General features: G+C 69.5%; 46 protein-coding genes and 1 pseudogene (1 of these 47 running past the window's edge). 15 read left to right on the top strand and 32 right to left on the bottom strand.

Annotated elements, in window-relative coordinates; genetic code table 11:
* Positions 1 to 391 (bottom strand): annotated as a pseudogene (locus AB8M85_RS14465) (hypothetical protein); the annotation flags it as partial.
* A 143-nt stretch (positions 392 to 534) separates the two neighbouring features.
* Between AB8M85_RS14465 and AB8M85_RS14460 the strand changes: the two are divergent.
* Positions 535 to 1,284: an IclR family transcriptional regulator gene (locus AB8M85_RS14460; RefSeq protein ID WP_372699536.1), complete on the top strand. Its 750-nt coding sequence runs from the start codon at positions 535 to 537 to the stop codon at positions 1,282 to 1,284.
* A gap of 57 nt (positions 1,285 to 1,341) precedes the next feature.
* Here the strand turns inward: AB8M85_RS14460 and AB8M85_RS14455 are convergent, their stop codons facing one another.
* From AB8M85_RS14455 to AB8M85_RS14425, 7 genes are all read right to left on the bottom strand, one after another.
* Positions 1,342 to 2,628 (bottom strand): MFS transporter, encoded by a 1,287-nt coding sequence (locus AB8M85_RS14455; protein ID WP_372699535.1) that lies wholly within the window; start codon positions 2,626 to 2,628, stop codon positions 1,342 to 1,344.
* 70 nt (positions 2,629 to 2,698) lie between these two features.
* On the bottom strand, positions 2,699 to 5,791 hold the full coding sequence (locus tag AB8M85_RS14450; RefSeq protein WP_372699534.1) for an AAA family ATPase: 3,093 nt from the start codon (positions 5,789 to 5,791) through the stop codon (positions 2,699 to 2,701).
* Positions 5,788 to 6,954, bottom strand: a complete 1,167-nt coding sequence (locus AB8M85_RS14445; protein WP_372699533.1) for an exonuclease SbcCD subunit D — start codon at positions 6,952 to 6,954, stop codon at positions 5,788 to 5,790. Before AB8M85_RS14445 ends, AB8M85_RS14450 begins: the two co-directional genes overlap by 4 nt.
* Before the next feature lie 90 nt (positions 6,955 to 7,044).
* The gene (locus AB8M85_RS14440; protein WP_372699532.1) at positions 7,045 to 8,148 is read right to left on the bottom strand and encodes an enolase C-terminal domain-like protein; all 1,104 of its coding nucleotides are present in this window, start codon (positions 8,146 to 8,148) and stop codon (positions 7,045 to 7,047) included.
* Between the two features lie 135 nt (positions 8,149 to 8,283).
* Positions 8,284 to 9,909 (bottom strand): GMC family oxidoreductase, encoded by a 1,626-nt coding sequence (locus AB8M85_RS14435; RefSeq protein ID WP_372699531.1) that lies wholly within the window; start codon positions 9,907 to 9,909, stop codon positions 8,284 to 8,286.
* A complete protein-coding gene (locus AB8M85_RS14430; protein WP_372699530.1) occupies positions 9,906 to 10,526 on the bottom strand; it encodes a gluconate 2-dehydrogenase subunit 3 family protein in 621 nt (206 codons plus the stop codon). The genes AB8M85_RS14435 and AB8M85_RS14430 overlap by 4 nt, the downstream gene beginning before the upstream one ends.
* Positions 10,523 to 10,999 carry a hypothetical protein gene (locus AB8M85_RS14425; protein ID WP_372699529.1) on the bottom strand — a complete coding sequence of 159 codons (477 nt, stop codon included), beginning with the start codon at positions 10,997 to 10,999 and terminating at the stop codon, positions 10,523 to 10,525. Before AB8M85_RS14425 ends, AB8M85_RS14430 begins: the two co-directional genes overlap by 4 nt.
* Positions 11,000 to 11,199: 200 nt before the next feature.
* Here AB8M85_RS14425 and AB8M85_RS14420 point away from each other — a divergent pair, with 200 nt between their 5' ends.
* The gene (locus AB8M85_RS14420) at positions 11,200 to 13,023 is read left to right on the top strand and encodes a glycoside hydrolase family 15 protein (RefSeq protein ID WP_372699528.1); all 1,824 of its coding nucleotides are present in this window, start codon (positions 11,200 to 11,202) and stop codon (positions 13,021 to 13,023) included.
* 30 nt (positions 13,024 to 13,053) lie between these two features.
* On the opposite strand, the gene AB8M85_RS14415 is transcribed toward AB8M85_RS14420, so the two are convergent.
* Positions 13,054 to 14,508: an MFS transporter gene (locus AB8M85_RS14415; RefSeq protein ID WP_372699527.1), complete on the bottom strand. Its 1,455-nt coding sequence runs from the start codon at positions 14,506 to 14,508 to the stop codon at positions 13,054 to 13,056.
* Positions 14,509 to 14,667: 159 nt separating this feature from the next.
* Between AB8M85_RS14415 and AB8M85_RS14410 the strand changes: the two genes are divergently transcribed.
* Together AB8M85_RS14410 and AB8M85_RS14405 are read left to right on the top strand one after the other, a co-directional pair.
* Entirely contained in the window at positions 14,668 to 15,633 is a 966-nt protein-coding gene (locus AB8M85_RS14410) for an ADP-ribosylglycohydrolase family protein (protein WP_372699526.1), read from the top strand.
* Positions 15,634 to 16,415: 782 nt separating this feature from the next.
* On the top strand, positions 16,416 to 16,838 hold the full coding sequence (locus tag AB8M85_RS14405) for a DUF6176 family protein (RefSeq protein WP_372699525.1): 423 nt from the start codon (positions 16,416 to 16,418) through the stop codon (positions 16,836 to 16,838).
* A 164-nt stretch (positions 16,839 to 17,002) separates the two neighbouring features.
* On the opposite strand, the gene AB8M85_RS14400 is transcribed toward AB8M85_RS14405, so the two are convergent.
* A complete protein-coding gene (locus AB8M85_RS14400) occupies positions 17,003 to 18,010 on the bottom strand; it encodes an exonuclease domain-containing protein (RefSeq protein WP_372699524.1) in 1,008 nt (335 codons plus the stop codon).
* Positions 18,011 to 18,183: 173 nt separating this feature from the next.
* On the opposite strand from AB8M85_RS14400, the gene AB8M85_RS14395 reads away from it, so the two are divergent.
* A complete protein-coding gene (locus AB8M85_RS14395; protein ID WP_372699543.1) occupies positions 18,184 to 18,822 on the top strand; it encodes a DedA family protein in 639 nt (212 codons plus the stop codon).
* Between the two features lie 27 nt (positions 18,823 to 18,849).
* Here AB8M85_RS14395 and AB8M85_RS14390 read toward each other — a convergent pair whose 3' ends face one another.
* Positions 18,850 to 19,908, bottom strand: coding sequence for an FUSC family protein (locus tag AB8M85_RS14390; protein WP_372699523.1), 1,059 nt, complete (start codon positions 19,906 to 19,908; stop codon positions 18,850 to 18,852).
* A 125-nt stretch (positions 19,909 to 20,033) separates the two neighbouring features.
* Between AB8M85_RS14390 and AB8M85_RS14385 the strand changes: the two genes are divergently transcribed.
* Entirely contained in the window at positions 20,034 to 21,596 is a 1,563-nt protein-coding gene (locus AB8M85_RS14385; RefSeq protein WP_372699522.1) for a sugar porter family MFS transporter, read from the top strand.
* 35 nt (positions 21,597 to 21,631) lie between these two features.
* On the opposite strand, the gene rdgB is transcribed toward AB8M85_RS14385, so the two are convergent.
* On the bottom strand, positions 21,632 to 22,261 hold the full coding sequence (rdgB, locus tag AB8M85_RS14380) for an RdgB/HAM1 family non-canonical purine NTP pyrophosphatase (RefSeq protein ID WP_372699521.1): 630 nt from the start codon (positions 22,259 to 22,261) through the stop codon (positions 21,632 to 21,634).
* Entirely contained in the window at positions 22,258 to 23,010 is a 753-nt protein-coding gene (rph, locus tag AB8M85_RS14375; protein ID WP_372699520.1) for a ribonuclease PH, read from the bottom strand. Before rph ends, rdgB begins: the two co-directional genes overlap by 4 nt.
* A 139-nt stretch (positions 23,011 to 23,149) precedes the next feature.
* Between rph and AB8M85_RS14370 the strand changes: the two genes are divergently transcribed.
* From AB8M85_RS14370 to AB8M85_RS14360, 3 genes are all read left to right on the top strand, one after another.
* Entirely contained in the window at positions 23,150 to 23,590 is a 441-nt protein-coding gene (locus AB8M85_RS14370) for a VOC family protein (RefSeq protein ID WP_372699519.1), read from the top strand.
* A 69-nt stretch (positions 23,591 to 23,659) separates the two neighbouring features.
* Complete coding sequence (locus AB8M85_RS14365; RefSeq protein WP_372699518.1) at positions 23,660 to 24,244, top strand: helix-turn-helix domain-containing protein; 585 nt, start codon at positions 23,660 to 23,662, stop codon at positions 24,242 to 24,244.
* Positions 24,241 to 24,858: an RES family NAD+ phosphorylase gene (locus tag AB8M85_RS14360; RefSeq protein ID WP_372699517.1), complete on the top strand. Its 618-nt coding sequence runs from the start codon at positions 24,241 to 24,243 to the stop codon at positions 24,856 to 24,858. Before AB8M85_RS14365 ends, AB8M85_RS14360 begins: the two co-directional genes overlap by 4 nt.
* 77 nt (positions 24,859 to 24,935) lie before the next feature.
* Here AB8M85_RS14360 and AB8M85_RS14355 read toward each other — a convergent pair whose 3' ends face one another.
* The 4 genes from AB8M85_RS14355 to clpS all read right to left on the bottom strand — a co-directional run bounded on the left by AB8M85_RS14355 (position 24,936) and on the right by clpS (position 27,717).
* Complete coding sequence (locus AB8M85_RS14355) at positions 24,936 to 25,796, bottom strand: MBL fold metallo-hydrolase (protein ID WP_372699516.1); 861 nt, start codon at positions 25,794 to 25,796, stop codon at positions 24,936 to 24,938.
* Positions 25,793 to 26,755 (bottom strand): glutamate racemase, encoded by a 963-nt coding sequence (gene murI, locus AB8M85_RS14350; RefSeq protein ID WP_372699515.1) that lies wholly within the window; start codon positions 26,753 to 26,755, stop codon positions 25,793 to 25,795. Before murI ends, AB8M85_RS14355 begins: the two co-directional genes overlap by 4 nt.
* 64 nt (positions 26,756 to 26,819) lie before the next feature.
* Positions 26,820 to 27,416: a DUF2017 domain-containing protein gene (locus AB8M85_RS14345; RefSeq protein WP_372699514.1), complete on the bottom strand. Its 597-nt coding sequence runs from the start codon at positions 27,414 to 27,416 to the stop codon at positions 26,820 to 26,822.
* Between the two features lie 4 nt (positions 27,417 to 27,420).
* Positions 27,421 to 27,717: an ATP-dependent Clp protease adapter ClpS gene (gene clpS / locus AB8M85_RS14340; RefSeq protein WP_372699542.1), complete on the bottom strand. Its 297-nt coding sequence runs from the start codon at positions 27,715 to 27,717 to the stop codon at positions 27,421 to 27,423.
* A gap of 109 nt (positions 27,718 to 27,826) precedes the next feature.
* Here clpS and AB8M85_RS14335 point away from each other — a divergent pair, with 109 nt between their 5' ends.
* Entirely contained in the window at positions 27,827 to 29,140 is a 1,314-nt protein-coding gene (locus AB8M85_RS14335; RefSeq protein WP_372699513.1) for a nicotinate phosphoribosyltransferase, read from the top strand.
* A gap of 47 nt (positions 29,141 to 29,187) precedes the next feature.
* The gene (locus AB8M85_RS14330) at positions 29,188 to 29,850 is read left to right on the top strand and encodes an isochorismatase family protein (protein ID WP_372699512.1); all 663 of its coding nucleotides are present in this window, start codon (positions 29,188 to 29,190) and stop codon (positions 29,848 to 29,850) included.
* Between the two features lie 27 nt (positions 29,851 to 29,877).
* Here AB8M85_RS14330 and AB8M85_RS14325 read toward each other — a convergent pair whose 3' ends face one another.
* The 8 genes from AB8M85_RS14325 to AB8M85_RS14290 all read right to left on the bottom strand — a co-directional run bounded on the left by AB8M85_RS14325 (position 29,878) and on the right by AB8M85_RS14290 (position 39,999).
* A complete protein-coding gene (locus AB8M85_RS14325; RefSeq protein ID WP_372699511.1) occupies positions 29,878 to 30,606 on the bottom strand; it encodes an SDR family NAD(P)-dependent oxidoreductase in 729 nt (242 codons plus the stop codon).
* Between the two features lie 92 nt (positions 30,607 to 30,698).
* Positions 30,699 to 32,366, bottom strand: coding sequence for an APC family permease (locus tag AB8M85_RS14320; protein WP_372699510.1), 1,668 nt, complete (start codon positions 32,364 to 32,366; stop codon positions 30,699 to 30,701).
* 239 nt (positions 32,367 to 32,605) lie between these two features.
* Entirely contained in the window at positions 32,606 to 34,354 is a 1,749-nt protein-coding gene (locus AB8M85_RS14315; protein ID WP_372699541.1) for a DEAD/DEAH box helicase, read from the bottom strand.
* 212 nt (positions 34,355 to 34,566) lie between these two features.
* On the bottom strand, positions 34,567 to 34,875 hold the full coding sequence (locus AB8M85_RS14310) for a DUF3039 domain-containing protein (protein WP_372699509.1): 309 nt from the start codon (positions 34,873 to 34,875) through the stop codon (positions 34,567 to 34,569).
* Between the two features lie 28 nt (positions 34,876 to 34,903).
* Positions 34,904 to 36,475 (bottom strand): transporter, encoded by a 1,572-nt coding sequence (locus AB8M85_RS14305; protein WP_372699508.1) that lies wholly within the window; start codon positions 36,473 to 36,475, stop codon positions 34,904 to 34,906.
* Positions 36,457 to 37,236, bottom strand: a complete 780-nt coding sequence (locus tag AB8M85_RS14300; protein WP_372699507.1) for an ABC transporter ATP-binding protein — start codon at positions 37,234 to 37,236, stop codon at positions 36,457 to 36,459. The genes AB8M85_RS14305 and AB8M85_RS14300 overlap by 19 nt, the downstream gene beginning before the upstream one ends.
* An 83-nt stretch (positions 37,237 to 37,319) precedes the next feature.
* Positions 37,320 to 38,246 carry a tetratricopeptide repeat protein gene (locus AB8M85_RS14295; RefSeq protein WP_372699506.1) on the bottom strand — a complete coding sequence of 309 codons (927 nt, stop codon included), beginning with the start codon at positions 38,244 to 38,246 and terminating at the stop codon, positions 37,320 to 37,322.
* Positions 38,247 to 38,304: 58 nt separating this feature from the next.
* Entirely contained in the window at positions 38,305 to 39,999 is a 1,695-nt protein-coding gene (locus tag AB8M85_RS14290) for a hypothetical protein (RefSeq protein WP_372699505.1), read from the bottom strand.
* Positions 40,000 to 40,197: 198 nt separating this feature from the next.
* Between AB8M85_RS14290 and AB8M85_RS14285 the strand changes: the two genes are divergently transcribed.
* Positions 40,198 to 41,547 (top strand): AI-2E family transporter, encoded by a 1,350-nt coding sequence (locus AB8M85_RS14285; RefSeq protein ID WP_372699504.1) that lies wholly within the window; start codon positions 40,198 to 40,200, stop codon positions 41,545 to 41,547.
* Positions 41,548 to 41,605: 58 nt separating this feature from the next.
* Here AB8M85_RS14285 and AB8M85_RS14280 read toward each other — a convergent pair whose 3' ends face one another.
* A complete protein-coding gene (locus AB8M85_RS14280; RefSeq protein ID WP_372699503.1) occupies positions 41,606 to 41,950 on the bottom strand; it encodes a hypothetical protein in 345 nt (114 codons plus the stop codon).
* Between the two features lie 73 nt (positions 41,951 to 42,023).
* Between AB8M85_RS14280 and nucS the strand changes: the two genes are divergently transcribed.
* The 3 genes from nucS to AB8M85_RS14265 all read left to right on the top strand — a co-directional run bounded on the left by nucS (position 42,024) and on the right by AB8M85_RS14265 (position 44,421).
* A complete protein-coding gene (gene nucS / locus AB8M85_RS14275) occupies positions 42,024 to 42,719 on the top strand; it encodes an endonuclease NucS (RefSeq protein ID WP_372699502.1) in 696 nt (231 codons plus the stop codon).
* Between the two features lie 55 nt (positions 42,720 to 42,774).
* Positions 42,775 to 44,010, top strand: coding sequence for an N-acetylglucosamine-6-phosphate deacetylase (locus AB8M85_RS14270; protein ID WP_372699501.1), 1,236 nt, complete (start codon positions 42,775 to 42,777; stop codon positions 44,008 to 44,010).
* 207 nt (positions 44,011 to 44,217) lie between these two features.
* On the top strand, positions 44,218 to 44,421 hold the full coding sequence (locus tag AB8M85_RS14265) for a cold-shock protein (protein WP_372699500.1): 204 nt from the start codon (positions 44,218 to 44,220) through the stop codon (positions 44,419 to 44,421).
* Positions 44,422 to 44,518: 97 nt separating this feature from the next.
* Here the strand turns inward: AB8M85_RS14265 and AB8M85_RS14260 are convergent, their stop codons facing one another.
* From AB8M85_RS14260 to AB8M85_RS14235, 6 genes are all read right to left on the bottom strand, one after another.
* The gene (locus AB8M85_RS14260; RefSeq protein ID WP_372699499.1) at positions 44,519 to 44,950 is read right to left on the bottom strand and encodes a DUF2550 domain-containing protein; all 432 of its coding nucleotides are present in this window, start codon (positions 44,948 to 44,950) and stop codon (positions 44,519 to 44,521) included.
* Positions 44,951 to 44,957: 7 nt separating this feature from the next.
* Positions 44,958 to 45,242, bottom strand: a complete 285-nt coding sequence (locus AB8M85_RS14255) for a F0F1 ATP synthase subunit epsilon (protein ID WP_372699498.1) — start codon at positions 45,240 to 45,242, stop codon at positions 44,958 to 44,960.
* 2 nt (positions 45,243 to 45,244) lie between these two features.
* Positions 45,245 to 46,699, bottom strand: coding sequence for a F0F1 ATP synthase subunit beta (gene atpD, locus AB8M85_RS14250; RefSeq protein WP_372699497.1), 1,455 nt, complete (start codon positions 46,697 to 46,699; stop codon positions 45,245 to 45,247).
* 55 nt (positions 46,700 to 46,754) lie between these two features.
* Complete coding sequence (locus AB8M85_RS14245; protein WP_372699496.1) at positions 46,755 to 47,645, bottom strand: F0F1 ATP synthase subunit gamma; 891 nt, start codon at positions 47,643 to 47,645, stop codon at positions 46,755 to 46,757.
* A 70-nt stretch (positions 47,646 to 47,715) separates the two neighbouring features.
* Positions 47,716 to 49,353, bottom strand: a complete 1,638-nt coding sequence (gene atpA / locus AB8M85_RS14240; RefSeq protein WP_372699495.1) for a F0F1 ATP synthase subunit alpha — start codon at positions 49,351 to 49,353, stop codon at positions 47,716 to 47,718.
* 110 nt (positions 49,354 to 49,463) lie between these two features.
* Positions 49,464 to 49,597, bottom strand: the 3' portion of a protein-coding gene (locus AB8M85_RS14235; RefSeq protein ID WP_372699494.1) for a F0F1 ATP synthase subunit delta. 682 nt of this gene lie beyond the right edge of the window; only the last 134 of its 816 coding nucleotides appear in the window; its start codon lies beyond the right edge, outside the window — the gene reads right to left on this strand; it ends in the stop codon at positions 49,464 to 49,466.

Here is a 49,597-nt window from a genome sequence, read left to right as displayed (position 1 = left end):
CGAATACGGTCCCCGGCGCATCGAACGTCCCGGTGAACACGAGTACCCCTTCGGCACCGAACCCGACGCCCCACCGGAACCACCAGCAGAACCACCCTTCTAACACCGGACCCAGCAGCACCACCGGATTCCGAACCCGCCGTGCACACGCCTTAAGAAACCACAGGACCCCACCCGAAAAGGTGGGGTCCTGCTTGATATGGCGCAGGAGTCGCATGCAGCGGGCGATGAGCAGAGTGCCCATCGCATTCGTTTCCGCGCAGCGGATGACGCGCTCGGACGCGAACTTCAGGGCGTCCACATCCAAGCCGAAATCGGCCTCCCCGAGGACAGGGAAGCCTTCGTTGACGTTGCGATCCGCGACGTCCCCGTCGGCCTCCAGAGCGTTCACGGCCACCTTGACGCCCTTGCTTCAGTGAGTTCGCGCGCAGCCTCTTGCCCCGAAATTCAAGATGGTTCTATATTTGAACATGACGTTCGATTAACGAACACGCAAGGACCGCCGTACGGTGATCTGCAGCACAAGGGGTTGTCATGCCCCCCATCTCGAGAAGCGGAGCCCCATTGAGCCCGGCCAGCCCGACGACCTCTGCGTCACAGACCCTCTCCCGTGGCCTGCGCGCGCTGGAGATCATCACCGACCGCCAGGATGCGCCGACAATTGCTGAGCTGGCGGACGAGCTGGGCGTGCACCGGTCCATCGCCTACCGGATTTTGCGCACCTTGGAGGACCACGCCCTGGTGCGGCGGGACGACAATGGGCGGCTGCAAGGCGCCCCGGGCCTGGCGGCACTGGCCCGCGGGGTCCAGCGCGACCTGCAGTCGGCGGCGTTGCCGGAGCTGACAGTGCTGGCCAACGAATTGCAGATGAGCGCCTTCATCGTCGTCTGGGACCACGACGACTGCGTCACCTTGGTGAGCGTGGAGCCGCGGCAAGGCCATGCCACCGTCCTCCAGCGCCCGGGCTCGCGCCACCCGCTCTCGCGTGGTGCCCCCGGCATCGCGATCCAGTCCGCCTTGACGCCGGCCGAGTGGGAGCACATCGCCCCGGGGCACCCGTTCCGCGATGAAGCCGTGGTGGCCAGGGAGCTGGGCTACGCCACCAGCATCAACGAAGTCATCCCCGGGGTGACGTCCCTAGCCGCGCCGCTGCGCATCCCAGGACAGGATCCGGCAGCGCTTGCGGTCGTGTACGCCACGGAGACCCGGACGATCGACGTCGACGAGGTGGGGCGGCAGGTGGCCGCTGCGGCCGTCGCCGTCGAACGTACCCTCGGTACCTGAGAGCGGGTGCACACCCGAAAAGACGCCAGTCAGGGAGCGCTCAACACCGCGGTTTTGTCAGCCGGACGTCGTGCGCCGGACACGTCCGAGCGCGAACATCCCGGCACCGGCGAGGAACAGCACGACGGCGGCAGCGGCCGCGACTTGGAACGCGCCCTGGGGCCCGACGACTTCGGCCATGACGCCTGCCAAGCCGTTGCCGATGGCGGTTCCCACCACGATGCCACTTGCCAGCATCGTCATGACCGTTCCCATCCGGCCCAGCGGCGCCACGTCTCCGCCGACGGTGAAGATGGTGACCATGATCGGGCCGATGGGCACACCGACCAGGAGCAGGAACACCACCATCGTCCCGATCGACTGCGGGACCTGCAGCAGCAAGGCCAGCGGGACCAGTACCAGGGCGCAGCCGGCCCAACGCAGGGGCTGCGCCCATCCCTTCGGCCAGACCGAGACCGATAGGGCCGCCACCGCCGACGTCAACCCGAGTGCGGCGTACAGCAATCCACCGGCACTGGCTTGCCCGAAGGCACCCGCGAAGGACACCGCGCCCGCCGATACCGAACCGAAGATGGTCCCCATGCCGATCATGCCCAGGACGCAGAGACCGACACGGATGATGCGTCCCCTCGCCCAGCCCGTCCCCGAGGCCGGTCCGCCCGTGGGCCGATCGAGGCGGATGGCTTGGCCTGTGCGGTGCACGGCAAATGCCGGGACCAGCGCCGCTGTCACCACGGCGGCCAGGGCCAGCGGCAGCCACGGTGCGACGAGCGAGGCCAGGACCCCGACGAGGGCGGGGCCCATCACGAAGGTCAGCTCGTCGACGGTGCTCTCATAGCTCAACGCCGTTTCCAGTTCGCGGCGCCCACGTGGCCGGTTCGTCGTCAGCGACATCCACCGCACGCGGGCCAGGGGCCCGACCTGCGGGCAGGTGGCTCCAGCGGTAAAGGCCATGATGGCGACCACGACTGCCGGGCTGGCCATGATGCCCGCTCCGGTGACGATCAAGGCCGCCACAACGACGGCGTGGACCAGTGCGATGGGAATGAGGACCGCGCGCTGGCCGAGGCGGTCGGCCGCGTAGCCGATCAGCGGTGCGCCGATGGCCGATCCGATGCCCACGGCACCGGCGGCAATCCCGCCGCTGGCGTAGGAACCGGTGGCGGTGCTGACCAGGGTCAAGGTGCCGATCGTGAGCATTGCCAACGGCAGGCGGGCGAAGAAGGCCAGCGGGAAGAAGGCTGGCCCGGCCAATTCAAGCAGGCTGCGGAAGCTGCCGCGCTGGGTGGTGGACGTGGTGGTCTCGGACGCTGCGCCGGGTGGCACCGGCGTCGGGGTATCCATGATGATTTTGTGGTTCCTCAAAGCCGCGCCCGTCCCAACCACCCGGAGCGCCCAACCCTGTGAACAGCTTCTATTCTACCGCGTCGGCCATCACGACCCGTGCCGTGGAACCGGTCCGTTCCTTGCGCACGCGCAGCTGGGCGGGGATGCGCTGCTTCATGTCAGCGACGTGGCTGACCAGTCCGACGACGCGGCCGCCGCGCCGCAGGCCGTCCAAGGCATCCATGACCATTTCCAGGGCACCTTCGTCGAGCGACCCGAACCCCTCGTCGACGAAGAGCGTCTCGATGTCGATGCCACCGGATTGCTGCTGGATGACGTCGGCCAGGCCCAGGGCGAGGGCCAGGGAGGCCATGAAGGATTCTCCACCGGAGAGGGTCTGCGTGTCCCGGCGGTGGCCCGTCCAGGCATCGAGCACGTGGAGGCCGAGCCCTGACTTGGCGTTGCCCTTCGGGCTGTCGTCGTGGACCAATGAGTAGCGTTCCCCGCTCATGACCAGCAGTCGTTCGGTGGCAGCCGCTGCAACGGCCTCGAGCCGGGCGGCCAACACGTACGTGGACAGGGTCATCTTGAACCGGTTCTCCCCCATCCCGCGGGCGGCATCGGCCATCGACTTGACCGTCTCGAACCGGTCCAGAACGGCGCCTTGTTCCTCCTCGAGACGCCGCAGGTCGGCTCTGCGCCGTTCGAAACGCGCCGCATAGGCCTGGAGCACGGCACCGCGCTGGAGCACAGCGTCCCGTGTTGCCGCGGTCTCCGTGGCGGCTGCGCCTGCGGCCTCCAGTGCCTCCTGTGCCGGCGCGCCGATGCCTTGTGCCGCCTCGGCTGCTGCCGCCGTGACGGCCTCGGTGCCAGCCAGGGTCTCGATGCGCACGCCTTCGGCGGTATGCGCCGCGACGTCCTGCCGGGCAGCGGCCCGGGCATCGACGTCGAGCAGGGCCCCGGTCCAGGCCTCGTCGTCCGGGAAGCCTGCCGCCGTGCGTTCCTCCTGCCAGGATCGCGCCGCGGTATCGGCGACGCCGCGGGCCTCATCGAAGGTGCGGGCAGCTGCGGCGAGGGTCTCGAGCGCCTGGCGGGCCTCGACGATCCGGTCGTGCCGGGCCTGCAACGAGCCATCGTCGCCGCGCAGCTGCTGGAGCCGGGATTCCAGGGCGGTGATCCCGGTGTGCAGCTGCTCGATCCGCGCCGCGACGGCGGACAGCGATGTCGCCTCGGCCGTGTTGGCGGCACGCAGGAGCTCGCTGTCCTCGACGGCCTGATCCAGCGTGGAGCGTGCCTTCTGGGCCCGTTCTGCACTGGTGGTGGCGTCCGCCAGCGCGGTCGCCGCTGCCTCGAGCGCGTCCTGCGCCTGCTCGGCGGTGTACTCCCCCGCCTGCCCGGCGGCCAGCGATGCCGCCTCGCGGGCACGGCGCAAGGATTCCGCTGCCCTATTCTCCGCCGCTTCGCTGGCCTGGGCGGTACTGCGGGCTGCTTCCTCGTCCTCTTCCTCGACGAGGTCGCCTTCGATGAGCGTGGCCGGTGCGGGATGTTCCGTGGCCCCGCAGACCAGGCAGGCCGCTCCGGGGACCAGTTCGCGGGCCAACCAGGCGGCGGCCTGGGCCACACGGGTGCGCCCGAGGTCCAGGAGGCGTTCGCGGTCGGCCAGCTGCCGGTCCTTGGCGGCGGCCCAGGCTTCGTGGGCCTGGCTGGCTGCGGTGTCTGCGGCCGCGCGTGCGGCCACGGCCTCGACCCGGCGGGCCGCCGCGTCGCGTTCGGCCGTGAGGGACGGCAGGGTGTTGGCGGTGCCGGCCAGTGCCTCCGCCTGGTCGCGCAATCCAGGCAGCGATGCCTCCAGCGTCTCCTGTTCCTTCTGCCGTTCGGCCAGGTCGGCGGAGCGGCGTTCGTGCTCCGCGCCGGCCCGGGCCAGTTCGGCGGTCCGGTCGGCCAGTTCGCGTTCGTCGGGCAGCGCCGCGGCGAGCACTGCCGCGTCCCCGGTGGCCCGGGACGCCGCGTCGCCGGCACGGTGGGCCGGGGCGGCGGAATCCCCGGAGACGGACGCCTGCTCCAGATACGCTGCGGCCAGCCCGTCGGCGGTGCCGCGCTCTGCGGCCTCCCACGCGGTTTCCGCGGCGTCGACGGCCTGAGCGGTGCGGCGGCGTCCCGCCTCCGCGGCGGAGATCGCCGTGGCGCGGGCGTCGAGGGCCAATCGTGCTTCGGCGTCGGCGATGTGGGTTGCCTTCGCGGTGTGGGAGGCGCGCAGGGCCTCCAATTCGGCCAGGGCACGGTGCCGGTCGGCGGCAGCGGCCAGCGAGGTGGCGGTGGTGCGTGCCGTGGTGGCTGCCGCTTCCGCGGCGGTCCGTTCGGCGTCGAGTGCCGCGGTGCGCTCTTCGAGCCGGATGGCCAGCAGCGGCAGCAGGCGCGCGGTATCAACCGCCTCCGCCGGAGCCTGATCCGCTGCGGCATCGCCGGCGGCGAGTTCGGCAGGAAGAGGGGTTTCACCGTCGTACAGCGAGGTGGCTGCGTCCTCGACGAGTTGGGTGATGGCCGTCTGGCGGGAGCGTTCGGCCTCTGCGGCGGCCGTGCGGGCGGCCGTGAATTCGTCCGCGAGCAGGGACTCGACGCTGCCGTAGAGGCGTGTGTCGAACAGGGTCTTGAGCAGGTCCTCGCGTTCCTTGTCCTTGGCGCGCAGGAATGCGGCGAAGGCGCCCTGCGGGAGCATGGCGACCTTGGTGAATTCGTCCTTGCCCAGCCCGATGACCTCGCGCAGTTCGGCCGCGACCTCGTCGTTGCGGGTGGAGACCTCCCGCCACTGGCCGTCGACGAGTTCGCGCAGCCGGCTCTGGGCCTGCGCCGTGGTGGTCTTGCCCGCACCGCGTTTGGAGGGGCGCTGCCATTGCGGGGACCGGGTGACCTCGAAGCGCCGGCCGCCGGTGCTGAAGTCCAGGCGGACCTCGGGTGCGTCCGCGGGTCCGGCGTGGTCGCTGCGCAGCGCCTTGGAGCCTTCCCGGGCACCGGGCAGGCCGGCGTAGAGCGCGTAGCAGATGGCGTCGAGGATGCTGGTCTTCCCGGCCCCGGTCTCGCCGTTGAGCAGGAAGAGCCCGGCGGCGGAGAGCTCGTCGAAGTCGATCGTCTGGCGGTGGGCGAAGGGCCCGAAGGCGGCGACCTCCAGATGGTGGATCCTCATCTCGCGACCTGCCCGCTGGTGGCCTCGTCGAGGATGCGGCCGAGCAGTTCGGCTTCGGGTTCCGAGGGCGGGCGTTGGCGGACGTGGTCGATGAAGCCGGTGCAGACCTCCAGCGGGTTCTCGGCGGCGGCGAGCCGGTCGCGGTAGGTGCGTTCGACGGCGGCGGGGCGTCCCTCCGGTTCGAAGTGGAGCACCAGGGTGCCGGGGAAACGTGCGCGCAGCCGCTCCATGGCCTGGGCCGGACGGTCCCGGTCCGTGAGGGTGACCTGGCACCAGGCGGCCTCGGCACCGGCCAAGGCGGGATCGGCCAGCAGGTCCCCAAGGGCGCCGCGCAGCACGCGCAGTTCCCGGGCGGCCGGCCAGTCGACCGGCTCGATGGAGCCCACGCCGTCGGCGGTGACCTCCAGCAGCCAGGCGCCCTTGCGGTGGTTCGCCTCGGAGAACGAGTAGGCCATGGGCGAGCCGGAGTAGCGGATGGTCTCGGCCAGGCGTTGGCGTCCGTGCAGGTGGCCCAGGGCCGCGTAGTCGACGTCGGCGAACTCCTCGATCGGCACGATGTCCAGCCCGCCGATGCTCAGTTCGCGTTCGGAGTCGCTGGCCTGCCCGCTGGCCGCGAAGACATGGGCCATGACCAGCGAGTGCACCGGCGTTCCGGCCTGGGCGCGGCGCACGGAGAGGTCCCGGCGGACGCGGTCCAGTGCGGCCCGCACGACGGGCGGGTGGCCGGGGGCGTCCACCCCGAGCGTTTCGGCCACCATCCGCGGTTCCAGGTAGGGCAGCCCGTAGACCGCCACCGAGAACCCGTCGCCATCCAGGACGACCGGGGTGTCGAGGTCGGCGAGCTGGGTGCGCAGGTGCAGGCCGGCCCGGCCGAGCAGCCGCGAGCCGAAGCCCAGCCGCAGGGCCGAGTCGTGGTTGCCGCTGGTGGCGATGACGGTGGCCCCGGCCTCGCGCAGGCGCACGACGGCATCGTCGAACAAGGTGACCGCGTCCACCGAGGGCAGCGCCCGGTCGTAAACGTCGCCGGCGATGAGCACGACGTCGACCTGCTTCGTGGTGACCGTGTCCAGCAGGGCGTCGATGAAGCCGCGCTGGGCGCCCAGGAGGCCGGCGCCGTGGAACGACCGGCCCAGGTGCCAGTCGGAAGTGTGCAAGATCCGCATGGACCCACACTATCGAGCGCGGCCGACCCTTTGGTGCGGGCCCGTGGTGCTGTGGATGGTGCCTGCCACAGGCCCTGGCCGACGCCCGTCCTAGTCGACGGCGTAGGGCCGGGCGTGGGCCTCGCGGAAGACCAGCCCCAGCCCGGGGACGTCGGGGTCCGGGCGGATGACCCCGCCGGTGGGTGGCAGCGTCCCGTCGAAGAAGAGGTTCTCGATGCGCACGTGGTCGTGGAACCACTCCAGGTGCCGCAGGTTCGGGATCGAGGCGGCAGCGTGGGCGTGCAGGTGCGGCGCGCAATGCCCGGAGAGCTCGAGCCCATGCGCATGGGCGACGACGGCGGCCCGCAACCAGCCGGTGATCCCCCCGCAGCGGGTGGCGTCGGCCTGCAGGCAGTCCACGGCCCCGGCGGCGCACATGCGCCGGAAATACACCGGGTCCGAGCCGTACTCCCCCGCCGCGACGTCCGGTGCCACGGCGTCGCGGACCTGGCCCAACCCGGCCAGGTCATCGGAGGAGACGGGCTCCTCGAACCAGGTGACGCCGTCGTGCCTCGCCGCCTCGGCGATGCGGATCGCCTGCTTGGCGGAGTAGCCGCCGTTGGCATCGACGAAGAGCTCGGCATCGTCGCCGATGGCCTCCCGGGCCTGACCGATCCGCTCCAGGTCCCGGGTGGTCTCGGTGCCCCATGACTGGCCGATCTTGATCTTCACGCGCGGGATCCCTTCGCCGTGCACCCAGCCGGAGAGCTGGCGGTGCAGCCGGTCGGTGTCGTACGTGGTGAACCCGCCGCTGCCGTAGACCGGGACGTCTTGGCGGACCGCCCCCAGCAGCCGGTGCAGCGGCAGGCCGAGCAGCCGGGCCTTGAGGTCCCACAGCGCGATGTCCACCGCGGAGATGGCGTACCCGCACACCCCGGCCGCCCCCTGGTTGCGCACGGCACCGAGCATGGAGGCGAAGCATCCGGCGATGTCCATGGCCTCCCGGCCCAGGACGCAGTCCACCAGGGTCTCCCGCACCACGGAGGCACAGGCGGCGGGGCCGTAGGTCCACCCCAGCCCCTCCTGGCCGCCGGCTTGCACCCGCACTAGGACCATGGTCGTGGAGGACCAGGCCGTGGTGCCGTCCGCCTCGGGCGCGTCCGTGGGGATGGTGTAGACGGCGGCGGAGAGGCCGGTGACGGGGGTGTCGGTCATGACCCGCCTCCGGCACGCGCCGGGACGGATCCCCGTGAGGGCGGGCGGTGGACCGGGCAGGTTTGGCCCGCGGGACGGGGCATGGTGTTCCTCCTTCTGAAGCGGACTGGAAGCGGGTGCCGGAGCCGCCGGACGTCAGCCGTGGCGGACCAACCGGTCGGCGGCCCGGGCCGCCAACGCCATGATGGTCAGGGCGGGGTTGGCGCTGCCCTGGGTGGGCAGGACGGATCCGTCGGTGATGTAGAGGTTCGGCACGGCGAAGCTGCGGCAATCCGCGTCCACCACGCCCTCGCGTTCGCTGGCGGCCATGCGGGCCCCACCCACCAGATGGGCGAAGCGTTGGATGGTCACGGTTTCGGATGCGCCGGCGGCATTGAGCACGTCCTCCATGGTCGACTGTGCCGCCTGCAGCAGCTGCCGGTCGTTGTCGCACATTGAGTAGGACATGTTCGCCACGGGCAGCCCGTGCCGGTCCTTCTGCTCGTCCAGGGTCACCCGGTTGCCCGGCAAGGGCAGCAGTTCGCACAGGGCCCCCAGGCTGGCCCAGTGGACGTAGTCGCTCATCCGGCGACGTAGCTCCTTGCCCCAGTACCCCTGGGCGGTGAGGTGCTCGGACCACGTGATCGGCAGGGGCGAGACCGTCTGGATCGAGTAGCCGCGTTTGTAGGGCTTGGTCGGGTCCGTCTCGTAGTACTCCTCGCAACTGACCTCCGGAGGCGGCGCCTTGTACATCCGCACTTCCTGGTCCATCCGCCCGGCGGTCTGCGGGGCGCCCTGGACCATCAGGTAGCGTCCGACCAGGTCGAAGTCGTTGCACAGCCCGTCGGGGAAGCGATTGTTCGCCGAGTTCAGCAGCAGGCGCGGGGTCTCGATGGAGTACCCGGCGACGATCACGACGTCGGCGGGCTGGAAATGCGCGACCCCGTCGCTGACATACTCCACGCCGGTGGCCTTCCCGGTCTGCTCGTCGACGGTGATCCGGGTGACCATGCTGTCGGCCCGGATCTCCGCGCCGTGGTCCAGGGCGTCGGGGATGTGGGTGATCAGCGGGGAGGCCTTGGCGTTGACCTTGCACCCCTGCAGGCAGAAGCCGCGGTAGATGCAGTGGTTGCGGTGCCCGAAGCGGCCGTTGGCGATGGCGACCGGTCCCACCCGGGTGGGCAGGCCGATGGCGTGGGCGCCACGCTGGAAGACCTCGCCGTTGCCGCCGACCGGATGCGGGCGGTGCGGGTAGGAATGCGGTCGCCCCCACGGCCAGTCCTCCCCCGCCACCGGCAGTTCGCCCTCGATCTGCCCGTAGTAGGGCTCGAGGTCGTCGTAGGCGATCGGCCAGTCGGCCCCGACCCCGTCCAGGGTCTGGGTCCGGAAGTCGCTGGGGTGGAAGCGCGGGACGTAGCCGGCGAAGTGGACCATGGAGCCGCCGACCCCGCGGCCGGAATTGTTCGAGCCCAACGGCACCGGGTCGGCCCCGGAGATGACCCGGGGGTCGTTCCAGAACAGCTGGTGGGATCCGGCCTCGTCGGAGACCCAATCCCGGTCCGGGTCCCAGAAGGGCCCGGCATCGAGCCCGACGACCTTCCACCCGGCGCGGGCCAGGCGCTGGAGCATGGTCCCGCCGCCGGCACCGCATCCGACGACGACGGCATCGACGGTTTCGGTGGTCGGGTAGCGGCGCATGTCCTCGCGGAGCCGGTGGTTGGTGGTTGTGCCATCGGCGGGCAGCAACCAGGCCGAGGCGTTCCGATCGCGGACCCCGCTCATGGCCGCGGCTCGCTTCCCTGTTCGGGATGGGCTTGCGGGACCTCGGCGCCTTCGCGGCGGTCCAGGCCGATGTTTTTGTAGCCCCGAGGGAAGGCCGGCCCGGGGAAGCCAATCTCCTGCCAGGCCAGCGGGTGCGAGTAGAACTCGGCGCACACGTAGCGCATCCACAAGCTCCAGATGCCGCGCATCCACAGTCCGTGCCACTCGTCGTCCCCGAGACCTTGGAGGTCCTCGAGCAGCTGGTTCTGCTCCTCCAACGAGCAGTCGGCGAAGTCGGCTCCGTGCCTGGCCTGCGCGTCGGCGTCGAGGTGGAGGAGGGATTGGCGCCAGGCGTCGGCGTCGTGCGGGAGCTTCTGGTAGTGCCAGCCGTCGGTTGTGCCGGCAGCCAGGCGTGCCTCGAGCATCGGCAGCACGGGGACCATCTGCTCATCATCCTGGCCGGTGAGCCGGTTGACCAAGGCACCCGCTGCGCGGCGCTCGGTCAGGCTGAAGAACGAGGCCGCCGTTCCCGGGTTCAGGCGGTTCTCGACCAGGTCCCGGGTCACCGGGTCCCAGTGGTCGGCCTGGGCCATGACGTCGAAGCCGGGAAAACGCGGGTAGGGCAGTGCCGGACTCATGCCTCCCTCCTCAGGATCGCGGCCAGCAGGCCCATGCCGCCGACGAGGGTCACGAGCAGCGGGGCCAGCAGGGGCGGACCCATCTCCATGTTGTAGCGGAAGTTCTTCCAACCGCCGGGTTTTTGCCGGATGCCGCGGGCATGCAGGTACACCCCCTGCAGCCCGTTGGCGACGATGAGCGTGGAGGCGATCGGCAGGGCGGTCTTGGCCATCCGCTGGCTGAAGAACCCGGCAATGCCGGCCGCGGCGCCGATCGGGCCGCCGATGACCGGCAGCCACATGTTCGGATTGCCGAAGCTGGCCTTGTCGTGCTCGAAGTAGATCTCCGCGGCGGTGATGACCGATCCGACGGCGGTCATGGCCGAGAGGCTGCGTTCGAACCGGCCCGTCTCGATGTTGCGGACCATCCGGTCGATGCCGTGCAGGGTCTGCGGCGGGGCCGGGAGCGGGCGGGCGGACGTGAGAAATTTCACCGGGGCACCTCTTCCAGGACACGGCGGGCGACATCCCCAACGCAGGTTCTCGGACCGTTGGTTTCAGGTGCCGTCGCCGTCCTTCCTACACTAGGCACGCGGGGGCCGAACCGGCTAGGGATGATGTGCCATCGTTATCGGCGCGCTGGCGACGTGTGGCCGAAATTGCCCGGGACACGTCGACGTCCATAGACTCAGGCATGGCCGATGAGAGCAACGCACCACAGCATCCCCCCGAAGTCCTGCGCAATTACGCGCTCGTCGCCGACGGCGAGCGCGGGGCGCTGATCGGACCCGACGGCGATGTGGCCTGGATGTGCGCACCGCGCTGGGACAGCGATGCCGTGTTCTCCGGTTTGCTTGGCGGCGCCGGGGCCTTCTCCGTCTGCCCGGTGGACCGGGGATTCGTCGCCAGCGGCTGGTACCTCGAGGGCAGCCTCGTCTGGCGGAGCCGCTGGCAGATGGATGTGGGCGTCATCGAATGCGACAGCACACTCGCGTTCCCCGGCTCCGGGGAACGCGTGGTTTTCCTGCGCCGGATCCGGGCGATTGGTGCCCCGGCGCGGGTGCGTATCACCCTCGATGTCCGGGCCGGGTTCGGCCGGCACGCCATGACCGGGCTATCCACCCGTGACGGCGTGCGGACCGGCCGCTCGGGGCAGGTGCACTTCCGCTACACCGGAGCCCCCACGGCACGACGGCGCCCGGAGGGTGGGCTGGTCCAGGTCCTCGAGCTCGAAGCGGGCCAGGAGCACGATCTGGTGCTGGAGCTCTCGGAAGGGGAACTCGACGGGCCGGTTCCCGACGCGGACACCGCTTGGGCGGGCTCCCTGCACGCCTGGCGCCAGGAGGTCCCCTCAATGGACCACACGGTGGCGCCGCGCGATGCCCGGCAATCCTATGCCGTCCTACGCGGGATGACCTCCGCCAGCGGGGCCATGGTCGCGGCGGCGACGACGTCGCTGCCCGAGCACGTGAACCAGCAACGCAACTACGACTACCGCTATGCCTGGGTGCGCGACCAATGCTTCGCCGGGCAGGCGGTCGCCGCCTGCGGACCCTACCCCCTGCTGGATAGTGCGCTGCGCTTCATCTCGGCGCGGATCCTGGCCGACGGAGAGGAATTGCGTCCCGCCTACACGGTCGCCGGCGACGACGTGCCCGATGAGCAGGATCTGGACCTGCCCGGCTACCCCGGTGCGCCGGCCCGAATCGGGAACCACGCGAACCGCCAGCACCAACTCGACGCCTTTGGGGAAGCCTTGTTGCTCTATGCCGCAGGAGCTCGGCACCAGCGCCTGCAACCGGAGCACTGGGAAGCCGTCGAGGTGTGCATCCGGGTGGTGGAGAAGCGCTGGCGGCTGCCCGAGGCCGGCATCTGGGAACTCGAGGACCGCGATTGGACGCACTCCAAGCTCATCTGCGTCGCGGGCCTGCGCACGCTGGCCTCCCATGTGCCCGGCCCCGAAGCCGCGCGCTGGATCGCATTGGCCGAGGAGATCATGGCGGAGGTCTCGGCCACCTCCCTCCACCCCTCCGGCCGGTGGCAACGCAACCCGGAGGACCCGCGGGTCGATGCCTCGCTGCTGCGCCCGGCCCTGCGGGGGGCGGTCTCCCCCGCGGACCCACGGACCGTGGCAACCCTGCAGGCGGTCCGCGAGGAGCTGACCGAGCAGGGCTACCTCTACCGGTTCCGGCACGACGAGCGCGAGCTCTCCCGCTCCGAGGGCGCCTTCCTGCTCTGCGGCTTCGACATGGCGCTGGCGCTGGCCCAGCAGGGCGACCGCACCGAGGCCATGCGCTGGTTCGAACGCAACCGCTGTGCCTGCGGATCCCCCGGCCTGTTCACCGAGGAATACGGGGTGCAGGAACGCCAACTCCGAGGGAACCTGCCCCAGGCCTTCGTCCATGCCGCGATGTTGGAGGCCGCGGCGACGCTGGCCGTGGACGGGGACTCGACGGACAACGCCCCGGGGAGCCGTACCTTGTCCGGCCCGCGGCAGCGTTTGGAGGAGACGGGGTAGCGGCCGCACGTCGGAGCGGATCACGCGCGGCTAATCGCCTTCGGACTCCTGGCTCAGCGGTTTGGCGATGTCCTCCAGGCCTTTCTGCTCCGCGCTGACACCCAAGAAGATGGCCACCACGCCTGCAGCCATCATCAGCACGGCTCCGATGGTGAAGGCGATGGCGGTGTCCAGCGGCTTGCCGGTCTCGACCATCTTGGCGAACAGCAGCGGGCCGGTGATGCCGCCGGCGGCGGTGCCGATGGCATAGAAGAACGCGATGGCCAGCGCACGGGTCTCCATCGGGAAGACCTCGGAGACCGTCAGGTAGGCCGAGCTGGCCCCGGCGGAGGCGAAGAAGAGCGCCACGCACCAGCAGGCGGTCAGGGTCACCGCCGAGAGGATGCCGGCGTTGAACATCCAGGCGGTGGCCAGCAGCATCGCCCCGGAGAGCAGGTAGGTCCCGGAGATCATCGGACGCCGGCCCCAGGTGTCGAACAGCCGGGAGAGCACCAGCGGGCCGATGAAGTTCCCGGCGGCGATCACTGCGTAGTAGTAGCCGGTGCTGCCCGAGGGGACGTCGTAGAACGTGGCGAGGATCGTCGCGTAGCCGAACGTCACGGCGTTGTAGAGGAACGCCTGGCCGATGAACAGCGAGAACCCCAGGGTCGCGCGCTTGGGGTACTTCTTGAACATGGTGCCGGCGATCTCGCCGAAGCCGATCGAATGCCGCTGCCGGATGGTGATCTTCCGGCCCGGTTCGGCCAGGTCTCCGCCCGATTCCCGGCGGATCGTCTCCTCGATCTCGCTGACCAGCTTCTCGGCCTCGTCCTCGCGCCCGTGGATGAACAGCCACCGCGGGCTCTCCGGCACCGAACGGCGCACCAGCAGGATCACCAGCCCCAGGACCAGCCCCAGCCCGAAGGTCAGCCGCCAGCCCAGGTCGACCGGGAAGATGTCGGTGTCCAGCGCGATGATCGACAGCAGCGAACCGCCGATGGCACCGAGCCAGAACGTCCCGTTGACAATGATGTCGATCCGTCCGCGGTGCTTGGAGGGGATCAGTTCGTCGATCGCCGAGTTTATCGCCGCATACTCGCCGCCGATGCCCGCGCCGGTGAGGAAGCGGAAGACGTAGAACATCCACGCCTCGGTCGCCAGGCCGGTGCATGCGGTGGCCGCCAGGTACAGCGCCAGGGTGATCATGAACAGCTTCTTCCGGCCCAGCCGGTCGGTGAGGTAGCCGAAGACCAGCGCGCCGAGGCAGGCGCCGAGCACATACATGGCCGCTCCAATGCCGGAGGCCTGCGCTGTGGTGATGTCGATGCCGCTGCCTTCCTCGGACAGCCGCGTGGTGATGTTTCCTACGATGGTGACCTCGAGGCCGTCCAGGATCCAGACGGTGCCCAGGCCGATGAGGATCTTCCAGTGCCACCGCGACCACGGCAACCGGTCCAGCCGTGCCGGAATGTCGGTCTTGATGGTCTTCAGCTCGCTGCGAGCCATGGTGCCTCCTGTCGACGTCCGCGGCGCGCCCCACCCCCAGAGGTGCCGGATGCGGCGAGCCTATGCCTGCCCACTGGCCCTCCTCAAGGAATCCTGCACGCTGCCTGGGCTGCCACAGCCGGTGGCTCCCGGGCCGGCCGCGCTCGGTAGACTGCGGGGGTGACTTCACCACCACTGGACCTCGAGCCCCGCCCCGACTTTTCCGACCGCGTCCTCGCCGTCCTGCAGGCCAGTGCCGACGGCGCGGCGCTGGTCCGCGGCACGGCGGAGCTGGGCCAGACCGAGACGCTGCAGTTCTTCCTGCTCGACGGCCTGCTCGAGGCCGTCGAATGGGCCAACGGCGGCGTCGCCGCGGACGAGGCGGCCTGCATGTGGCTGGCCGGTCTGCGCTGGTACCGCGCCGCCACCGGCGCCTTCCCCACCGGCTCCCCCGAACCGCTTCCGCGCTGGATCGACCAGGAGCTGGCCTCCTCCGGCCGGCCCTGGGCTCCCGGTGATCCGCAGGACCTCGCGGGCCTGTCCGCGCCGCAGATGGCCAGCACCGGCCGGCCGGCCTTCCCGGCGGCCGATGGCCCGGGCGTGCTGCCGCGGGCCGCGGCCATGGCACTGCTGCCCCGGGTCGACCACGCCACGACGGCCCGGCTTGCCGCCGACGCCGCGGCCCTGACCCACGGCGCCCCGGCAGCGCACCGTGCAGCGGGGATCGCCGCCCGCGCCATCCGCGCCGGACTGGAGCACGGTGCCGAGGCGACCGGCCGCTGGTCGGAGCTGCTGGAGGAGATCGACGACGGCCCCTACGCGGTGGACGGGAACGACGGCGGGGCTCTGGCGGCGCTGCGTTCGGCCCTGGCCGCTGCGGGAGCCGAGGTCGATTCCCGCCGGTCAGCCGGTTCCGGTGCCCGGCCGTGCGCAGCGGATGGTGGGACGGAAGCTCAAGACGCCACCGCCGTCGTGCATCGGCTGGGGGCTGCCCCGGATCCGGCGACCGCGGCCTATGCGGCGGCACTGGTCGCCTCGGCCTGCGGACACCGCCGCGCCGATACCGCGCCAGCCCCGGCCGCCGATGCCCTCATCGCCGAGCTCCACCGCCGGTGGATCGAGGCCGTCCTCGGCACCGCGCCGTAGCCCGACCACCGGCAGTCAATTCAGTGGAACCTGTCGGGGGCTGCGCCAGCTCATCCGGCCCAACCGGACACCCCGAACCGCCCCTGGCCATTGGTCGTGCCACCGGAACTGATGCAGAATTGGCACGTGGCGGGGACTGCGACTGAGGACGAATTCGTTATTCAAGCCGGGGGTCACCCCCGGGCTGAACTCCTGCGTTTGCTGCGCGGAGCGGGCGTCTGGCTCAATGTCCATGCCGAGACGCTGCTCGCTCACCCCGTGTTCGACGCGCCTGAGGCCCGACGCCTGCGAATCGTGGAACAAACCGTCGGCGAGCTTGGCTTCGAGCACGGAGCGGTACAGTCAACGGTTTTCACCGCTGCAAGGAACCAAGGCCTCGCGCTCTGCCCTCTGGTGACCGGCCCGTACCTCCGATTGGCTATGACGGAGCAAGCCAGCGCGCCGGACTCCGTATTGTCCGCAGGCCGAGCCCCGAGCGGGGCAATCCACGTCGCCTCCGACCCGCAGAGCCAGGACGTGGAGTACCCGAAGGGGTTCTACCTCCGCGTTGTCGACGGGCAGAAGTGGTTAAGGGGTTACCGATGTGATGACGCCTACGTTTTCCCACCCGAACAGCGACTCGCCTTCGCCTTGCCAGTGGACTAGCCAGGTACGGACTCAGATATCGGGCCGCGGGAAGGGAGCGGCGGCGCTTCTCCATCGCATCCCGCTGAATGTCCGCAAGGGGAACCTTAACCGAGACAGCGTTTGGATCTGGTGGCAGAAAGCTGCATTGTGGAGCAATGAGGATCGAATTAACCCGCTTCCGTGTCCGCGAAGGGGCACACGACCTCGTCGACGAATGGCTTCAATTCCTGAACGACAACGCTGCTGTAGTTCGGGAAACTCTGGAGCCCGAACAGATGTATGTGGAGACCATCTTTTCCGAGTTTGTTGGCGGAGTCGGATATCTGTATTGGTACAGCATCCAGGGAGCAGCCGGTTTGGGTCTTGAGCAGTCAGACCATTGGCTTGATGAGAAGCATCAGAATTACTGGCGCGCTTGCATCGATGACGACTTTCCGCCTGAGGACCTCAGCCCGCGAGTAACCATGATGCCGGAACGCGTGGAAGCGGCCATGAAGCCACTGGGTGCATGGGTCAGTAGTGCCTTGATGCCGACAAGTGTTTCAGGCGAAAGGGATACCGGCATCGGCGCTCGATGAGTGACCCGTCCGACCTCGAATGATGAGTTCGGGAGAGGCGGTAGATACGGAATACATGCGGGCCCCCGTGCAGTCGACGTCGAAAAATGACGCCTGGGTTGTCCGGACGATGCCAGGTACAGCACGGTTCCAGCTGCCCGCCGTCTTCAGACGCGGGTCGGCCCTCAGGCTTCGGCCGGCCAGACCCCTCCGACGAGCTGGAGGAATTCGCCCTCCGAGAGCAGCGAGACCTCCTGGCCCTTTTCGCGCAGGCGCATGGCATGGCGGACCTTGGTGGTGTGGCGCGTGGAGTGCAGGTCACCGGGCACGAAGCCGTCGCCGACCACCAGCACCGTGGTTGCGCGGGTGACGCGGCTGGCACAGCAGGCCCCGACCTCGGCAGCCCGGGTCTTCGCCTCCGGGCGGCTGATGCACAGGTTCCCGCTGAAGACGACGGTCTCCCCGCACAGCGGATGCGACGGGTCGGCATCGGGGTTCGGGGCCGGGTTCTCCCCCTCGGTGGGCCACCCGCCGGCCCAGGCCGGCTGCTCGGGGACCAGCCGGCCGGCGGCGAGTTGGGCCCGGGCGGTTGCGGTGGCCTTCGAGAGCGCACCACCGGGCGCATAGGCCTCGGCGCGGCCCATCGCCACGCGCAGTGCCGTCGCGGCGGAGGCGACCGAGTCGGCGGCATGGCGGTGTCCGACGTCGATCATGATGGAGGCGCACGCACGGGAGTCCGCGAGGGCGTCGTGGTGGTTGGTCATGGGTGCCCCTGCGGCCTCGGCGACGAAGGGCAGCGAGTACGACTCCAGCGAATAGGTCTTGCGGGCCAGCTTCACGGTGCAGGCGAAGTCGTAGGCCGGCCCGGCGAGTTCGGAGACCTCCAGCGCCGACCGGATCACCCCGAGGTCGAACGCGGCATTGTGGGCCACCAGCGTGTCGTCGCCGATGAAGGATCCCAGGGAGGCGAACAGCTCGCCGAATCGCGGGGCGGTGGCGACCATCTCGGCGGTGATGCCGTGGATCCGCACGTTGCGCGGGTCGAAGTGGTCGAAGCCCGCCGGCGGCCGCATCAGCCACTGGGCCTCCTCCACGATACTGCCGCCCCTGACCCGAGTGAGGCCGACCGAACAGGCCGACCCGCGAAATCCATTGGCCGTCTCGAAGTCGATCGCCGTAAAGTCCAAAGCCACGGACCCATTCTACCGGGGCGGCACCACCCGGCGGCCCAGCTGGGAGTCTGCCCACACTTTGCCCACCGGGCCCTGCAGCGCCCGGTGGGCGGCCATCGCGCCGGTAAGCTGGGCAGGTGATACTTGACGCCCTGAGCCCGACCCTGGACGCCGTCCCCCTCCTCCAGCCCCAGATGGCCGGCCTGCTGCCGGACTTCCTGAACCCCGACGTCTTCCTGCGCGACCCGCGGCTGGCACCGTGGATCATCCTGCTGGTGTGCGGCATCGTCTTCGCCGAAACCGGCCTCCTGGTCGGGTTCTTCCTGCCCGGTGACTCGATGCTCTTCACCGCCGGGCTGCTGGTGGCTACCGGGGCGATCGACGTGAACCTCTGGGTGTTCGCGCTCTGCGTCTTCGTCGCCGCATTCATCGGCGACCAGACCGGCTACCTGATCGGACGCAAGGCCGGACCCGCGGTGTTCAACAAGCCGGAGTCGCGCTTCTTCAAGAAGGAGTACGTCGACAAGGCGCACGAGTTCTTCGAGCGCTTCGGCGGCCGCGCCGTCATCCTGGCCCGCTTCGTGCCCATCGTGCGCACGTTCGTGCCCGTGATCGCCGGCGTGGCGAAGATGCACTACGCCACGTTCATCGCCTTCAACCTCATCGGCGCGTTGCTCTGGGGCGTGGGTGTGACCCTGCTGGGACACTGGCTCGGCCAGTACGAATGGGTCGGCAACAACATCGACATCATCTTCGTGGTCATCGTGCTGCTCTCGGTGATCCCCATCGGCATCGAATTGCTCAAGGCGCGCAAGAAGACCCCGAGGGCCTGAGCGCCGGGTCCGTCGTAGGATCCGTCGTCACTTCCCGTCCCGGGAGCCGACGGGGGCGACCGCGTCCAGCGACGCCACGATGGCCCGCGCGTACGAGCCCACGTCGCCCTCCAGCCCGGCCGGAACCCGGGCGCTGAACTGCCGGGCGACATAATGGCCGCGCGAGCGTTCGCCGAGGACCTCGGCGGCGGTGGAAACATCCCGGGCGGCCTCGCGCAGGAACCGCGCCACATCCTCCTGCGGGGTTCCCTCGGCGGCTTGCCGGGTGACCGTTCCCTGGGTGAGGAGCACCGTGGCGGCCACCAGCACGTCGACATGGTCCAGCATGTCGTCCAGCTGGCGCAGCCGGGCGGCACGCCGGCGTCCCCGCACCGTCCGCCTCCGGATCTGGTGGGCGATCTTGCGCTGGCTCGACAATTCCGCGAGGTCGCTGCGGGCCTCCCGGGCCAGTCGGACTGCGGCGTCCGCCGCGTCGGGGTGCTCTTCATCGATGGCTCGTGCCGCGGCCGCGAGCGCCTCCTCGACCCTGCCGAGCACGCGACGCAGGGAGCCGGCGACCAGGGCGACCGGGTCCGGGGTGAAGAGGACCTGGCTGCCCAGCAGCCCCAGTGCCCCTCCCACCACGGCATCGACGAACCTGCTGCCCGGATTCTGCAGCGGGGGCAGGACCAGGACGACCAGTGCGGAGGCGGCCCCCTGGATGTAGGCCAGTCTGCGGAAGTCGATGGCCACTGCGGCAAGCATGCCCAGCACGACCACCACCACGACCTGCATGACCCCGCTGCCGGATCCCGTATACCGGACTATCTCCCCCACCACGACGCCTGCGAGGACGCCGGCCACCAGATCGACCGCCTGGCGTGCCCGCTCGCCCTTTCCACCCGCCAGGCAGATGATGGCGGCGATGGCCGCAAAGACCGGCCGGGGGTGGCCCAGTAGTGTGGAGGCCAACCACCAGGCAACCCCCGCAGCCCCGGCACATTGCGCCACGATGGGCAAGGCCTGCCGCAGGCGCCCCCAGAGCGCGGTGGGGCCGGCTACCCGGACCGCGGTGCCGACCGCGTTGCGGATCCGTTGTTTCCCCACGCGTGGCCTTTCCTGGTTGTCGGCGCCCGAGCTGCTGGCGGACTGCACCACTTCATTGCCGCCCACTATAGGGCGTGCTTAGAGTGAGGAGAACGCACGTATCCGATGTGACCAGGAGGTCATCCGTGGACGAGCCCCAGTCAGGACAGGAAAACAACGACGGGGAAAGCCGCCCCAACGACAGCCGCCCCGAGGAAGACAGCGCCAAGGAAAACGGCGAGGGGGAAGCCGGCACCAAGGAACCCTACGACTCGCTGGACCGACAACACACCATCCGCGTCGTCCTGATCTCCATTGGTGCCGCGGTGGGCGGTTTCATCTTCGGCTTCGACAGCTCGGTGATCAACGGCGCGATCGAAGCGGTCACCGGCCAGTTCGACCTGAGCCCGGTCATCACCGGGTTCGTGGTGGCCATTTCCCTCATCGGCGCGGCCATTGGCGCCTGGTTTGGCGGTCCCGTCGCGAACAAGTGGGGCCGGACTCGGGTGATGCTGATCGTCGGCATCCTGTTCCTGCTCGGGTCCTTGGGATCGGGCTTCGCCTTTGCCGCTTGGGATCTGGCCGCATGGCGCGTCGTCGGCGGGCTGAGCATCGGCGCCGCCTCCGCGATCGTCCCGTCCTACATCTCGGAAATCTCCCCTCCCCGCCTGCGTGGCCGGCTCACCTCGCTGCAGCAGTTGGCCATCGTGCTGGGCATCTTCGTCGCCCTGCTCCTCGACGACCTGTTCGCCGGGGCCGCGGGCGGCGCCGACCAGCAACTCTGGTTCGGGCTCGACGCCTGGCGGTGGATGTTCCTGGCCGGCGTCATCCCCGCCGTCCTCTACGGCGTGCTGGCCCTGAGGCTTCCCGAATCACCCCGCTCGCTGGTGGCCAACGGCGACGTCGAACGCGCCACCAAGGTCCTCGGCCACGTCCACGGGCGTAGCGAAGAGGAAACCGAAACCCTGGTGCAGTCGATCCGCAAGTCCATCAGGAGCGACTCGAAGCCGTCCTTCAGCGACCTGCGCGGCGGGACGCTGGGCCTGGTTCCCATCGTCTGGGTCGGCGTCGTCATCGCCGCATTCCAGCAGCTGGTGGGCATCAACGTCATCTTCTACTACTCGAACTCCCTGTGGCGCTCCGTGGGGTTCAGCTCCGAATTCGCCTCCAACGCCTCGGTCATCACCGCGGTCACCAACATCGTCATCACGATCGTCGCCGTCTTCCTCATCGACAAGGTGGGACGCCGCCCCTTGCTGCTGGTCGGCTCGGCCGGCATGACGGTCAGCCTGGTGCTCATGGCCATCGCCTTCACCCAGTCGGCCATGGTCGACGGCGAACCGCAGCTGCCCCAGCCGTGGGGGCCCGTCGCCCTGGTCGCGGCCAACGCCTTCGTGGTGTTCTTCGCGGTGTCCTGGGGCCCGGTGATGTGGACCCTGCTCGGGGAGATGTTCCCGAACCAGATCCGCGGGCTCGCCGTCGGCATCGCGACCGCCGTGAACTGGCTGGCCAACTTCGCGGTCACCGTGACCTTCCCGGCGCTGAGCGAGATGTCCCTGCCGTTCACCTACGGCATGTACGCGTTCTTCGCGCTCGCCTCGCTGGTGTTCGTGTTCTTCGAGGTGCCGGAGACCAAGAACGTCCCGTTGGAGAAGATGTCCGACCGGTACAAGCGCCAGCGGCGCAAGGCAGACCAGCCCACCGGCTGACGGGTGGCCCGTGCCGCCCCGGCGGACGGCACGGGTCAGCCGGCGGCGAGGACCTCGACGATCGCCGGCATGAGCGCTCGGAACGCCTGCCCACGGTGGCTGATGGCGTTCTTCTGCTCCCCGCTCATCTCCGCGCAGCTGACGTCCAGGCCCTCCGGCTGCAGGATCGGGTCGTACCCGAAGCCGCCGTCACCGCGAGGGGCTTCCAGCAGCGTGCCGGCCAGTCGGCCAAGTTCGACGCGTTCGGTGCCGTTCGGCAACGCCAGCGCGGCGGCGCAGACGAACGATGCGCCCCGGTGTTCGGGCGCGATATCGCCGAGCTGGGCCAGCAGCAGCTCCAGGTTCGCCTGGTCGTCGCCGTGGCGACCGGCCCAGCGGGCGGAGAAGATCCCCGGCGCCCCGCCGAGGACGTCGACGGCCAGGCCCGAGTCGTCCGCGATCGAGGGCAGCCCCGTGGCCTTCGCGACGGCGTGGGCTTTCAGCAGGGCGTTGGCTGCGAACGTCACACCGGTCTCGCGCACGTCGGGGGCGTCAACGGCGGCGGCGTCCACGACCTGGGTGTCGACGTCGAGCCCGGGGACCTGCCCGCGCAGCAGCTCGCGCAGTTCGCGCAGCTTGCCCTGGTTGTGGGTGGCCAGGACCAGCCGGGGGCCCGCCGGCGTCACTGGCCCAGGGTCTCTCGCTGGATGGTGGCCAGTTCGGTGGTGCCGATCAGCGCCAGGTCCAGCAGGGCGTCGAGTTCGTCCCGCTTGAATGGGGCGCCCTCGGCGGTGCCCTGCACCTCGACGAAGTCTCCGCTGCCGGTGACCACGACGTTCATGTCGGTCTCTGCCCGCACGTCCTCCACATAGGGCAGGTCCAGCATCGGGGTGCCGTCGATGATGCCGACGGAGATGGCCGAGACGCTGTCGGTGAGCACGGTGGCGTTGGCCTTGATGAGCTTCTCGTTCTGGGCCCAGGTGATCGCGTCGGCCAGTGCGACGTAGGCGCCGGTGATCGCCGCGGTGCGGGTGCCGCCGTCGGCCTGGAGGACGTCGCAGTCCAGCACGATGGTGTTCTCGCCCAGGGCCTTGGTGTCGATGACCGAGCGCAGCGACCGCCCGATCAGCCGGGAGATCTCGTGGGTGCGTCCGCCGATCTTGCCCTTGACGGACTCGCGGCTGTTGCGGGTGTTGGTGGCCCGGGGCAGCATGGCGTACTCGGCGGTGACCCAGCCGGTGCCCTCGCCCTTGAGCCAGCGCGGCACCCCGGCGGTGAACGACGCGGTGCACAGCACGCGGGTGTTGCCGAACTCGATCAGCGCCGAGCCCTCGGCCTGGCGGGACCAGCCGCGGGTGATGGAGATGGGCCGCAATTCGGCGGTGCCGCGCCCGTCGGCGCGCTGGACGGAGGGTGCATTCGAGCCTGTAGTCATGCCTCCCAGTCTATGGTCCGCTGGCAGCGCCCACCGAACCGCGGGCCCCCGCCTCTGGCTGGTGCCGCCACCTCGGCGTACCGTAGATCCTGTCGGCCAGCAGGTGCCGGCCGAAGTCATGAACCGGAGGACGGCCACCATGCCCAGCGTACGACGGATGGACCATATCGGGATCACCGTCGCCGACCTGGACACGGCGGTGGGATTCTTCATCCAGCTCGGCCTCGAGGTCGAGGGGCGGATGCCCATGGAAGGCGAGTTCGTCGACACCGTCACCGGGATTCCGGAGTCCCGCTCCGAGATCGTCATGCTGCGCGCACCCGACGGCGGTGCGAGCGTGGAGCTCTCCACCTTCCACCGACCGGATGTCATCCCCGGCCCGACGACGGCGATGGCCAACGCGGCGGGGCTGCGCAACGTGGCCTTCCAGGTCGATGACCTGCGCGCCATGGTCGACGTGCTGGACGCGGACGGTTACGGGCTGGTCGGCGGGATCGGCGAGTACGAGGGCATCTGGCTCATGGCATACGTGCGCGGCCCCGAGGGGATCATCGTGGCACTGGCCGAGCGCCTGGGCTAAAAGGGCAACGTGACCGCCCCTGCCGCTTTCGACCACAACGCGATAGAATGTGGTCGGAGGTGCGGACCCATGACAGCAGAAGCCCACACGCCCGTCGAGGCGCTGATCGACAGGGTTCAGCCGGGGTTCAGCAGCGATCAGCTCGCCGACGCGCTTGAGCGGGCGCTTGAACGGCTCAAACCCACCGATACTGCAGCTCTGACTTCGGCTGACCAAACGTTCTGGGACCAGCATTCCGGCATTCCCAGCGAACCGCGGCTGGTCGCCAACGCGATGGCTGCATCTGTCGCTGCGGCGACCCTTCACGAGGCGGGCAGCCTGGGTTCCCAAGAGGTGGCCCTCCGCCTCGGGCTCAGGCCATCGACTGTTCGCCGGTACGTGCTGGACCGGAAACTGTACTCGTTCAAGACCAACGGGCGAATGCTGTTCCCGTCGTGGCAATTCACCGGAACAAGACGGCCGCTGCCACACCTTGCGGAGATCTTGGCGGCACTGCCGCCGGGAAGCCACCCCCAAACCGTCCAGGGGTTCTTCACGACCCCACAGCCCGACCTTCGTCTCTCCGGGGAAGCCGCAACCCCCAGGGACTGGCTCATCTCGGGAGGCGAGCCAGACCTGGTGGTGGCCCTGGCGTCGTCGGTCGGCCGCCTGTGAGGCCCCCGCCCCCGGGGGACCTGCGGCGCATCGGACGACATGAACGCACGCTGGAGGCCGGTACTGTCCTGTGGCGGATCCATTCGACGGCGTCCGAACATCCGATGGCGTGGAACGCCTTGCGCACGTTTGGGCCACTGCCTGGCGCGCGCTGGGACCCGCATCCGGAACCCGCAGCAGACTACGATCCGCTGGGCGCGGCCTATTTCGGCCGCGATCTGCTCACCTGCATCGCCGAGGTTTACCAGGACACCCGCTTTGTCGACGTCAACGCTGGGCAACCTTTTGCCACGGCCATCGAGACGGCAAACGACGCCGTCCTGCTTGATCTCACAGATGTCTGGCTGCTGCGCGCTGGGGCGAAGTCCGCGTTGGCCGGATCGGAGGAGAAGGCCATCACGCGGGCATGGGCTCGTGCCGTCCACGCGGCGTGGACGGAGCTCGACGGGATCGTGGCACCCTCGGCGGTCGCTGGCCGGGAGGTCATGGTCTTGTGGACGACGAAGCAGTTTCCCCGCGCGCCGTCCTTTTCGGTCCCCTTGAGCCATCCGGGTATCGCGGCAGGCCTCGCCGCGGCCGCGGAATTGCTTCGGTTCGACTCCAACGTCGCCTGACCCGCCGCCGGTGTGCGCCTCAGCCCTGCGCGCCGGCGGGGGCCACAGGAGGCCCGCCCCGGGTAGGTTCGTCCGGTTCAGGCGCGGGTGGGATCCCTGGGGACGGGCCGGGCCTTGGGTTCGCCGAGCCGGTCACCGGACCACACGCCATAGGTGACCCCCGAGACCGCGATGGCCAGTCCGCCGTCGTACGTGGTCCTGGCCTCGTCGACGACGGTGTTCACATCGGTCCAGACCGGGATGTGGGTCAGCAGCAGGCGCTTGGCCCCGGCGGCGGTGGCCATTTCGCCGGCGCGCTTGCCGGTGAGGTGCACGCCGTCGATGCCGTCGTCGCGGCCCTCCTCGAAGGCGGCCTCGCAGAGGAACATATCGGCGTCGCGGGCCGCCTCGACGAGCCCGTCGCAGGTGTCGGTGTCCCCGGAGTAGGACAGCACCGAGGTGCGCACCGAGCCGTCGGCGAGGGTCTCGGTAGCCTCGACGCGCAGCGCGTAGGCCTCCTCGACGGGGTGGCGGACCGGGATCGCCGAGACGGTGAAGGGCCCGAGCGTGACCGGAGCGCGCGGGACCCAGTGGCGGAAGTCGAAGTCCTCGTGCATGCCCGGGTCCAGCTCGAGCCCATAGGCGGTGGCCATCCGGTCGGCGGTGGCGGCCGGGCCCCAGACGGTGATGCGGTCGCGGTTCCAGCCGTGCGGGTTCCAGTGCACGGCCACGTGCAGCCCGCAGATGTCCATGCAGTGGTCGGGGTGCAGGTGGGACAGGAAGATCGCGTCGATGTCCTCCAGGTCCATGTAGCGCTGCAGCACCCCCAGCGAGCCGCTGCCCAGGTCCAGCAGGATGCGCCAGGTGCGTTCGCCGTCGTGCGCGGTGACCAGGTAGCAGGAGGCCGGCGATCCGGGGCCGGGGAAGGAGCCGGAGCAGCCGATGATCGTCATCTTCACGGGCGGCCTCCGGCGTCCACGGGGTCGGGCACGACGCCGAGGCGTGGCACCTCCACGCGCGGGATTTCCCCGGTGGGGTGGATCGTCCCGCCGTGGGCGATGTGCCGCACGCCCTGGACCTCCGGGCCCAGGAAGCGCCGGGCCAGGACCTCGAAGGAGGCGGCGTCGCCGGTGGCCATGAAGTCGTGGGTGCCGTGCTGGCCGGTCCCGGAGGAGAGGCCGTGGCGCATCAGCGCCGCGTAGACGTCCTTGGCGGTCTCCTCCGCGCTGGAGACCAGGGTGACGCCATCGCCCATGACGTAGGAGATCACCCCGGTCAGCAGCGGGTAGTGCGTGCAGCCCAGGACCAGGGTGTCCACCCCGGCGTCCTTGAGCGGGGCCAGGTAGCGTTCGGCGGTGCGCAGCAGCTCCTCGCCGGTGGTGATGCCGTTCTCGACGAACTCTACGAACCGCGGGCAGGCGGCGGCGGTGATGTGCAGGTGTGGTGCGGCGGCGAAGGCGTCCTCGTAGGCGCGCGAGCCGACGGTGGCCTGCGTGCCGATGACCCCGATGCGCCCGTTGCGGGTGGCGGCGACGGCGCGGCGGACGGCCGGCTGGATGACCTCGACGACGGGGATGCCGTAGCGGGCGGTGTAGCGTTCGCGGGCGTCGCGCAGCACGGCGGCCGAGGCGGAGTTGCAGGCGATGACCAGCAGCTTCACCCCCGCGTCGACGAGTTCGTCCATCACGCCCAGGGCGTTGGCGCGGACCCGGGCGATGGGCAGCGGGCCATAGGGGCTGTTGGCGGTGTCGCCGACGTAGAGCGTGGATTCGTGGGGCAGCTGGTCGATGACGGCGCGCGCGACGGTCAGGCCGCCGACGCCGGAGTCGAAGATCCCCAACGGCGCCGTGCGGTCGTCGGCGGCCCGGCGGTCGGTCGGGGCGGAGCCGTTCGGCTGCGCGGACGGGTGGCTGTTCATGATCTACCGACCATACTGCCTGCGGGCCCGCGGCGGGAGCAGCCAAACGCGGATATGGCCCACGTCACAGGTCCCCGAGCAGCGCCTGCATCAGGGTCTCCTGCAGCCAGGTCACGAAGTTGTAGACCAGGGCCAGGTACCCGTCGACGTCCTCGACCTTCCGGGCGTCGGTCATCGATCCGATGCGCTCGGCGTCGGCCTCGTCGCGCAGGTCCAGCCGTTCGGCCAGGACCAGCCGCACGTCGTTCAGTGCCTGGGCGAACTGGTTGGCCGCGGCCGTGTCGAAGGCCAGGTTCCCGGTCTCCATGGCCAGGGCTGCGGCCTTGAGGTTCCCCGTCTTCGTCTCGCGCAGGCTGGTCTCGGTCAGCCGGCGGTATTCCAGCGAGGCCTCGGCGTCGTCGTGCACGGCGTCGGGCAGCAGACGCCGCTCGGCGGCGTCGGTGGGGGCGGCGAACCCGGCGGCGTGGGTGCGCGGGTCCATGCCGACCATCGCCCAGAGGGGGTCGACCTCCCTGGCCGGGCCATCGCCGTCGTGCCCGGCGTCGTCCTGGGGTGCCAGGACCTGGGCGACATCCTGGAAGAGGCCGCGCAGTAGATCGCGTTCGGTGGAATCCAGCCGGGCGGTGAAGCCGCGGGGCGTGGACTTGAAGGCGCGGGCCATCCGCTCAGCCCTGGTCCGCGCGCTGGAACGTGGCCCAGAGCCCATAGGTGTGCATGGCGGCGACGTCGGCCTCGATCTGCTCGAGCGGTCCGGTGGAGACGACGGAGTGCCCGTTCTGGTGCACTTCCATCATCAGCGCGTCGGCCTTGGCCCGGCTGTAGCCGAAGTGGCTGCGGAAGACGTAGCTGACGTAGCTCATCAGGTTCACGGGGTCGTTCCAGACCAGCAGGACGTACGGGACGTCCAGGTCCAGGCGCTGCGAGGTCTCGCCGCGGGGCAGGACGTCGGTGGCGGTGGTCATGACAGGCATGCTGTCATTCTACGGCGCGGGGGCGGCCGCGGCCGATAGAGTGTGGTGCGGGCCGCAGCCGGGCGACCCCGCGCGACCGACCCGAGGAGTCCCCCGAGCCATGTGGCAGCAGCCGACCTCGTTCTTCACCGACCACTACGAGCTGACCATGCTCCAGGCCTCCCTGCACTCGGGGGCCGCACACCGCCGTTCGGTGTTCGAGGCCTTTGCCCGCCGCCTGCCGGACGGGCGCCGCTACGGCGTGGTCGCCGGGACCGGGCGCATCCTGGAGGGGCTGGAGCACTTCAGGTTCGGCACCGAGCAGCTGGATTTCCTGGCCAACCGCCACGTCGTGGACGACACCACGCTGGAGTTCCTGCGCGGCTTCCGGTTCTCCGGCGACATCCGCGGCTATGCCGAGGGCGACCTCTACTTCCCGCACTCCCCCATCCTCACCGTCGAGTCCACGTTCGCCGAGGCCTGCATCCTGGAGACCTTCATCCTCTCGGTGCTCAACCACGATTCGGCGATCGCCTCGGCCGCCTCGCGCATGACCGCCGCGGCGGGGATCCGCCCGTGCATCGAGATGGGCTCGCGCCGCACCCAGGAGCACTCGGCCGTCGCCGCCGCCCGCGCCGCGGTGATCGCCGGGTTCCAGAGCACCTCCAACCTGGAGGCCGGGCTGCACTACGGGGTGCCGACCGTGGGCACCGCGGCCCACTCGTTCACCCTGCTGCACGATTCCGAACGCGCCGCCTTCGAGGCCCAGGTCGCCTCGATGGGCGCCGGGACCGCCCTGCTGGTGGACACCTACGACGTGGAGCAGGGCGTGCGCACCGCCGTGGAGGTCGCCGGGCCGGGCCTCGGTGCCGTGCGGTTGGATTCGGGCGACCTGGTCGACCAGGCGCGCTGGGTGCGCCGGCTGCTGGACGACCTGGGCAACCACAACACGCGCATCATGGTCACCTCCGACCTCGACGAGCACGCGATCGCCGCGCTGGCCTCGGCCCCCGTGGACTCCTACGGGGTGGGCACCGCACTGGTCACCGGGTCCGGGGCGCCGACCGCGTCGATGGTCTACAAGCTGGTCTCGCGCCAGGACGACGACGGCACCTACGTCGACGTGGCCAAGGCCTCCAAGAACAAGGCCAGCCGGGGCGGGAACAAGTACGCGCTGCGCCGGCTCAACGAGCGCGGCCGCGCCACGGCCGAGGTGATCGGCACCGGCGCACGTCCGGCCTCCGACGGCAACGACCGCGACCTGCTGGTCGACCTGGTCCGCGGCGGGGAGATCCAGCCCGGATTCACCGGACACGCGGGCCTGGAGCGCGCGGCCCAGCGCCATCGCGATAGCGTGAAGGAGATGCCCGGCCTCTCCAAGCGGTTGCAGCGCGGCGAGCCGGTCATCCCCACGGAGTTCGTGGACCACAGCTAGGCACCCGGCCCAGGCACCAGCCGCCGGGTCCGAGGAGGACAAACAGCATGGAAACCGCCCTGATCATCGTCGACGTGCAGAACGACTTCTGCGAGGGCGGCTCGCTGGGGGTTGCCGGCGGCGCGGAAACCGCCGCGGCCATCACGTCCTACCTCAGCGACAACGGCTGGAAGTACGCCGCCGTGCTGGTCACCCAGGACTGGCACATCAACCCCGGGGCGCACTTCTCCACCGAACCGGACTACCTGGACTCCTGGCCGGTGCACTGCGTCGGCGGCACCCTGGGGGCCGAACTGCACCCCGGCCTGGCCCCGGTTCTGAAGGCCGACGTCATTACGGCCTACTTCCGCAAGGGGCGCTATGAGGCCGCCTACTCCGGCTTCGAGGGGATCCTGGCCGACCCGGCCGCCGACGACCCCGCCACCGGCACCGCCGCAGAACCCGGCAAGACGGCGGATGCCCGGGAACCACTCGACGGCGCCCCCGGGGAATCACTCGCCGAATGGCTCAATGCCCGGCGCATCCACGCGCTGGACATCGTCGGGATCGCCACCGACTTCTGCGTGCGCGCCACCGCCCTGGATGCCGTGCGCGCCCGGTTCGACACCACGGTCCTGCCCCGGCTGACTGCGGCCGTGCACCGCGCCACGGTGCCCACCGTCCTGGACGAGCTGCGCCGGGCCGGCGTGACGATCGACGAGGACGCCTGACCGCCCGGCCTCCACCTGCCGCTGCCCTCAGAGGCCGCCGGAGACGCGGAGGTTCGCCCCCGTCACGTAGCTGGCTTCGGCGGACAGCAGCCAGGCCACGGCCCCGGCGATCTCGTCCGCCTCGCCGGCCCGGCCCAGCGGAACGGTCTGCGCCACGCGGGCCGGGCGCTCTGGGTCCTGGTGGAATTGCGTCCAGATCGTCCCCGGGGAGACGGCGTTGACGCGGATGCCCGGCGCCAGCTCCTTGGACAGCCCGACGGTCAAGGCGTCGACGCCGGCCTTGGCCGCCGCGTAGTGGACGTAGGTGGACGGTCCTCCCAACGTGGCCGCGATGGAGGAGATGTTGACGATCGCTCCCCCACCCGACAGCGTCAGGGAGGCCTGGGCATACTTGCAGCACGCGATGACGCCGAAGAGGTTGACGTCGAGGTCGCGTCGGATGGCCGTCAGGTCGTTGTCCTCGAGCCGGCCCACGGCAGTGGCGGCGCCGGCGTTGTTGACGACGGCCCGCACGGTCCCGAATTCGTCGGCCGCGGCGAAGAACGCCTGGACGGACGCCTCGACGGTGATGTCCACCTGGACGCAGAGGGCCCGCTGCCCCGCCGCCCGGATCTCCGCGGCCACGGCCTCGGCGGCCGCCGCATCGGCGTGGTAGCCGAGCACGACATCGCGTCCCGCTGCGGCGAGCTTGAGGCCGATGGCCCGGCCGATGCCGCGTCCGCCGCCGGTCACCACTGCCACGTCAGCTGCACTCATGCGGCCAGTCTAGCCATCGCTGACCCACCGTCCGGCAACGGGCCCGACGACCGGCCGGTAGGGCTGGTCGCCGGGCCCGGCGAAACCAGGGACTAGGCGATCGATTCGATCTCGCCGTCTTCGGGATCCGCCATGTGGGTCCGCTGCACGTTGTCCACGACGTCCTGCGGTGCCAGCCGCTGGGTCACGGCGACGAAGAACACGATGACGGTGAAGACCAAGATGACCAGTTCGCCCCAGCCGAAGCCCATCAGGTCAAGGGCTCCCTCGCCGTAGTGGCCGATCCAACTCAGCAGGGCCAGGCCCGCCATCCAGAGGATCATCCACCAGCCGGACCTCATCTGCATTGGCGGGATCTTGCTGCGGTCGCTGAAGATGTAGTGCAGGACCAGCACGATGTAGCCGATGAGCACCGCCAGGAACAGTTTCCAGTTCACGGCCCAGCCCGTCCAGTACACGATGAGGTTCGCGCACAGGAAGCCGAGGATCGGAAGCAGGTCGCCTCCGGGCAATCGGTAGGGGCGGTCCTGCGCGGGCAGTTGGCGCCGCAGGGCGGCCACGGTGACCGGTCCGCTGCCGAAGGAGAGCACCGTCCCGGTCGTGATGAAGCCGACCAGCTGCGCCCAGGAAGGGAACGGCAGGAACATGAAGCATGCGACGACAAACGTCACGATCAGTCCGATCCATGGAATGCCCCGCTTGTTCAGCCGCTGCAGACCCGCCGGTGCGTTGCCGACGCGGGCCTGGGAGTAGGACAGCCGCGGGGCCAGCGCCGTGTAGATCAGGCCGGTGTCGGCGGGCGAGATCACCGCGTCGGCATAGAGGATGATCGCCAGCCACATGGCCCCGAGCACGATCGCGATCTCCGCCCAGGGGCCGGCTTCGTCGGTGAACGACAGGCTCGACCAGCCATCGGCGAGCATGCTGTCCGGTACGGCGCCGATGAATGCCACCTGCAGCAGCACGTAGATGATGCCGGTGATCACGACGGAGCCGATCAGGGCGAACGGGACGTTCTTTTGCGGGTTCGTGGTCTCGCCGGCGAACTCGACCCCCTGCCGGAACCCCAGGTACGAAAAGACGATGCCGGCGGCCGGAAGCGCCGCGAAGATCGGTGCCGCCCCTTGGGGCATGAAACCACCGAACCGCGCCTCATGGAAGTGCCCCGGGTGGAAGGCCAGGACGCCGAGCACGACGATCACCAGGACGATGACCAGGAGCTTCCACCAGACCAGCACATTGTTGAAGCGGGCGAAGAACTTCACTCCGTACATGTTGATGATGCAGAAGACCGCCACCAGGACGATGCTGACCGCGATGCCCGGCCCGGTGAGCACGAGGGTGCCCTCGACCGTGTGCATCAGCCAGGGCAGGTAGCTCGACGCGTACTGAACGGCGGCCAGGACCTCGATGGGGACGGTGGCCGCAACTGCTAGCCACGTGATCCAGCCGCTGGTGTAGCTGGCAAACGAACCGAACGAGTAGTGGGGGAAGCGGATGACGCCGCCGGCGACGGGGAACATCACGCCCAGCTCGGCGTAGTTCAGCGCGACGATGATGATCATCACCGCACCGAGGATCCACGAGAAGATGGATGCGGGGCCGACCATGGACGCCGCTTCGAAAGCGCCGAACAACCACCCCGATCCGATGATCGAGCCTACACCGGTGAAGAGGAGCCCGATCTTCCCTATGTCTCGTTTCAGGCCCCGGTCGTGTTCGACTGTGACCTTTGTCGGTCGGGGTGCTGTTGACGACATCGGTGGCCTCTTTCGTCGTGTCTACGAAAAAATCCTTCAATCCTGCGGCTCGGTGAGGTGAGTCACCTGTGAAGTATTTACCCGCGAAATCGTCCTGTCAATGTCACCTTCGGCCAGCTTGTGGCGTGACAAACAGTGCCAAATTGGCTCAGGGGCCGTAGGGACAGGGCCTGGCAAATGTGGTGGAGCAGGTTGTCCCGGTGTCGATCGGCAGCTGGTCCCGCGCCCGCGCCGCGTGCTCACCGCCTGCCGACGAACCAGTCCTGGAGCTTGTTCAACCGCTTGTTCAGCTGGTCGGCGTTGGCCTGGGCGACGGCCGGTCCGCCACAAACCTCGCGCAGCTTGGTGTGCACCACGCCGTGGGGGGTGCCGGTGCGCGCGGCCCAGGCGGAGACGTTCTTGGAGAGCTTGCTGCGCAGTTCGGTCAGCTGCCGGTGGTCGGTGACCGACGGTTCCTCGGCGGGGGCTGCGGCACCGGTGGTCCGGCTGCGGCGGGTGACCTGTTCCTGCTGGCGTTGGCGCAACAGGACGCCGACCTGGTCGGCATCGAGCAGCCCGGGGATCCCGAGGAAATCCTGTTCGTCCTCGGAACCGAGCATGGCCCCGGTGCCGAATTCACCGCCGTCGTACAATACCCGGTCGAAGGAGGCACGCGAGTCCAGTGCCTCGAACTTCTGCTTGGAGAGCTCGTCGGAGGCCTTCTCCTCGCGGTTGGCCTCGTCCATGAGGGCTTCCTCGGGGATGAAGTCCGGGTCGTCCACGTGCTTCTCCGGCCGGTCCAGCGCGTGGTCGCGTTCGACCTCCATCTGGTTGGCCAGCACCATGAGGATCGGCACCGAGGGCAGGAACACGGAGGCGACCTCGCCGCGCTTGCGCGAGCGGACGTAGCGGCCGATGGCCTGGGCGAAGAACAGCGGGGTCGACGTCGAGGTGGCGTACACCCCCACGGCCAGGCGCGGTACGTCGACGCCCTCGGAAACCATGCGCACCGCCACCATCCACCGGTCGGTGCCCGCGGAGAAGTCCTCGATCTTCTTCGAGGCCCCGGCGTCGTCGGAGAGGATCGTGGTGACCTTCTCCCCCGTGATCCGCTTCAGCTGCGCGGCGTAGGCCTTGGCGTCGGCGTGGTCGGTGGCGATGACCAGGCCACCGGCGTCGGGGACCGTCCGGCGCACCTCGGTCAGGCGCCGGTCGGCGGCGGCCAGCACGGAGGGGATCCATTCGCCCTCGGGGTTCAGGGCGGTGCGCCAGGCGTGGGCGGTGATGTCCTTGGTGAAGCCCTCGCCGAGCTGGGCCTCCATCTCCTCGCCGGCGGAGGTGCGCCAGCGCATCTGGCCCGAGTACGCCATGAAGATCACCGGGCGGACGACGTGGTCCTTCAGCGCATCGCCATAGCCGTAGGTGTAGTCGGCCTTGGAGCGGCGGATGCCCTCGGCGTCCTCGACGTAGTCCACGAACGGGATCGCCGCGGTATCGGAGCGGAACGGGGTGCCGGTCAACGCCAGCCGCCGCACTGCCGGTTCGAACGCCTCGCGGATGCCGTCGCCCCAGCTCAGTGCGTCGCCGCCGTGGTGGATCTCGTCGAGGATGACCAGCGTGCGGGCGGCCTCGGTCTTGGCCCGGTGCAGCAGCGGCTTGCTGGCCACCTGCGCATAGGTGACGGCCACGCCGATGAAGTCGGCCCCGTGCCGGCCGTCGGAGTTCTTGAAGTTCGGATCCAGCGCCAGCCCGATGCGGGCCGCGGCGTCGGCCCACTGGCTCTTGAGGTGCTCGGTCGGGGCGACCACGGTGATCCGGTTGATGGTGCCGGCCTCGACCAGCATGGCGGCCACCCGCAGCGCGAAGGTGGTCTTGCCGGCGCCCGGGGTGGCCACCGCCAGGTAGTCCTGGGGCGCGGCAGCGAAGTACTTTTCCAGCGCCTCGGCCTGCCACTGGCGCAGTTTCGGGGCCGTACCCCAGGCCGCGCGTTCCGGGTATGCCGGTGGCATGGACTCGCCCAGACTGAACAGGGCATCGCCCACGGCCAACCTCCTCGGTTTCCTGGTGGCAGGTGGAATTGGCCGCGAACGGCCGAACGGAAGAAACCATCCTACGGCGGGCATGCCACAGGGATTCCCACCGACACGGGACGACGCCCCCGCGCCTTCCGTGGGGTCCGTCACCGCCGGCTCGGGGCGGGCGCGGACCGGGCGGCTACAACCTACTGGTCGTCGCCGCTGCCGCCGTCCTTGGGCGACTTGATGCCGTCGTACACGGCCTTGCATTCCGGGCAGACCGGGAACTTGTTCGGGTCGCGCCCGGGAACCCAGACCTTGCCGCAGAGCGCGATCACCGGTTCGCCGGTCAGGGCGGACTCCATGATCTTCTCCTTGCGCACGTAGTGCGCGAAGCGCTCGCTGTCGCCGGGTTCGACGTGCTCGCGCAGCTGCTCGCGCTCGATCGTCGCGGTGCCGCCGCCCTGGCCCGGGTCGCGGGGGTCGTTCTCAAACGGATCTGGGGGCATGCTCATGCCCCCAGTCTACCAACCTGCGCCCGGCCTAGCGGTTCAGCACGGTCGCCTGCATCAGTTCCGGGGCCCGCCGGTCGAACCAGCGCCCGCCGATCCGCAGCCCCAGCAGCAACAGCACCGTGCCCAGCACGACGCCGGTGGCCAGCACCAGCCACGCGTACAGTTCCTGCCCGGTGACGAGGTAGACGATGTGCAGCACGATCTCCGGCAGCATCAGCACCGCCGTCGAGCCGAACGTCGCCAGCTGCGTGAGCGCCATCCGTGCCCCGGCCCCCGGCGGTGTCTTCATCGGGTTGTCCCCGGGCAGCGGGACCGCGTACGTGTAGCGGGCCGACGCGACGCTGGAGACGGCCCATCCGGCCCCAAGGGCACCGAGCGCCAGGCCGAGGATCGCCGGCAGCACCGCGAGCTCGTCCATCAACACGGCCGGAAGCACGGCGGCCACCAGGACAGTGGGCACCGCGAAGACGGCGCAGGCGGCCACGCGGCCCAACCGGTCGTCGACCCCGCGCAGGCCGGTCAGCACGTGCAGCGAGAAGGCGGTGCTGTCGTAGGAGACGTCGGCGGAAATGCTGAAGGCCATGAGCACGGCGATGATCGGCGCGATGTAGAGCATTGCGGTGAAGTTGCCCTCGCGCCCGGTGACGAACCAGATGAACACCGGCACGAGCGGGACCATCACGATGCTCATCGCGTAGCGGGGGTCCTTGATCCAATAGGTGAGGCAGCGCGCGGCCACCGCGCCCCACGGCGTGGCGGGGAAGAAGCGGAACGTGCCCAGTCCCGCGACGTCGCGGGTCCCCGCGGACTGCTGGGGCGGCGTCTCCAGGGCGCGCATCAACGCCGCCTGCCAGGCCCACACCGTGGCCACCAGGTAGGTCACCGAGAGCAGCAGCCGCAGCGCGGCGATCCCCCAGGCACCGGCGGCCACGTCGCCGGGCACCGCGGCGAAGGACCCCAGCGGCGTCCAGCCCAGGACCGCCGCGGCCTCGGGCAGCCAGCCGATGCCGGCTTCGATGCCCTCCGTCGCGGTCTGGACGAGGGGCCCGAGCAGGATCAGCGGGATGAACAACACGATCATGCCGACCTCGCGGAAGCGCCGGTTGGACGTCAGCGCCGTCGCGGCGGTGACGGTCAGGCGGGAGAGGGCGAGAGCGAATAGGGCGGCGAGGACACCGCACAGCACCCCGAGCACGGCCAGGCCGGCGTTGGCCCTCCAGGCGAGCCCCTGCCCGGCGAAGAGGACCAGGGTGACCAGTCCGGGGACGCCGATGAACCCGCTGAGCAGCAGGCCGATGACCAGTTGCCTCGGCGGGATGGTGAACGAGGTGAACCGGGCCGGATCCAGGGTCAGGTCGACCCCGGCGGCCAGCACCGGGATGACGGCCCAGCCCAGGGTGACCAGCGCGACGCCGAGCACCAGGACCGTGGAGACCAGTTCCGGGGACTGGCCGCCGAGGAAGTACATCCCGACCATGACCAGCCCGGCCACGCCGAGGCCGTAGATCCCGCCGATGATGACGCCGACGAGCTGCCAGGGGCTGCGGCGGAATCCGTTGCGCAGCAGCGCCGCCTTCAGTTTCAGGAGGTGTGCAACCACGCCAGCCCACCGCCTTCGGCACGTCCGCCGACCATCTCCACGAAGGTGTCCTCCAGGCTGCCCTCGCCGCGGACCTCGTCCACGGTGCCGGAGGCCAGGAGGTTGCCGTCGGAGATGATGGCCACGTGGGAGCACATGCGCTGGACCAGGTCCATCACGTGGCTGGAGACGACGACGGTGCCCCCATGGTGGACATAGTCGGCCAGGATGTCCCGGATGTTCGCCGCAGACACCGGGTCCACGGCCTCGAAGGGCTCGTCCAAAACCAGAACGCGCGGGGAATGGATCAGGGCGGTGGCCAACGCGATCTTCTTGGTCATGCCTGCCGAGTAGTCCACGACCAGCTTCCCGCCGGCGTCCTCCAGGTCCAGCACGCGCAGCAGGTCATCGGTGCGCTGGCCCACCGTGGCGGCGTCCATGCCCCGCAGCAGCCCCGAATAGGTGACCAGCTGCCGGCCGCTGAGCCGGTCGAAGAGCCGCACCCCGTCTGCGAGCACGCCCAGCAGCGACTTGGCGCCCAGGGTGTCCTGCCAGACGTCGACGCCGTGGATCCAGGCCTGTCCGGCATCGGGCCGGAGCATGCCGGTGGCCATGGACAGCGCGGTCGTCTTGCCGGCGCCGTTCGGGCCCACCAGCCCGTAGAACGATCCCGCGGGGACGTCGAGGCTGATGCCGTTCACGGCGATCTTCTGGCCGAAGCGCTTGCCCAGGCCGCGCAGGCTGATGGCAGGGGCCACCTGCTGGTCGAGTTCGGAGTTCATGCTTCGAACCTAGCAGCGGGCCCGCGGCCCGGGCATCATCCTTGCGGCTGAATCCGGCCCGTCAGCCCTGGGGGGTACGACCTCTAGAACAGGACGCGGGCCAAGCGCTGGCGCGACTTCGTGACGCGTTCGTCCTGCGTGCCGACGACGGCGTAGAGGGAGACCAGGCGCGCGCGGATGCGTTCGCGGTCCTCCCCCGTGGTCCGCCCGACGAGCGAGACCAACCGGGCGAAGGCGTCCTCGACGTGGCCGCCGAGGACGTCCAGGTCGGCGACGGCGAGCTGCTCGTCGATGCCCTCGGGGTACTGGGCTGCCGCGTCGCGGACGGCCTGCAGGTCCGCATCGGCGGTCCGGCGCAGCAATTCGACGTGTTGCAGTCCGGTCTGGGCCTCGTCGTCGTTGGGCTTCTCGGCCAGTGCCTTGCGGTAGGCGGCGATGGCGCCGTCGTAGTCGCCGGCATCGATGGCGTCCAGGGCCTCCTGGTGCAGTGGCGGAACCGGCTGTTCGGCCGGTTCGCCGCCGAAGGCGGGAACGGTTCCCGTCACGCCGTGCTGGACACCGAGCTGGAGGAGTTCCTGCAGGAGCGAGGAGATCTGCTCCGGTGCCGCGGCCCCCTGGAACAAGGGGACGGGCTGGCCGTTAAGCAACGCGACAACCGAGGGGACCTGCTGGACCCGGAATGCCTGGGCAATGGCCGGCTCCCGGTCGGTATCCACCAGCGCCAGGACCAGGCGTCCGGCGTAGCCGTCGACGAGGTCGCGCAGGGTGGCGTCGAGCTGGGCCGAGGCCGGGGAGGCGCCGGTCCCGAGCGAGACGACGACCGGGGCGGTGCTGGAGAGCTGCACCAGTTGGGTGAAGTCCTGCTGGTTCACCGCCGTCGTCCAGGTGGACCCACCGGCGGGTGCACCGGACGCCGCGGCGGGCATGCCCGCCGCGGGGTTCTGGGCGCCGAGTCCGGACAGGTCCACGGCGCCGCGGCTGGAAGCTGCTGCTGGTTCGGAATTGCTCATGTCCCTACCTTATGGTCTGGCCCGGCCGGGGGCCGAACGGCTGCCCCGCCCCGGCGCCTTACTTCAGCTTGGCCGAGAGCAGCAGGGACTCCGCGGCGATGAGGCGGATCTTGTCTTTGCTGTCGTCGGCCGGGATGTAGAACACGACGGGCTCGGCGTACTTGATGTCCACGCCTTCGCGGCTGCTCGTGCCGCCGGCGAGCTTGGCGCTGGCGTCATCGAGCTTGACGGTGCCGCCCTCTTCCTTCGGCGTCGCGGACATCGTGCTGGTCATGTAGGCGCTGACGAGGGCCCCGCCGTTCGGCGTGGAGAGCACGTGCAGCGACTTCTCGTCGACTTCGCGCTTGTACTTGATCTTGGCGTCCTTGTTCGCCTTGACCAGCGCGGCCTGCTCGTCATGGGTCGAGGTGATGAACGGGCTCTTGGCGAATTCGTCCTTCTTCTTCGACTTCGGGTCCCCCAGGTAGGCGGCCAGGTCGCGGGCGGCGGTCAGCGGGGCCACGGCGACCGAATCGTCCTTGGCGCCCAGGGTGCGGATGGAGGGGTCACCCACGGCGATGCCGGGGAATTCGGAGCCGGACATCATGGTGACCGCGTTGACGAGCTCGTAGTTCGAGCGCGGGTCCTCCTGCTTCAGGACCAGCACCTGCGGGTTCCGCTTGGCTTCCTGGTCGCCGGTGACGACCATGAGGGTCCGCGGCCAGTCGGTGGAGGTGGTCACGGCTGCCGAACGCAGCGGCGCCGCGACGACCGGGTCCGGCGCCGGGACCTTCACGTCGTCGCTGCGCTGGGAGTAGTTCACCTTGCGCAGGGCCAGGGCGCGGTCCCCGACCCGGGAGGTGAGCTTCTTGGCGTCCTTGGCCTTGTCGCCCGCGGCCACCGTGTCGGCAACCGACTCGAGGATGCGGTCGAGCTGTTCCGGCTGGACGACCGGGTAGGCATCGCCCTCGGTGTCCGTGGGATCCGAGACCGCGGCCGATCCGGAGGCCGAATCCGCGGGGGCCGCCGATGCCGGAACGGCCGGCACCAGGACCAGGGCCACAGCCGTGAGGACCGCGGCCGTGCGCTTGAGCGCCGGGGATCCCGCACCCGGCCCGCCGGCCGGGGTGCCCGGGCCCGATCCGGCTCCGGTGGTGCCGGTGACCTGGGGGTCCCGCGGCCTGCGCCCGGCGACCAGCAGCGAGGCGATGCCGAAGACGACCAGCAGCGCGCCGACGATGATCAGCGGGATGGAGAAGGGGGCCGAGGCGTCGTTTTCCCAGGAGACGGTGACCTGTGTCGGTGCCGGCTGCTTGCCGTCGGCGGCGAGCAGGAGCGACCAGTCGCCGTCGGCGGGTTCGGTCCAGCGGTGCACCAGATGCGAATCGGCCGACTCCGAGGCGACCCAGAGGTCGGAGCCCTTGGGGTTGGGGACCTTGGCCTCGCCGTCGACGTGTTCGGCCGTCAGGGCCATCGTGTCGGAATCGATGCCGGAAATGGTGTTGTGCGCTGCCTTGCCGACCCACGCGTCCACGTCGGCCGAGCGGCCCAGGGCGGCGGTGAACTGGCCGTCCGCCTCGATCGTGACGTCGACCGGGCGTTCCTGGTCGGTGGCGATCCCGGGACCGATCACGGTGACGGGGGCGTCCTCCAGGTCCGTTTGGACCGTTGCCGTCGCGATCTCGGGCGGCGCCCAGAAGGTCCGCTGGCCGATGCCCACCACGAGCGCCAGGGCGCCCAGCAGGATGGAGATCGCCGCAATGATGATTCGCACTAAAATACACCTAACAAAATGGGGGTCGATGGATCGGCCTCGGCGCGCCCGGGCATGATCCGTCCCGGTCCGCACTTCAATGATAACGAACCGGTTACCGCAGCGGTTCCCCGTTGTGTCCGGTGCCACGATGCACGACGCTGCGCCTCCGTGCGCGAGGTGCGGCGGCGCGTCCCGCCCGGCGGGTAGGCTCGATGCGTGAAGACCGAGAGCAACGCCGCCCCGGACGGGAACGAGCCCGAGCGCCGCCCGTCCGCTCCCGGACACGACGGTGCGGCCTCCCCCGGCACCCCGGTCTCCCCCGCGGCGCCGGTGCCTGCCGAACCCCCGCACGACGGCCAGCCGGTTTCCGCAGCGCAACGGCCCTCCGGTGCGGACGGCGAGCGTCCCCCGGCGGGGGCACCGTCGTCGTTCGGGGCCCGCGTGCGCGCCCTGCTGCGGCGGGCCCGCCCCGTTCCCATCGCCCCGGCACCCGAGGCCCCGGACGACCTCGATCCGATCGACACGACCCCGGGGGTCCACCACCCGATCTTCACCGGGTTCATGATCAGCATCGGGGTCGGGCTGGCGCTGCTGCTGTACTTCATCCTCACCAACGTCGGCTCGCTGCTGGTCTGGATCGCGATCGCCCTGTTCATCGCCCTGGGGCTCGAGCCGATCGTGCGGTTCCTCGAGCGCCACGGCCTCCCGCGGCCGCTGGGCGTGCTGGCGGCGATCCTGTTGCTGGCCGCCGTCTTCGGCGGAGTCGTCGGCACGCTGGTGCCCACCATCGTGCGCCAGACCACCGCGTTCGTGGAGAAGGCGCCGGACTTCGTGGACAGCTTCCTGAATTCGGAGTTCTTCACCACCATCGACGACCAGTTCCAGGTCCGCGAACGCATCACCGAGGAGGTCGACAAGTTCTTCCAGAACTCCGACGCCGTCGGCGGGGTCTTCGGCGGCGTGATCGGCGTCGGCTCGGTGGTGGCCCAGGGCATGTTCGGCACGCTGATCGTGCTGGTGCTGGCCGTCTACATCCTGGCCTCGCTGCCCGGGCTCAAGGCCTGGTGCTATCGGCTGGCCCCGCGCTCGAAGCGCGAACGCGTCCAGGTCCTCTCCGAGCAGATCACCAACAGCGTGGGCAACTACGTCATGGGCCAGGCCGTGGTGGCGTTGCTGAACGCGCTCTACGCCTTCATCGTGATGAGCATCGTCGGGGTGCCGTACTCGCTGCTGCTCTCGATGGTGGTGGCCCTGCTGGCCTTCATCCCGCTGGTCGGGGCGGTGATCGCCGGGATCCTGGTGTCGCTGATCGCCCTGACGGTCGGCTGGGAGACGGCGGTGGTCTACGCCATCTTCTATTTCGGCTACCTGCAATTCGAGGCCTACTTCATCTCCCCGCGCATCATGCAGCGCACCGTGGCGGTCCCCGGGGCCGTGGCCGTGATCGCGGTGATCGCCGGCGGGGCGCTGCTGGGGGTCGTGGGCGCGCTGATGGCCATCCCGCTGGCCGCCTCGGCGATGCTGCTGATCCGCGAGGTCTTCATGGCCCGCCAGGAGCGGCTGTAGCGCAGGGCCCCCGGATCGGGCGGCGGGGACGGACGGCAATGCCGGCGGCGATGCCCGCTCAGTAGCGGAAGCTGCGCCCGGTCCAGCACTTCAGGTGCCAGTGGCGCCGCCCAGCGGCCGAGGCCTCGTCGCCGCTCCAATGGTCCGCCCGCCAGGCCACGATGTGCTCGACCCCGGGGTCGATGGCACGGTGGCATCCCGGGCAGGTATAGCTCTTCCCCGCGCGGGCGGCGGAGATCCTGCGGACGTGCCACTGCCCGTCGGGGGCGTTCTGCAGCGACGGGATGGACAACCCGGGGCCGCGGAGGCCGTCGTCGTCCTCCTCCCGCGGCCTGCCGGCGGAGGACCACTTGCCCGGCCTTGCCGGACGGGTGGGGCGGCGGGGGCGGTTCGAGCGGGGCATGTTCCGGATCGTATCGTCTTGGGCACCCGAGGCGGGAATGCCCGGGCACCGTGCGGGCGGTAGAGTGCTGGATGTGCGTTTAGTGATAGCCCGTTGCTCAGTCGACTACCTGGGCCGTCTGCGTGCCCACCTTCCCCTGGCGACCCGCCTGCTCGTGGTCAAGGCCGATGGCTCCGTCCTCATCCATTCCGACGGCGGTTCCTACAAGCCGCTGAACTGGATGAGCCCGCCCGCGACGATGCACGTCGCCCCCGCGGACGAGGACGCCGCTGCCGAGGGCGTGCAGGAGACCTGGCGGGTCCAGCATGCCAAGAGCGATGACCACCTGGTGATCCGGATCCACGAGATCCAGCACGATTCCAGCCACGAACTCGGCATCGACCCCGGCCTGGTCAAGGATGGCGTCGAGGCGGACCTGCAGCGCCTGCTGGCCGAGCAGATCCATGTCCTCGGCGAGGGCTTCCGGCTCGTCCGCCGCGAATACATGACCGCCATCGGACCGGTCGACATCCTGGCCCGGGACGCCAGCGGTGCCACCGTGGCCATCGAGCTCAAGCGCCGGGGCGACATCGACGGCGTCGAGCAGCTCACCCGCTACCTGGAACTGATGAACCGCGATCCCCTGCTGGCACCGGTCCGCGGGGTCTTCGCCGCCCAGCAGATCAAGCCGCAGGCCAGGACCCTGGCCACCGACCGGGGCATCGAATGCCTCACCCTGGACTACGACGCCATGCGCGGCGTCGACGACAGCGCCTCGCGGCTTTTCTGAGCCGCGGACCGGCCCGTACCTAGGTGCGCCGCGGGGCAGAACCTATGCTGGAGCCATGACTTCCACCGAGGAACCCACCCGCCTGTACCTGAGTGGCCGGGCCGTCACCAGCGGAACCACCATCGACGAGGCCGTCCTGGCCTTCGAGGGGGACCGCATCGCCTTCATCGGCACGCAGGACGAGTTCGCCGCCTGGCCCGACGCCGGGGCCTACTCGGAGGTCCGCATCCCGAACGGGGCGACCCTCCTGCCCGGCCTGGTGGACGTGCACTGCCATGGGGCGGCCGGCGCCGATTTCCCCAGCGCCGATGGCGAGGCGGCCGAGCGGGCCATCCGCTACCTGCATGCCTCGGGAACGACGACGTTGCTCGCCAGCCTGGTCACCGCTGATCGCCAGGAGATGCTGCGCGCGGCCGAGGTCCTGGCCCCGCTGGCCGAACGCGAGCTGCTCGCCGGAATCCACGCGGAAGGACCGTTCCTCTCCTCCGCACGGTGCGGCGCCCAGGACCCGGCGTTCCTCACGTCCCCGGATCCCGACTTCGTCGACGAACTGGTCGCCAGCGCCCGCGGCCAGCTGCGCACCATGACGTATGCGCCCGAGCTGGCCGGCTCGGACGCCCTCGTCGAGCAATTGGTCTCCCACGGGGTCCTGCCGTCGGTCGGCCATACCGACGCGGATGCCGAGACCGTCACGGCGTCGATCGAGGTCGCCGTCGAGGAACTCTCATCGGCCGGCTTCGACGGGTACACCGAGCGCGCCACGGTGACCCACCTGTTCAACGGCATGCCCCCGCTGCACCACCGCTCCCCCGGACCGGTCGCCGCATGCCTGCAGGCGGCGGCCCAGGGCCAGGCAGTCCTCGAGATCATCGCGGACGGCGTCCACGTGGATCCGGCCACGGTTCGGATGCTCTTTGCGCTGCTCGGGCCGGAGGCGATCGTCCTGGTCACCGATTCAATGGCCGCGACGGGCCTGGCCGACGGCGAGTACGCCCTCGGCCCACAGCAGGTCGTCGTCTCCGACGGCGCGGCCCGGCTGGCGGACGGCGGTTCGCTGGCCGGCGGCATCGCCACCCTGCTGGACGTGGTCCGCCACACCGTCGAGAGCGGCGTGCCGCTGGAGCAGGCGGTGCTCTCCGCGACATCGGTCCCGGCCGAACTCGTCGGCCTGGCGGACGAGGTCGGTGCGCTGCGCGTCGGCTTCAGTGCCGATGCCCTCGTCGTGGACCGTCACCTGCGCCTGGTCTCCGTCTTCCGCGACGGGCTCCAGCTGGAGGCAATCCCTGCCTGATCAGCACGGCGGGGAAATTCGGCGTTGAATACCTCACGTTGATGTGTGATGATCAACTCAGTCTTTGTGTTGGTCATGTTCATGCCCGCAAAGCAGGTTGCGGGTGTGGAGCGTCACCGGCCTTGGCCGGCCTCTTCCCACTTGGGTACCGCCCGGTCCTGGCAAGGAGCCTCGACCGGTTAGTTGCACATCTATGAGGAGATATACATGGCGCAGGGCACCGTGAAGTGGTTCAACGCTGAAAAGGGGTTCGGCTTCATTACGCCGGACGACGCCGACGGCGATGTCTTTGTCCACTACTCGGAAATCCAGAGCAACGGCTTCCGCACGCTGGAGGAAAACCAGCGTGTCGAATTCGAGATCGGCCAGGGGGCCAAGGGTCCCCAGGCCACGGGAGTCGTCGGAATATAACCGGTCGTTGGACGGCCCCGCCGCCCAGCGCCGCCGGAACAACGATGGCGCGCATCCTTCGGGATGCGCGCCATCGTGCTGTGTCGGCCCGGGTGGCTTACCGCCAGGTACCGACGCCGGCCACGGGGCCGGCCTCGACCCAGCTGCGCAGGCCGGTGTAGGAGCCGTAGTCCATGGCCAGGAGGATCGGTTCGCCACCGTCCGACAGGGAGACGACAACGGCGCCGGGCTGGATCCTGGTCCGTTCGTCCGGCTCCGCCTCGCGCCACCCGTTGATCTGCAGGGCCGTGCGGACAAACCGGTTCCGCGGCACCGGGGTGACGGAGAGCCAACGGAGGAATTCCAGCTCGGTCTCCGTATAACGACAAACCCCCATCATCCACTTCCCGGAGGTGGTGGAGATGGAGGCGTCAAACGTGCCAAGGGCGCGCCGCAACTGGTGGCGGCGCACCCCCATGGCACCCAGCATCATGATCAGCAGTAGCAGGGCTACCGCCAGGATGATTACGGGAATGCCCAACTCGTTCAATGGCGGACTATCGGTTTCCTGCCGTGGCGGACTCGTCCAGCTGCGCATTGTCAGCCACGATGACGACCCGGTCCTTGTCGACCGAGAAGAAGCCGCCCTCAGACTGGACCGTGATCCGCGAACCGCTGGTCGGCTCGATGGCCAACTCCCCGGGCGCGAGGATCGCCAGGACGGGGCTGTGCCCCGGCATGACGCCGATCTCGCCATCGCTGGTGCGTGCCTTGACCAGGCTCGCCGCACCGGACCACACGAAGTGGTCCGCTGCGACGATTTCGACTTCGAGTTCGGCCATGGCTACTTGCCCTGGATTTCGGCCCACTGGCGCTCGACATCGTCGAGTCCGCCAATGTTGAAGAAGGCCTGCTCGGCGATGTGGTCGAGGTCGCCGTCGCAGATGGCCTTGAAGCCCTCGATGGTGTCCTTGATCGACACGGTCGAACCCTCGACACCGGTGAACTGCTTGGCGGTGTAGGTGTTCTGCGACAGGAACTGCTGGATGCGGCGGGCACGGGAGACGACGATCTTGTCCTCTTCCGAGAGCTCGTCGACACCCAGGATCGCGATGATGTCCTGGAGTTCCTTGTTCTTCTGCAGGATCGACTTCACGCGCACGGCGGTGTCGTAGTGCTCCTGGCCCACGTACTGCGGGTCCAGGATGCGCGACGTCGACGTCAGCGGGTCGATGGCAGGGTACAGGCCACGGGAGGCGATTTCACGGGAGAGTTCCGTGGTCGCATCCAGGTGCGCGAACGTCGTCGCCGGGGCCGGGTCGGTGTAGTCATCCGCGGGGACGTAGATGGCCTGCATCGAGGTGATGGAGTGGCCCTTCGTGGAGGTGATGCGCTCCTGAAGGGTGCCCATCTCGTCCGCCAGGTTCGGCTGGTAGCCCACAGCCGAGGGCATGCGGCCCAGCAGGGTCGACACCTCGGAACCGGCCTGGGTGAAGCGGAAGATGTTGTCGATGAACAGCAGCACGTCCTGATTCTGCACATCGCGGAAGTACTCCGCCATGGTCAGGGCGGACAGGGCCACGCGCAGGCGCGTTCCCGGCGGCTCATCCATCTGGCCGAAGACCAGGGCGGTGTCCTTCAGGACCCCTGATTCTTCCATTTCGACCCAGAGGTCGTTGCCTTCACGGGTGCGCTCACCCACGCCGGCGAACACCGAGGTGCCACCGAAGTTGCGGGCCACACGGGTGATCATTTCCTGGATCAGCACGGTCTTGCCAACGCCGGCGCCACCGAACAGACCGATCTTGCCGCCCTGGATGTACGGGGTCAGGAGGTCGATCGACTTGATGCCGGTCTCGAGGATCTCGGTCGAGGACTCCAGGCTGGCGAACTCCGGTGCCTTGCGGTGGATGGGCCAGCGCTCGCTGATCTCCAGCTCCGAGGCAGGCACGTCCAGCGGCTCGCCGAGGACGTTGAAGATGTGGCCCTTGACGCCGTCACCGACGGGGACGGAGATCGAGGCGCCGGTGTCCTGGACGACGGCGCCGCGGACGAGTCCGTCGGTGGCCTGCAGGGAGATGGCGCGCACGAGGTTGTCGCCGAGGTGCTGGCTGGTTTCGAAGGTGACCGTGTGCGTCTCACCATTGAGCGTGATGTCGGCGGTCAGGGCGTTGTACATGGCGGGAAGGGCATCGGCCGGGAATTCGACGTCGACGACCGGACCGATGACGCGTGCGATGCGCCCGGTTGCACCCGGGGCTGCGGCAGCGGTTCCCTGCTCGTTAAGTTGGGCAGTCATCTCTCTCACTTCGCTTGTATCTAGAGCGTGGGGGTAAAGGGTGATCGGCCGGCTGCTACGCGCTGAGCGCGTCTGCGCCTGCCACGATTTCCGACAGTTCCTGGGTGATCTCGGCCTGGCGGGCGTTGTTCCGAAGTCGCGTGTACTTCTTGATCAGCTCGTTGGCGTTGTCACCGGCGGCCTTCATCGCGCGCTGGCGTGCTGCCAGTTCGGATGCGGCCGCCTGCAGCAGGGCTGCAAAGATGCGGGACTCGATGTAACGCGGCAGGAGTGCGTCCAGGACCTGTTCGGGTTCGGGCTCGTACTCATACAGCGGCAGCAGGTCGTTTTCCTGGGCCACTTCCTCCTCCACGACTTCCAGGGGGAGCAACCGGATGACGGTTGGTTCCTGGACGACCATGGACTTGAACTGCGTGTAGACGACGTGGATCTCCTCCACACCGCCTTCCTCGTACGGCGTGTTGAAGGCCTCCAGCAGCACCTCGCCGATCTCGCGGGCCGTCTCGAACTTCGGTGCGTCGGTATCCCCGGTCCACACCCGCGCGTATTCGCGGTTGCGGAAGTCGAAGTACGCCTGCGCCTTGCGTCCGACGACGTAGGTGCTGACTTCCTTCCCCTCGCCGTGCAGCAATTCGATCAGGGCTTCGGCCTGCTTGATGGCGCTGACCGAGTAGGCACCGGCCAGGCCACGGTCGGAGGTCATTACCAGCACTGCCGAGCGGCGGATCTGCTCCGGCTCGGTGGTCAGCGGGTGATCGACCTCGGACTGGGACGCGACGGCAGAAACGGCACGGGTAATCGCACGGGCGTACGGCAGCGAGGCCGAAACCCGGCTCCGGGCCTTGCCGATGCGGGAAGTGGCGATCAGTTCCATCGCCTTGAAGATCTTGCCCATCGACGACGTCGAGGCGATCTTCTGGCGGTAGACCCGAATCTGGGCTCCCATGTTTATCCTTTCCTAGTCCGCTGTGGTGGTGGCTGGGCCCGCGGGCCCGGCCACCACCCCGCGGAGAACGTCAGCGCTTCTGCTTGACGATCTTTTCCTGGTCGACGTTCTCTTCAGCGAGGGCGTCGTGCTCCTCGTGCCCGGCGCGGACCAGCTGGTCCCCGCCCTGGCCGAAGAAGCCCTGCTTGAAGTCCTCGACGTTGGACTTCAGCGCATCGACCGTCGAATCCTCCAGCTTGCCCGTCTGGGCGATCGTGGTGAGCACGTCGGTGCGGTTGCGCAGGTGCTCGATGAACTCCTGCTCGAACCGGCGCACGTCCTCGACGGGGACCTCGTCCAGGTGGCCGTTGGTGCCGGCCCACACGGAGACGACCTGGTCCTCGACCGGGTACGGAGCATACTGGCCCTGCTTGAGCAGTTCCATCAGGCGGGCACCACGGGTCAGCTGCTGCTTGGTGGCGGCGTCCAGGTCCGAGGCAAACATGGCGAAGGCCTGCATGTCCCGGTACTGGGCCAGTTCCAGCTTCAGCGTGCCGGAGACCTTCTTCATGGCCTTGATCTGCGCCGAGCCGCCCACGCGGGACACCGAGATGCCCACGTCGACTGCCGGACGCTGGTTGGCGTTGAAGAGGTCCGACTGCAGGAAGATCTGGCCGTCGGTGATGGAGATGACGTTGGTCGGGATGTAGGCCGAGACGTCGTTTGCCTTGGTCTCGATGATCGGCAGGCCGGTCATCGAGCCGGCACCGAGCTCGTCGGAGAGCTTGGCGCAACGCTCCAGCAGGCGGGAGTGCAGGTAGAACACGTCGCCCGGGTAGGCTTCGCGTCCCGGCGGGCGGCGCAGCAGCAGCGAGACGGCGCGGTAGGCTTCGGCCTGCTTGGACAGGTCGTCGAACACGATGAGAACGTGCTTGCCGCCGTACATCCAGTGCTGGCCGATGGCCGAGCCGGCGTAGGGCGCCAGGTACTTGAAGCCGGCCGGGTCGGATGCCGGCGAGGCGACGATGGTCGTGTACTCCATGGCGCCGTGCTCTTCAAGGGCCTGGCGGACCGAGGCCACCGTGGAGGCCTTCTGCCCGATCGCCACGTAGATGCAGCGCACCTGCTTGGAGACATCGCCGGAGGCCCAGTTGGCCTTCTGGTTGATGATCGTGTCGACGGCCAGGGCGGTCTTGCCCGTCTGGCGGTCGCCGATGATCAGCTGGCGCTGGCCGCGGCCGACCGGGATCATGGCGTCGATGGCCTTCATGCCGGTCTGCATCGGTTCGCTGACGGACTGGCGCTGCGTCACGCCGGGCGCCTGGAGCTCCAGCGGACGGCGTCCTTCGGCCTCGATGTCGCCCATGTCGTCGATGGGCATGCCCAGCGGGTCGACAACGCGGCCCAGGAAGTTGTCGCCCACGGGCACGGACAGGATCTCGCCCGTGCGGTGGACTTCCTGGCCTTCTTCGATCCCGGCGAAGTCGCCGAGGACGACGACGCCGATTTCACGGGTGTCGAGGTTCTGTGCCAGTCCCAGCGTGCCGTCTTCGAAACGAAGCAGCTCGTTGGCCATTACGGAGGGAAGACCCTCCACCTTTGCGATGCCGTCACTAGCCGTGCTCACGCGACCCACCTCGACACGCTGCGCGTTGCCCGGTTCATAGGACGCGGCGAAGTCGGTCAAGGCGTTGCGGACGTCATCGGCGTTGATGGTCAATTCGGCCATCTGCAGTCCCTGCTCTCCTAGATTGTGGTTCCCGACCGGGGGTGGCTGGTGGAAACCGGGGTTTGATTCAGTCTGTGGTGTCGGCAGCGGGCCGCCCTCCCGGAGGAGGGCTAGCCGGCCAGCCGACGACGGAGTTCCGCGAGGCGGGTGGCGGCGGTTGCGTCAACAACCTCGTCACCGACGACCACCCGGAGGCCTCCAACTAGTGATGGATCCACTGCGACGTTGATCTTCAGATCGCGTC

This window comes from Arthrobacter sp. JSM 101049 (assembly GCF_041679245.1).
In the GTDB taxonomy this organism is placed as follows: Bacteria; Actinomycetota; Actinomycetes; order Actinomycetales; family Micrococcaceae; genus Arthrobacter_H.
The sequence above is the reverse complement of the archived record's forward strand: the minus strand, read 5'-3'. Positions and strand labels throughout refer to the sequence as shown.

Excerpts from the sequence above, each read along its gene's own strand:
- AB8M85_RS14460 (WP_372699536.1), top strand. The coding sequence starts at position 535 with ATGCCCCCCATCTCGAGAAGCGGAGCCCCATTGAGCCCGGCCAGCCCG.
- AB8M85_RS14455 (WP_372699535.1), bottom strand. The coding sequence starts at position 2,628 with ATGGATACCCCGACGCCGGTGCCACCCGGCGCAGCGTCCGAGACCACC.
- AB8M85_RS14450 (WP_372699534.1), bottom strand. The coding sequence starts at position 5,791 with ATGAGGATCCACCATCTGGAGGTCGCCGCCTTCGGGCCCTTCGCCCAC.
- AB8M85_RS14445 (WP_372699533.1), bottom strand. The coding sequence starts at position 6,954 with ATGCGGATCTTGCACACTTCCGACTGGCACCTGGGCCGGTCGTTCCAC.
- AB8M85_RS14440 (WP_372699532.1), bottom strand. The coding sequence starts at position 8,148 with ATGACCGACACCCCCGTCACCGGCCTCTCCGCCGCCGTCTACACCATC.
- AB8M85_RS14435 (WP_372699531.1), bottom strand. The coding sequence starts at position 9,909 with ATGAGCGGGGTCCGCGATCGGAACGCCTCGGCCTGGTTGCTGCCCGCC.
- AB8M85_RS14430 (WP_372699530.1), bottom strand. The coding sequence starts at position 10,526 with ATGAGTCCGGCACTGCCCTACCCGCGTTTTCCCGGCTTCGACGTCATG.
- AB8M85_RS14420 (WP_372699528.1), top strand. The coding sequence starts at position 11,200 with ATGGCCGATGAGAGCAACGCACCACAGCATCCCCCCGAAGTCCTGCGC.
- AB8M85_RS14415 (WP_372699527.1), bottom strand. The coding sequence starts at position 14,508 with ATGGCTCGCAGCGAGCTGAAGACCATCAAGACCGACATTCCGGCACGG.
- AB8M85_RS14405 (WP_372699525.1), top strand. The coding sequence starts at position 16,416 with ATGAGGATCGAATTAACCCGCTTCCGTGTCCGCGAAGGGGCACACGAC.
- AB8M85_RS14395 (WP_372699543.1), top strand. The coding sequence starts at position 18,184 with ATGGCCGGCCTGCTGCCGGACTTCCTGAACCCCGACGTCTTCCTGCGC.
- rph (WP_372699520.1), bottom strand. The coding sequence starts at position 23,010 with ATGACTACAGGCTCGAATGCACCCTCCGTCCAGCGCGCCGACGGGCGC.
- AB8M85_RS14370 (WP_372699519.1), top strand. The coding sequence starts at position 23,150 with ATGCCCAGCGTACGACGGATGGACCATATCGGGATCACCGTCGCCGAC.
- AB8M85_RS14365 (WP_372699518.1), top strand. The coding sequence starts at position 23,660 with ATGACAGCAGAAGCCCACACGCCCGTCGAGGCGCTGATCGACAGGGTT.
- murI (WP_372699515.1), bottom strand. The coding sequence starts at position 26,755 with ATGAACAGCCACCCGTCCGCGCAGCCGAACGGCTCCGCCCCGACCGAC.
- AB8M85_RS14345 (WP_372699514.1), bottom strand. The coding sequence starts at position 27,416 with ATGGCCCGCGCCTTCAAGTCCACGCCCCGCGGCTTCACCGCCCGGCTG.
- clpS (WP_372699542.1), bottom strand. The coding sequence starts at position 27,717 with ATGACCACCGCCACCGACGTCCTGCCCCGCGGCGAGACCTCGCAGCGC.
- AB8M85_RS14335 (WP_372699513.1), top strand. The coding sequence starts at position 27,827 with ATGTGGCAGCAGCCGACCTCGTTCTTCACCGACCACTACGAGCTGACC.
- AB8M85_RS14330 (WP_372699512.1), top strand. The coding sequence starts at position 29,188 with ATGGAAACCGCCCTGATCATCGTCGACGTGCAGAACGACTTCTGCGAG.
- AB8M85_RS14325 (WP_372699511.1), bottom strand. The coding sequence starts at position 30,606 with ATGAGTGCAGCTGACGTGGCAGTGGTGACCGGCGGCGGACGCGGCATC.
- AB8M85_RS14320 (WP_372699510.1), bottom strand. The coding sequence starts at position 32,366 with ATGTCGTCAACAGCACCCCGACCGACAAAGGTCACAGTCGAACACGAC.
- AB8M85_RS14315 (WP_372699541.1), bottom strand. The coding sequence starts at position 34,354 with ATGCCACCGGCATACCCGGAACGCGCGGCCTGGGGTACGGCCCCGAAA.
- AB8M85_RS14310 (WP_372699509.1), bottom strand. The coding sequence starts at position 34,875 with ATGAGCATGCCCCCAGATCCGTTTGAGAACGACCCCCGCGACCCGGGC.
- AB8M85_RS14300 (WP_372699507.1), bottom strand. The coding sequence starts at position 37,236 with ATGAACTCCGAACTCGACCAGCAGGTGGCCCCTGCCATCAGCCTGCGC.
- AB8M85_RS14295 (WP_372699506.1), bottom strand. The coding sequence starts at position 38,246 with ATGAGCAATTCCGAACCAGCAGCAGCTTCCAGCCGCGGCGCCGTGGAC.
- AB8M85_RS14280 (WP_372699503.1), bottom strand. The coding sequence starts at position 41,950 with ATGCCCCGCTCGAACCGCCCCCGCCGCCCCACCCGTCCGGCAAGGCCG.
- AB8M85_RS14270 (WP_372699501.1), top strand. The coding sequence starts at position 42,775 with ATGACTTCCACCGAGGAACCCACCCGCCTGTACCTGAGTGGCCGGGCC.
- AB8M85_RS14265 (WP_372699500.1), top strand. The coding sequence starts at position 44,218 with ATGGCGCAGGGCACCGTGAAGTGGTTCAACGCTGAAAAGGGGTTCGGC.
- AB8M85_RS14255 (WP_372699498.1), bottom strand. The coding sequence starts at position 45,242 with ATGGCCGAACTCGAAGTCGAAATCGTCGCAGCGGACCACTTCGTGTGG.
- atpD (WP_372699497.1), bottom strand. The coding sequence starts at position 46,699 with ATGACTGCCCAACTTAACGAGCAGGGAACCGCTGCCGCAGCCCCGGGT.
- AB8M85_RS14245 (WP_372699496.1), bottom strand. The coding sequence starts at position 47,645 with ATGGGAGCCCAGATTCGGGTCTACCGCCAGAAGATCGCCTCGACGTCG.
- atpA (WP_372699495.1), bottom strand. The coding sequence starts at position 49,353 with ATGGCCGAATTGACCATCAACGCCGATGACGTCCGCAACGCCTTGACC.